A 57671-nucleotide genomic window follows, 5' to 3' on the forward strand; every position below is an offset into this window, starting at 1 on the left:
GCCTATGTCAATCAAAAATCGGATGGCTACCGGGACCACACCGCCATGGACAGGGAAGTGCTCCAATTGTCAGGTCATTTCAAGCCCTCTGACAAGCAGAGGCTCACCACACAATTGCTGTATGCAGACCTTTATTACGAATTGCCAGGTGCGCTGAACGCTGCCCAATTGGAGGAAAATCCCCGTCAGGCCAGACCCGGATCGGCCGCCCAGAATGCATCCATCGACCAACAGTCCATGTATGGAATTGTGTCCCACGACTATCAATTCAATCCTGATTTCAGCAACAAAACTTCCCTGTATATCAATACAGTGGATTTTGAAAACCCTTTCAACCTGGATTACAAAAAAGAGACCCAGTTCAGCTATGGTGGCAGGACCAGTTTTACCTATGATGGAAACTGGGGATCCATTCCGGTAAGGCTGATTGGTGGAGGAGAATACCAGTTTTCCAAAACTGCAGCCCAGAATTTTGGCAATCGGGGAGGACAGGCAGATACGGTCCGTTTTAGTGATGAATTGCTGACAACAACCGCATTTCTTTTTCAGCAGTTGGAAGCGGAATTATCAAGCATGTTTTTGATGACCATTGGACTGAGTGAGAATTTTTCCAGCTTTGATATAGCCAGAAATATTGATGCCATCAACAGGATGCCTTCCACAGCCAGGCGAACATTTGACCCGGTGATCATTCCCAGAATTGCTTTATCGGCAAAATTAAACCCAACAGCTGCGCTGCACGCCAGCATCAGTTCCGGATTTTCTCCGCCTACCATAGATGAGGTCAGGACCAATGAAGGAACGATTAACCTGAATCTGGAAGCGGAAAAAGGAATCAATTATGAAGTCGGCTACCGGTCCAGCTTCAATCAGGGTAGGGTTAATGTGGACGCTTCTTTATTTTATTTCAACCTGGATGAAACAATCACCACTTTTACCAATGAGCAAGGCGTGGTGTTGTTTCGCAATGCCGGCGCTACCGATCAGAAAGGAGTAGAGGTATTGGTAGATTATGCGTTGATCCGGAACCAGCTTTCCTTTGTACAAGAATTGAAACTCACCCATACTTTTGCCGGGCATTATTTTACTTTTGCAGACTTCGTTCAGGGAGAAAACGACTACTCCGGAAATGACCTGACAGGAGTGGCTCCCCATACGGTAGTCAATCAGTTGGATATTCGGACCAGACCTGGTTTTTACCTCAATTTCACCCATCAATTTGTGGATGATATCCCCCTGAATGATGCCAACACGGTTTATCAGGAGGCCTATCACCTGATGAATGCCAGGACCGGATGGAGGGGCAGTGCAAGCACCAAATTAGATTTGGAAGTTTTTGCAGGCGTGGAAAACCTGTTGAATGCCAGTTATAGCCTGGGCAATGACCTGAATCCTTTTGGTGGCAGGTATTTTCAGCCTGCGGCGACAAGAAACTTTTATGGAGGAATAAAGGTTGGTTTAAAGTATTAGCATTTAGAATGATTATGAATAACAGACCCATATTTAATATAGAAGAAGTCAATAAAATCATCAGGAACAGGAGGTCACAGTTTGTGGCCCAGTTTAAGGAAAATGATCCTGTTGATGACCACATCATTTTGGAAATGTTGGAAAATGCCAATTGGGCCCCTACCCATAAATTGACCGAACCCTGGCGGTTTGTGGTTTTTTCCGGTGATGGCTTGCAGAAACTTGCTGAATTTCAAGCGAATCTGTACAGGGAAAGAAGTGAGAAATCTGGAAAATTCATAGAAGCAACCTATAATAAGTTCAGAGAAAACCCACTGAAAGCTTCCCATATCATTGCTATAGGCATGAAAAAGGACTTGCGGGCCAACCTTCCGGAAATGGAAGAAGTGGCAGCGGTAGCCATGGCGGTACAGAACATGTACCTGACTGCCAGTGCCCATGGATTGGCGGCTTATTGGGGTACCGGCGGACCAACTTTTTGGCCTGAAGCCAAATCCTTTTTTGGTTTGGAGGAAGAAGACATGTTGATGGGCTTCTTTTATGTGGCCAAGCCTGCTTCCGACCGCTGGCCTGAAGGAAGACGTAATCCGATTTCTGAAAAAGTAACCTGGGTAAAGGAAAAATGAGCATTTGGAAAAGAAATGCGCCCAATCCGGCAAGTTGTTTTTGCTGGGTAATCTTGGCCGGCATGCTGCTGACTGCCTGTGGAGAAGATTTTATCCCCAAACCCAAAGGATACAACAGGATCGATTTACCAGATAGGGAATTTGAGTCATTGGATATGGATCTGCCTTATTCCTTTGAGCATTCCAGGCACCTGCAAATCGAGCCGGACTCTTTCAACATGGCAGAAAAAAACTGGATTAACCTGCACTATACTTCTCTGGATGCCCGGATTCACCTTACTTATAAGACCATCGAAGGGAAAAGGGAAAATCTCAAGGCCTATCTGGATGATGCCCTAAACCTCACTTTCAAGCATCAGGTGAAGGCTTATGGCATAGATGAAGGTCTGGTAAAGACCCCTGCAGGCTATACGGGTTTGGTGGCGGAACTGAGTGGTGAAGTGCCTACGCAATTTCAGTTTTTTGTGACCGACTCTACCCAGCACTTTTTGCGGGGAGCTTTGTATTTCAGGACAGCCGTAAAAAATGATTCCCTGGCTCCTATCATCGAATACATCAAAAAAGATATGATGCATTTGATCAATACTGTTGAATTTGATTGATAATGCCAGTTTAAATGTCTACCTTACAACGGAATGTGGCTAAATACCTGTTGATGGTTTCCCTCCTTCACCCAGCCCCACCTCAATACTTTCCATACACTTACAATTACCCGATTACAATTTAAATAACGATATATGGCAACGCCAAAATTTTCCAAGTCTACCATTTCCTTTCATCAGGACCTGAAGAAAAGGGTGGCAGATTATTTTACAGAAAAAAACCTACCCCGATCTGGTAACGGACCGCTTTATTTTAAAGCGGGGCTCATGGTTTTGTCTTTTATTCTACTATATGTTCACCTGGTTTTCTTTACTCCTCATTGGGCTATTGCCTTGGTGGAATGTTTGGTCTTGGGAGCCCTGACGGCTTTTATTGGGTTCAACGTCATGCATGACGGGGCCCATGGTAGCTTCAGTGACAAGCCCTGGATCAATAAGTTGGCTGGGATGTCCATCAATTTTCTCGGGGCAAATGTGTTCATGTGGAAAACCAAACACAATGTAGTACACCATTCTTATACCAATGTGGACGGGGTAGATGACGACCTGAATGCCAGGCCATTTTTAAGGCTTTCCCCAAGTCAGAAAAAATTCAGGATTCACCGTTTTCAGCATTATTATTTCATGCTCACCTACTCCTTGCTGTACCTGTATTGGGTATTTTTTACGGACTATAAAAAATATGTGACCAAAAAAGTAGGCATGGTCCCGATTCAGAAAATGAAATTATCCGACCATATCAGCTTCTGGGGTTTTAAGGCAATCCATTTGGTGTTGTTTGTAGGTATTCCGGTTTACATGATGGGATGGAGTCAGTGGTTGGTGGGATTCCTGGTGTACAGTCTGTTTGCCGGGCTTTTACTGACCATGGTTTTTCAATTGGCACATAGTCTGGAAGAAACGGCCTTTCCTGTACCTTCCCCGGTTACCAATAGCCTGGAGGACGAATGGATGATTCACCAAATCCGTACCACAGCCAATTTTGCCACGGGATACAAGTTGCTGACCTGGTTTTTAGGGGGCTTGAATTATCAGGTAGAACACCATCTTTTTCCAAAAATTTCACACATCCATTATCCGGCAATTAGCAAGATCATCAAACAAGCCTGTAAGGATTATAACATCACCTATCTGGAACACGAAAAACTTCGCCTGGCCTTTTTGTCCCATTTCCGACACTTGCGGGTTCTTGGTACAGCCTAAATTTCTGGCAGGCTTGCCAAATCCATTAATACCACTTACATTTGTCACAAGATCATTAGGGGTGCCCCAATATAACGGGCTGAGATCATACCCATATTACCTGATCCGGGTAGTGCCGGCGAAGGGAAATGAGAAATAGCTAATCGTACGTAATGCTATTGGGTAAACAATTAACGAAGGAATACCCCTTTATTCCTTTCATGTTTAACCGAAGTAAAAGAAATATTATGATTCGCATGTATGTGGCAGCAATTTTTTTGTTGCTAAGTCAATGGGCCCTCGCCCAAAACCGCATAGAGGGGGAGATAAAGGATGCCGACAATGGCATGTCACTACCTGGCGCCAATGTCTTTATAGAAGAAGTGGAAAAAGGGACGGTCTCTGACCGGGAAGGTAAGTTTATTCTGGACGGCCTGGATCGGGATAATTTTACGCTAAGGATCACTTTTGTGGGTTACCAAACCCTCAGGCTTACGGTCCCTGCTCCTACCAATGAACCACTCATCGTCCAGTTAGAACCTGCTACGCTGAGCACGGAGGAGTTTATCGTGACTGGTACAAGGGCATCAGCGACTACCCCAACTACCTTCCAACTGATTGACAAAACAGCACTAGCTAAGGACAACCTCGGTCAGGATTTACCAATGTTGCTCAATTATACTCCATCTATGGTTACGCACTCAGATGCCGGCGCAGGGGTAGGCTATACAGGTCTCCGTATCCGTGGTACCGACCAGACCCGGATCAATGTGACGGTAAATGGTATTCCCTTAAATGATGCCGAGTCCCATGGAGTGTTCTGGGTCAATATGCCTGATTTTGCCTCTTCTGTAGAAAACATACAGATTCAAAGAGGCGTCGGCACCTCTACCAATGGGGCGGCCACTTTTGGTGCCAGCCTCAATATCCAAACCGATAATAAAAGAGAAGAAGCTTATGCAGAAACGGACCATTCCTTTGGTTCTTTTAATACCAGGAAGCATACCGTCAAGGCCGGTTCTGGTCTGATCAATGACAAATGGGCAGTGGATGCCAGGCTTTCCAGAATTTCTTCCGATGGATACATCGACAGGGCATTCTCTGATTTGAAGTCTTATTTTGTCTCCGGAGGCTATTTTGGGGAGGATCATGTATTTAAGGTCAATGTTTTCTCCGGATCCGAACAAACCTATCAGGCCTGGAATGGGGTACCCGAAAACCTGCTGGAAAGCAACCGTACCTACAATGGGTATACCTATGAAAATGAAACCGATAATTACCAGCAGGACCATTACCAGTTTATTTATGCTGGAAATTGGGGGAGCCATTTAAAAGCCAACTTTGCCCTGCATTACACCCAGGGTCAAGGCTATTACGAGCAGTTCAGACCAGATGATAACCTGCCGGACAATTATGGAATTGCTCCCATTTCCATTGGCAATGAACTGATCAATAGCACGGATATCATTCGCAGGAGATGGCTGGACAATGACTTTTACGGAGCCGTTTTTTCCCTGCAGTACGTCTCCGATGATGGAAAGCTGGATGCCATTCTGGGTGGAGGAGCCAATAGGTACGACGGTGACCATTTTGGAGAAATCATCTGGATGGGAATAGCCGGTGATACCGATATCAGGGACAGGTATTATGACAATGTAGCCATAAAAGATGACCGAAACCTGTATCTGAAAGCCACCTATGAAGTACGGGATAGGTTGTATTTGTTTGGAGACCTTCAATGGAGAAATATCCACTACCGCTTTGATGGTATCAATAATGATCTCAGGGATATTTCCGGAAGTCAGGATTATGGCTTCTTTAATCCAAAACTGGGCCTGTCTTATGAAACCGGAGCGGGCAAAACCCTTTATGCTTCCTATGCTGTCGCTAACCGAGAACCTGTACGCAGGGATTTTACTGATTCACCCCTTACTGAAATTCCCAGACCGGAAAAATTGAATAACCTGGAGGCAGGACTTAGGGTAAACCGCTCCGCTTATCAGTACAGTGCCAACCTTTATTATATGGGTTACCAGGACCAACTGGTACTTACAGGACAATTGAATGATGTGGGAGCCTATATCCGCGAAAATGTGGGCAGCAGCTACAGGGTTGGAATAGAGCTGGATGCTGCAGTGAAGCTGGCGCCACGCTGGACACTTGGAGGAAATATTGCCCTCAGTAGAAACAAGATCGATTCCTTTACGGAATACAATGATGTGTACGATGAAAATTGGGGATTTGCCGGTCAGGAGAGCACGACCTTTTCGGATACCGATATCGCTTTCTCCCCTGGCCTGGTGGGTAGTGCCATTTTGGATTTTCGCCCGCTTAAAAATATGGAAATCAGTTTGCTGAATAAATATGTGGGTCGCCAATACCTGGACAATACCCAAAAGGAAGACAGAAGCCTTGACCCATTCTGGACCACTGACCTCAGGATGTCCTACGTTTGGTCCCCGGGATGGGTAAAGGAACTGGCCTTCTCGCTAAAGGTAAACAATGTCTTTAATGAGTTGTATGAGCCCAATGGCTATACTTTCAGCTATTTTGTGCCGGCTGAAAGTAACAATGGAAGAGAATTGGTTACGGAAAATTTTTATTACCCGATGGCAGGCACCAACGTTATGGGAGGTGTTTCCATAAGATTTTGATTCCAATACATCAGCACTACCGGAAACCCCAAAAAGTAAAACCTATTTTTTGGGGTTTCTTTTTACCGTATCGGATCACCATGGGTTTGGCGGATAAGCTTTCTGGATAGGAATGAGGAATTTTTAAGCAGGTTAACTGCCAGAGAGGATACCATAGGGGCTCCGAAAAGCTTTTGTACATTTCGACCCAAACGGAGTCGGGTCTGGAAAAAAGCTTTCCATTCTTTTTGGTAGGCCTTTTGGATGTCACCCAGTTTATTGTGTTTCAGGAAAGAATCAGCAGCCAATTTGCCCGTGTGTATGGCTATGGCCATGCCATTGCCACAAAGAGGAGTAATCATGCCGGCTGCATCTCCCAGCATCAAGATGTTGTCCTCCACAGGAGTCTTGGTGGCAAAGCTGATTTCATTGATCACCTCTGGCCTGTCCCATAGAAAATGCGCTTTTTCGAATATTTCCCGGATCAGGGGATTGGCAAACAAATATTTTTCTTCCATGGCACCAATACTTCCCGCATCCCGGAGCTGCTCTCTGCTTCCCAGGTAGCACAGGTTAAAATGTCCGTTTTCGATTTTATTGATTCCCAAATAACCGCCGCTGTAATTGTGAAGGGAGACTACATGATCTTCCTGACCATCAATTTCGATATGGTATTTGACACCTACGTAGGGACTTCTTTGTTGGGCAAAATTTCTGTTGAGTTTTTTATCAATTTTCGATCTTTTCCCATAGGCACCTAGGACATAGGAGGCTGGAAGTAGGGTTCCATCACTGGTTTCCACCCTAAAATGCTGGTTTTCGGGCAAAAATTGGACATTCGTGACCTGGGTTTTTTGGAGAAATTTCACACCTTCATCCAGACATTTTTGATAAAAATGATGGTCGAGCACAAACCGGCTGATACCAAAACCCCCAAGTTCCAGGGGAAAATCTGCTGCCTCACCGTTTACAGCACTTAGCCGGAAATGATTGATGGAAGCCGGAAAATGTTCGAAGGGAAACAATCCCTCTTTGATCAAAAAATCTTTCACCTCATTGGAAACATACTCTCCGCATACCCGGTGGAAAGGATAAGCCTTCTTTTCAATTACCAGTACACTTTTCCCTTGCTTTGCCAAAAGATAAGCCGCAGTAAGGCCGGATAACCCTCCCCCAATGATGATTATTTCATTTTCAAACATGTTATTATGTTTAACCTTTCTCTAGCAGAATGGTTTATGGTAATGGGTTTTATTTAAATGGACTATTTCTGGTAAAGACTTAGTAGCAGTTTCAATTTAAAACTTTATTTTCGGCATTCAATTAAATTTATTTATAATGAAGATGCATATTCGGAAACACAGGCTTGTATTTTTTGTATTGTTTTTCACAGGGTTTGTCCTAAACCTGATTTTGGCCAATCAGGCCCAGGCGCAAAGGAGTATAAAGAGAAACAAAAACAAGGAAGTTGAAAAGGAAGTTAAAGCTCCCAAGGCCAAGGATGGATTAAAGCCATACAGTGAGGTGATCACAGATAAGGCAATTTCCAAAACGGGCCTGTTTACGGTACACAATGTAGAAGGGAAGTATTATTATGAGATACCGGAGGATATGCTGGGCCGGGAAATGCTGATGGTCACCACCATTGCCAAAACTGCCTCAGGTATCGGCTACGGAGGAGAAAGAACCAATACACAAATGCTGCGCTGGGATAAGAACGATAAAAACATCTTACTAAAGGTGGTGTCCTATTCCAATACTGCGGCTGATTCGTTGCCGATTTACAATGCCGTAAGGAATTCCAATCTGGAACCTATACTTTATCGTTTTGATGTGGTAGCAAAAGGTAAGGATGACAAGGGCTGGTTGATTGAAGTCACGGATCTTTTTTCCAAAGATGTTCAGGCACTGGGCCTACAAAAGAGTCGACGCACTCAATATAAAGTATCCCGCCTGGATACGGACCGGACCTATGTGGAGCGAATCAGCCCCTATCCCACCAATATAGAGGCGAGATATGTACTGACTTATGCTGCTTCAGAGCCACCTTCCAACGCCAGTACGGGTTTGATTACGGTAGAAATGAACAGCAGCATGGTGTTATTACCCGAGGAACCCATGAAGCAACGCCTGGCAGATCGAAGGGTAGGCTGGTTCAATACCCGGGTGACGGATTATGGATTGGATGCCCAGAAAGCCAGTAAAAGAACTTACCTGGACCGCTGGCGGCTAGAGGTGAAGGAGGAAGACATGGAGAAATTTAAGGCTGGTGAGCTGGTTGAACCCAAGAAACAGATTGTTTATTACATTGATCCCGCTACTCCCAGCAAGTGGGTGCCCTATTTAAAGGCAGGAGTGGAGGATTGGAATGTGGCTTTTGAAGAAGCGGGATTTAAAAATGCCATTACAGCCAAAGATGCCCCTAGCCCTGAGGAAGATCCGGATTGGCACCCTGAGGATGCCAGGTATTCTGTGATTCGTTATTTTGCTTCCGACATTCAAAATGCCTACGGACCACATGTTTCGGATCCCAGGTCCGGAGAAATCATTGAATCGGACATAGGCTGGTACCATAATGTGATGAACCTGCTACGCAATTGGTTTTTTGTACAGACGGCAGCCATCAACCCGGAAGCCAGGGGAACAGCGTTTAAGGATGAAGTTATGGGCCGCTTGATTCGCTTTGTATCGGCTCACGAGGTGGGACATACTTTGGGGCTGCCCCATAATTTTGCCTCTTCCTTTGCTTATCCGGTGGATTCCCTGCGTTCAGCAACGTTTACGCAGGAATATGGTACGGCTCCCTCAATCATGGATTATGCCAGGTTCAACTACATTGCCCAACCTGAGGACCAGGGCGTACACCTTTATCCGGAAGTAGGGCCTTATGATAAATTTGCCGTGGGATGGGGTTACAGACCCATACCGGAGGCAGGTACTCCGGAAGAGGAGCAGGCCATTCTGGACCAGTGGATATTGGAAAAACAGGGAGACCCGGTTTATCGGTACGGTCGGCAAGGCAACCCCTACGACCCCAGTACCCAGAGCGAAGACCTGGGAAATAATGCCATGAAGGCCTCGGATTATGGGATCAAAAACCTGAAAAGGATACTGCCAAACTTGATCGAGTGGACTGCTGAAGAAGATAAACCCTTTAAGGATTACAGTGATTTGGAAGAATTGTATGGTCAGGTTTTGGGCCAATACAACCGGTACATGGGTCATGTGAAGACCAATGTGGGAGGAGTCTACGAAATTTACAAAGCCACTGCACAGGACGAGGCGGTCTATACCCATGTAGACAAAGCTACGCAAAAAGAGGCCCTTGCATTTTTGAACAACGAATTGTTTGCCAGTCAGGATTGGCTGACCGATCATGCCATAACAAGCAGGATTCAGGATTTTGGTGTGCTGGACCGCATCAGAAAGTTACAGGTAAACACCCTCAATGCGCTACTGGAATGGGGAAGATTGGGCCGGGTAATAGAGAATGAGGCCATCAACGGAGCGGAAGCCTATGCCTTACTGGAGTTAATGGATGACCTTAGAAAGGGGATTTGGTCGGAATTGCCTGCCGGAGAGGCCATTGATGTAAACCGCAGGAGTTTGCAACGGGCGCATATTGAGCGATTGGAGGAATTGCTTACCAAAGATGCCACCGGGAGATCGGCAGCGTCCTTGAACGCTTCCCAGTCAGATATCCGTCCGGCTGCAAGGGAAAGCCTCACAACCTTGCAGGGCCAGATTGAACAGGCAATACCCAGAACGGCCAATAGGATGAGCAAAATCCACCTGGAAGACAGCCTGGAAAGGATCAAAAACATTTTAGACCAAGACTGAAAATTCTTGTTGAATTAACTTGAACCTGCAACCCTGGCTTGTTTTACAGGCCGGGGTTGTTTTTTTTGACCGTTGAACAGGTTTTTAGCCCAAATATGGTATACAAGGGGCAAAAGCTTACCAGACTGGTGAGCAGAAAAATAGCTGCAACGGCGATTAAAACGATGCCCAGACTGGCAGAAACTGCACCAGTATAGTAGAGGTAAACGGCCACCAGGGCAATGATGGTTCTGACAATCCGATCGGTAGTACCCATGTTCTTTTTCATGATGATGTTTTTAAGTGAATCAAACGAGAAACCAGGCTATTGATTATGGAATGACAAATGAGGCAAACCAAAGCCAACCTGAACAATTTTTTTACTGGTTCAATCTAGTCATTTCTCTCCAGGCAAGAGGTGACAAGTGTCACATTTTAAAAGATGGTCCAATTATTTTTATAAGGGCTGATCCTTGAATTTGGTTTCGATGATAATGTCTTCCTCCAAAGTCCGGTGAACCGGGCATTTGTTGGCAATCTCCAGCAGTTTTGCCCGCTTTTCCTCATTCAAAGCTCCTGAGATTTTCAAATACCGGGTGAACCGGCTGATTTTAGCGTCTTTTTTTTCAAAAGCCTCCCCATCCTTTCTATGTACCTTGTCATGGTCCAGATAAACCACAATTTCCTCTAAATCCCATTTCTTTCTCTGGGCATACATTTGCAGGGTCATCGCAGTACAAGAGCCCAATGCAGCCATCAATAAATCATAAGGAGTAGGACCCAGGTTATCCCCTCCTACTTCTTTCGGTTCATCTGCCAACAGGTGATGAAAGGGGGTTTTCACTTCGGAGGTATACCCCTTTCCGGCCAGCCGAACCTTTACTTCATGGCCTTTGGTGTCATTCGGCGGGCTCCTTGAAGGAATGTATTTTTTGGCCCAGGTACTGATTATTTCCCCTGCATACTGACTGTCTTTGGACTCGGATAAGAGATGGTCTGCTCCATCCAGGGAAACGAAGCTTTTGGGGTGGAAAGCTTTTTCATAGAGTTTGGCAGCATGGCTGATGGCTACGATGTTGTCCTGCGGAGAATGCAGGATAAGGATGGGTTTTCTTAATTTTGAGAGGAATGAGCCGAGGTCTTTTTCCTGTAGGTCCTGAAGGAAAGAATGATTGATTCCAAAGTCTCTTCCTCCAATATTTACCCTGGCGTTGCCTTTATCTTTGATGGTATCCAGGTGCTCTTCAAACAAGTGAGAAATATGCAGTAGATCAGAAGGGCTACCTATGGTCGCCAAGGCCTTGATGCCCGGCAACGATTGGGCGGCATAGATGGAAGCGGCTCCTCCAAAGGAGTGCCCGATCAATAAAGAGGGTGCCTCGTATTCCTCAGCTAAGAAATTGGCTGCGTCTACCAGGTCAGAGATGTTGGAGGACAAGTCCGTGTTTTCAAATTCCCCATCACTGTTTCCCAATCCGGTAAAATCAAAACTCATCACTGCCACGCCCATTTGAGAAAGGGTGTTGCAGATGTTCTGGACGGCTTTCAGGTTTTTGCTGCAAGTGAAGCAATGGCCAAAAAGCGCGTAAAACCTGGGAGGCTGATCCAGTGGATGATAGATAAAAGCAGCCAGGTTCAGGTCTTTTCTGTTTTTAAATAATACTTTTTCAGTTTTCATAGTAGGTAATATCAGGTAGATGTGTGGGTGGCAGGGAAGCTGTGAGAAGCTCTTCCAAAAGCCTAAGGCCACAATATTTCACAATTCAGCAAGCCATAAAAATGGGTTTCAATGAGGAATTAGTCATGTTTTCAAGACTTCTTTCCCCTGAACTCACCTTATAGGGATGGCAATATGTAGAAAATACGGGAAACCGGGAAAAGTATCCCAGTTTCCCGAATCCTTCGGATGATCGCAACTTTTACCTTATCCCGTTTGAAAGGCTTTATTATCTTCGCTGCCAAAAAGCACAGGAATATCCCACCACTCGCCAGACATCAGCAGGCCGAAGACATCAAATAATACAGTACCGACTATTCCTGCAATGATGGCGTTTTTCCAATTGATTGATTGCATAACGAATAAACTTTTAGATTCAGGAATTAGATTTAATTCAATGGAGCTGCTTCCGGAAAATCTATGGGTACCTTTGTCACATTATGTAACATGTTGGTGATGGCTTTTTCGCCTACCGCTACAATGGTATCTACCAGATTTTCTTTATCATATCCGGCTTCAAAGAAATTTTCCAGAATCTTGTCATCAATTTTCCCCGCATTTTCCATGACCGATTTGGCCAATTTTGCCAGGGCATCAAATTTTGGGTTGAAAGCTGCTTTTCCTTTGCGGATTTCAAGGACTTCTTCGTCAGAAAAACCGTTCATTTTACCGATGGCGGTGTGGGCCGCCAGGCAATAGGAACAACCATTGATTTGGCTGACTACCAGATTGACCACTTCTTTTTCTTTGTTGTTCAGGCTGGTCTTGCCATTGGCAAAGGCGGTATACCTGGCCAAGGCATTTTTTGAATAGGCGTAGGTAGCATAGATATTGGGAATAAAACCCACACCACTTTCGATTTTCTCCAGGATTTCCCTGTTTTCACTGCTTACTGTTGCTTTGCCTGGTACTTCAAATTTTGTGTTGCTCATAACTTCTTTGTGTTTCTAATTTAATGATGTTACAAAGGTGCTATGAATGGCAGGCTTGGGAAATGGCAATACAACCCTATTACTTGTCAATTTTTCCCGAAGGAAGGAAATTGGCAGAAAAAATAAGGATTCACATCAAAAAGTTACTGCATTCCGGATGTTTCCAGCCTGGAAACGAAGCGGACGATTTCATCCACCATGGATTCACGTTCTTTAAAAGGAATCAGGTGTCATTTATTTTCAAAGGTTTTTATTTCCAGCCATTTTTCTGGGATTTTCTTTCCTGAGTATCTCCATTGGTATTTATTGAAAAGTTCAGTTTATTGCAAGTCTACAAATAGAACGTTATATGGGTATTCGATGCACGATACTACTACTGCTTATGGCTGGGACAAACGTAATGGCACAGGAATATTTTGAAAAACAGTATGCCGGAGTCTGGCAACGAAATTTGAACTATTCGAAAGCCGTGGCCGAAGCCATGCCGGAAGTGAACTACGATTTCAGACCAACGGATGAAGCCATGTCTTTTCAGGAGCAATGGCTTCATGTTGTTGATAATATAAGTATGCTGACCGCACGCATTACAGGCGATCGTAAAAACTTTTACCGCAAAGAGGATGCGACCGGCTTTAGTAAAGCAGATGTCCTGGATGTCCTCGATCGGGCCAATGCCTATGTGCTGGATTTGATCCGAAATGCCTCCGAATCTCAGCTAAATGAGGAGATTGAATTCGGGGGCGTTTCCATGACCAAGGAAAACATTTTTTACCTGCTTCGCGATCACCAGGCCCATCACCGGGCACAATGCCTGGTATACCTTCGAATGAAGGGAGTATCGGCTCCCGGCTATGTCGGCTGGTAGATATCCTGCTAAAAAAATGTCAATAGGATAATATTTGCTGTTTTTGGGAAATTATTGCCTGGAAACGAGTGTTATTGATCCATGAATGTATCCTTTCCACGATTAATTTGTTTCATTGCCCTGACTTTTTTTGCCGTTCCGGCAATTGCTCAAAGCCTGCCGTTTAAAACCTTGCTAAAAACTACCTATGACAAGGATTTTCCCCTGGTCTATCCCGAGCAGAAAGACTTGCTGGAGGAAGCGGTGATTTTGGATACCCGTGAACGGGAGGAATATTCCGTTAGCCACCTTGAGTCAGCCCAATGGGTAGGGTACGAAACATTTTCCATGGAGTCGGTGTCCGAAATTTCAAAGGACGAGACCATTGTGGTTTATTGCTCCATTGGAGCCCGAAGTCAGGAAATTGGCAAAAAACTAAAGGCGGCCGGGTACCAACATGTATACAATTTGTATGGAGGGATCTTTCACTGGGTCAACGAGGAGAATCCGGTTGTGACCCCCAATTCTGATCGAACGGATCGGGTACATACCTACAATAAAATGTGGGGCGTGTGGTTAAATAAAGGGGAAAAGGTATACTGATCATCCCTCTGTTTGTCGATTGCATCATGCTCTATTTCATGAAATTAGGGTAGTTTTTTTTTGGAAACTTTATTCCAAATGAACTGTTTGTTAAGTGCATAATTAGTTAATTTAAAGCATGCAGCAAGGGTTTCCTGTAGGATAGCAGACAGTTACCCTAAATTTCCCTAATTGTGAATCCGAATCAAATAAAATCAGTTCTATTCACTAATTTTAATTTCTGAAATGAAAATTAACTGGATCATGCTGGTCTTTATCAGCTTTTTGAGCTGTTTTTATAAACTGGAGGAGAATGACATTATAAGTTATAGTAGAAACAGAATTTTAGTGAAAGATATTGAAAGGCTGTAGCGAGCTATAGAACCTCAACAAAACATAGAAACTTCCATGAAAATCCTTATTCTATTTGCACTTTTCTTGTTTAACGTATCTTGTGGGGATTCGCCATTGGGTGGGGTAGATACCGAGTCGCCCGCACATGACATTTTTGATTCCTTGCTCTCGATTCATGTAGACGAGGAGGGCTTAGTGGATTACAAGGGTTTTATCGCCGATAAAGAGGCGTTCGAAGATTACCTGCAGTTGCTTAGTCAAAATCCGCCCGATAGAGATAGCTGGTCCAAAGAAGAGCAACTGGCCTATTGGATCAATGCCTACAACGCCTTTACCATTAAGTTGATCATTGATCACTACCCGGTAGAGAGCATAAAGGATATAGGTCCTTCCTTAAAAATCCCTTTGGTAAACACCGTCTGGCACCTGGAGTTTTTTGAGATTGGCGGTAAGCCGGCCAGTCTGGATGAAATCGAACACCAGATTCTTCGAAAAGAGTTCGACGAGGCCCGCATTCACTTTGCCATTAATTGTGCTTCGGTTTCCTGTCCGAAACTATTGAATCGAGCTTTTACCGCAGGCAAGCTCGAAACCCAATTGGAGAAGGTTACCAGGGGATTTATCAATGATCCCAGCCAGAATGACCTGGAAAGGAATGAAATATCCAGTATATTTTCCTGGTTTAAGGAGGATTTTACCAGAAAAGGCAGCTTGATAGCATTTATCAACCGCTACGCAGATAGCCCCCTGGACCCCAATACCAAAATCCGCTTTAAGGACTATGACTGGAGTTTGAATGAATAGATTCCCCGACCTTTGGGGTTTTCCCAACCCCGAAGGTCTTTTCCCAGGTCTTAACTGAATCGGAGACGAAAAAAACCATCGAGGTATCAAAGACCTCAAAGGTTGAGGGATTAAAAGGAATATTGGGCATATTTTTCCCTAAACTCACGAGGAGGGATTTTCATGTGGGTTTTGAAGAAACGATTGAATAAAGATGGATCCTCAAAGCCCAATTCCCATCCGATCTCCTTTGATGATCGGTCAGTATAAAGAAGCAGTCTTTTGGCCTCTAGAATGAGCCTGTCATGGATGATCTCCAGAGGGCGTTTGTCTCCCTGCTGGGCAAATATATTGGTAATGGTTTTGGGAGACCGGTTCATCAATGCTGCATAATCGGCCACCTGCCGATGGGTTTTGAAGTTTTCTTCTACCATCACATTGAATTGGCGGGCCAGTTCCAGCTCTTTTTCGGGAAGTTTTTTGTTGAACAATTGTTTCCTGGCCAACCTGGTAATCCGAATAATAAACCTTTTCAACAGTAGCCGGAGCATTTCTTCCTGATTTTGGTCCCTGGTATCAAACTCTTCCTGAAGCACGCTAATCAAGGTTCTGAGCCGAAGGATTTCCGCTTCATCTAGCTGAATGATGGGGTTATAATTGGAACCAAAAAATAGCAAACCGCTGCAGGAAACCTCAGAATCGTAGGTGTGAATGCAATAAAAGCCTCGGTTGAAGGCCAGGAAGAGAATTTCAGGCTGGTTGTGTTCTTCCAGAACCGTTATTTTTTGAAGATAGGTACAACTCAGTAACTGATTGGGCTGCAGCAGGATCTGTTGTCCATCAATAGCTAATTTTAAAGAAACTGCCCCAAAATTCCAAAAGAACTTGAGGTGGTTCTCTGTATCTTTAAGTGTTTTTTCAAATTCATTTCCATCTGCCAGATGAAAACTTCCTTCCAGGGACTCCAGGTTAAAGTATTTATGCATATATCATGTGTCTATAATTTGTTTTTAATAGGCCACACCTTATCCCGCACCGAAGGTTGGGATAGCCTGTCCCGATACTAAATCCGGAGAATCTTGCATGTAGTATAGCCATCCCAGTGTGTGACGGGTACGTCATGCTCGATTTCAGCTATTAAAAGGCCCATTCTACATTTAGGCCGAGCCTTAAATCTTTTTTGTAGTCCTGATTCAGCTCGTGTTCTGCTCCGACTGGTGAAGTGGTATCATGGGACCATAGGGCCCATCCATATCCGATAAATGCCGACAATGCCCACCTTCTGAAATTATACCTGTACCCGGTAGCCAAGCCGGCGTAGAGGGCCTGGTATTGGTGGTTAATGGGAGAACCTGTAATGGTGTTTTCCTCTCCCCAACCATATTTGGAATACAATTCGCCAAAAAAACCACTGCCGGGAGTTTCTCCCGGTAAAAAATAATTTCTGTAGGCGAAAGCAATAGAACTGGCTGATTGGTCCTCAGCTTCAGACCACTGGTTTACCCGATGCGCTATTCCCAACCAGAAACCGCTCTTTTGGTAACTGTATTCATAGGAAAATACCAGGTTGTCTGCAGCTAATCCCAAAATATTTGTTCCAATGCGGTGATGGTATTCCTTGTTTTCCTGGCCATACGCATGGTATTGATTTAGCACGCACATAGCCGTCAATAAGATGTAGTATTTGAGATTTTTTAACATGTCATAGGGATTTGTTTTCTCAGCTGTCATTGGCCATGCGAAATTTGATGGTAGATGGGGCCACCCCAAAATCAGGACATATAAGCTCAGGCAATCCCTGTTCTAAAAGACCGATTTTTATCAGGGCCTGGTGGTGTATGCTATGTTCCAGACAGTAGGCCAATTCTCTCTGAAAAGAAGACGGGATGCTACAAATTTCCGATTCACCTACTGTATAATTTGCCAGCAGTGCCGTATTTCCCAGGATTTTTTGGGATTCCAGGTAGTCAATGATCCGGTCAATGGCCTTAATGGCCTGCAGCGGGTTTCTCTCCAAAAGTGTATCTCTTTTTCGAGCATCGTAATTTACCGGAGTATTTTCTATACAGGCATTGGTAAGACAGGTATAAAACTCAATGATATGTCGGATATGCTGCCCAATGGTAGCTCCTGACAAATAAGTGGAGGGGTATTGATATTGGTCCTCATTTAAGCTTTTCAGTAAGGCAGAAATACTTTTGAGATTTTCCTGACATTCAACTTGCATGGATTTAGGGGTTAAAGGTTTCTTTTACATGGGTATTGGCTAATTCATGGTAGCCCATTACAGCTACCTCTGTAATATTTGGTTTCCAGAAGGTTCCACCTTCCATTTTCAAATAAATATGTCTGATTTTCATTTTTTTGCCATTTATTTTTCCAAAAACGCCATAATTTCCCGACCCATCTTTTATTAGTGTAAATACTTTTTTGTCAGAGGAAACAAATTTGAAATCGACCCTTTCTTCATTTTGATGGATAATGTCGATACCATATCCAAACTTTTTTTTAATCCAGTTTACAGGTACCAGTTCCCCGGAATTTTCATTATCCAGCCATTTTAGGCTGATCGGTTCATCTTTTCTTGGAAGATCGTTTTCATCCAGTTGTAAAAAATAAACAATCTGATCCTCATTCAGACTGCGCTCTATGGTAAAGAGTACCTGCTGTCCCATGGATGTAAATCCAGGAATTAGCAAAAAAGCAAACATGACTGCCATTCGTATCAACATGATCTTTTTTTCCTTTTCGCCCAATTAGTCGGGGAGGCCATACTTTCCTGACAAATTCGATGACATTTTTTTTATTACTGTATCAACTAAAGTTATTTATATAGTTGATATTCAGGTATGTAAAGAAATAAAAAGAATTCTCATAAGAAATTCTAATTAGAATTTACTTTGAATCTATTGACAAGCATAAAGTAGGCATGGGTTTTTTATCTTTAAACCTTCGATTGGGACAGGTGCAAGGTGATTTTAGTTTCGTTTCCATTCTCTGAAATTTTTTAAAGCCGTTTTGAAGGTTGCTACAGAAAAACCCTCCTGCCGGTTTTTTTCACTAATCTGGAAAATAATTTTCCAATGCTTGAACAATGTTTTGACCGCATCCAGGTATCTTCCGTTTGGGTCATAAATATGAGCTGGTTCGGCATTTACTCCGTTAACCTCCAGTATTTTGATGCCGTTTCCTTTCAGGAAATCAGTCAGGGAGGGTGCTTTAAGGTCAAAACGCCCGTAATGGAAATGCGGCAAATGGTAACTCAAGGCATCAAAGAAATACAGTAATTCCTGATTAGCCAATTGGTTGCCGTTGGAAAATTCGGTACCTCTGTTGTGGTTGCCTATGGGTTCCAGCAATTTTACCTTCCCTTCCGGCAATATTTCCTGAGGATCGATATCTTCTCTTTGCAACAGGTTTTTGGCGACAAGCCGGGCCCTGGGGATGCGCTGCACCAATTCTTCCAGGTTGGATTTACCATCACCTGTAACTGACAGAAAGGTTTTCAATACGATGGAGGGTATTTCTCCCGAAAGTTTATCAGGATACCGATAGTAAAAAAGACCTGCCTCAAAAGGACTTGAAATGTATTCCTGTAGCAAAAAATCAGACTTGCATTCCTGCAGGTATTTTTCTAGTTGAGGTGTATTTTTCAACAAGGCGACCCCCTTTCCCCGCTCTCCCCTGTCCGGTTTTGCAATGATGGGATAGTCCAGTTCCAGGGCCAGTAATTTGGCTTTTATCAAAGCTAAAGCGGATCCGGCTTTTACATATAAGGTCAAAGGTTTTAGCTCCTGGGGAAGGTTTTGGAGTTGTTTGTATTTGCTGCAATTATAAAGCCCTCCCATTTCCATTTCAGGATTGGCTGTGGTAAAGAAAAATAGGCTTTTGGCTTTTAAGGATAGCCAAAGGTAATAGAAAGATAATGGAAAATAAACGATCCAGGTAGGCCAATATTCCCAGTGGGTAAGTTTGGTGATAAAATTTTTTTGACCTGGTTGAAGCATGATAGGAATTTAAAAAGATTCTGCAAAATAAATGTAAAAGCCGCTGGAATCCGGTGTAATGCTATAATCAAAGCGAACATTGGTCCGGTCGTTTTTGCTCACCCGGATCCGGATTCCTGCCCCCGTAGCCAGGTGAATGCGTTCGAACAATTCGGTTCGTATATCCGGATAGACCCTACCCATCGATCCAAAGACTACAAATCCGAACCTGCCTTTGACATGCTGACGAAATTCCGATTGCAATATCATCAGGTGCTTATCCCTAAAGCGGCCCTGGTAATATCCCCTATGGAGAAAGGGTCCACCAAGGGTAGGAAAGGCCCGGTAGGGAACCGTACCCATAGAAAATTGGGCGACAAACTGATTCGCCCAGGTAGACTTTTCTCCTATTTTCCAGTAATCCCGGATATCAAGGGAGGCAAGCCCAAAATAGATGGGATTTTCATCGGCTTTCCCCATACCAAACACGGGTGTAAATTCTAAGAAACCTCCATCGGATGGTGAAAGGATGTGATCTCTTTTGTCCCACATAAATGAAGGGCCCAGACTCAGGTAGGAATAGCCCTTTTCCCCATTTTCGGGAGCAATGTCATTAAAAATGACTTCGTTTTCAGGAAATTCCGGTGTGAGCCACTGTCCCTGCAGGGAGATACCCATATAGGTATCATTTTCCAGTTTACTGTAGCTTTTGCTGCTTAGCGTAAAGGCGGAAAACTCATAGAGTGCCCGATTGGCTTCCTGGGTGTAATTCCCTATTCCATAATAGTATTCCGGAAATTTTCGATAGTCGAGGCTGCCGTTTAGAAAATACCGGTCATCAGCAGTATATATTTGCCAGGGTATGGTCAATAGATACTGCCGGTTTTGTGTGTAGGTAGCAAAGAGCCGTATATTGGATTTCCTCCGGCTGCCTTCCGAATAGTAGCTGTAAAAGGCAAAAGCTTCAAATGCAATGCGTGTTTCCGGGGTGTAATAAGCCAGGGGCAGGGCCTTGAAAATGGTGCTGTCGTTTTCGTCTTCCTGGGCCAGGGTCCACTTAGTGCTCAGCATCAACAGTAAAACCGTGATGATAAAGGAAAGATGTTTCGGTATGTTTACTGCTGGGTGCAAGTCGGTGGTCAAATTTTCTTTTAGTTATACCTGATCAGTGCGCTTTCCAGGGATACGCCCGGACCGAAGGCAGCGGCATAAATTGTTTTCTTGTTTACATTGATATAGTCCGGATCCTTTAGTATCCGATCTAAAACAAATAATATGGTGACCGAAGACATATTCCATTTAATTAGGTCAGTTTTCAACATATAAATCCAAATATACGTCGTCAGACATGACCCAACTGCTGCCACCAACCCCAAAATTCCGTCGATCCAACTGTCCCGATATGGTAAAAGCAGTTTTACCTCCGGATTCCGAAATGTCTACTTCCAAATCAATGGGTAGCGTTTTCCCTTTGATGGTTAAATCACCTTTCACTTTTAGTTGTTTACTGCCCGAAGCACTTACATTTGTAGATTTAAAGGTGATGGTCGGATATTTTTCAAGGTGGAAGTATTCTTCCTGTTTCAGGTGATTATCGCGTTTATTGATACCGGTGTTGATGGAACTAACGGCTATTTCTGCAGAAAAGCGACTGTTTGATGGCTGACCTTTATCATAATCAACTTGCGTGGTAAAGGATTCGAACAGGCCTTCTACATTTAGTCCCAGATTCCTTATGTTAAATTTGATATACGATTCTTCCTGAGTTCCTTCCCATGTTGCATGGGTGTCTCCGGGTTGAGAACTGAAGGTCCAAAACCAAAGTGCTACTAAGAATGATATTTTCATGGTAATTAGGTTTAAATGGCGTTAGTAATTAGTTAAAGGGGTTGTAGGAGACTGCAAGAAAAACAAGTACAGGCTTGTACCTGAATCGATTGTTGGCGTAGGTAAGTTCCTGGTTGCTGGTGTATTCGGAAAAGGTCATGTCCATACCTCCTCTTAGCCAGGTTTTTTCAGACAGGGCATAGGCGATGTAAAATTCCGATTTGATCTGACCAAGGTCGTTGTCTCCGCCTAGCAATAAGTTAAATGAAGAAGGACTGGACTCGAGCGTTTGGGGATACTGCCCCGTGTTTTCGGAAGAGATAAACCTGGAGTTATCAGTACTTCCAAATCCTACTCCAATCACGTCAATATTAAAACCAAGCTTGAATTTGGAACTGAACTGGTACTGTAAGTTTATCAGTGCGCTTAGGCCCATGGAATGAGGACTATTTACCAGCAGGGTGTCAATGGTGGCATCATCCCCTGTAAGGTCGGCAGGAGCTGTGATGTAGTTCAGCTCGCTTCCGGTAAAGCCAGAGAAACGGATACCGTATCCCAGGCGAAATTTATTGGAAGAGAACAAACCATAGCTGGTATTCCAGGAAAGTGCATAGGAGAAACTGCTGTTTTCGCCCATGCCCAAGGCCAGGTCAATGTTGGATTCTTTTTTTGGCAGGGCCATATCTTGGGCCTGCACACAGGTGACTGCTAGAAAAAACGCAGTGAGGAACAGATAGAATTTCATTAAATTTTTCATAGCTTATTTATCAAAGTTTTTTTGTTGGTTTTCTTTAAAAAAGATAAATGCAATGGCTAAAAAGCCAATTCCGGTTAACGCAGGTGGAATCATAAAATTTCCTATGCCCATTACTATCAGTACGATAGCGAGAAGGACTAATACAATGGCGACTAGTTTTTTCATGGTTTTGATTTTTTGGTTTTATCTGTATTCAGGGTTGGGGTGGTCTTTACTTTTTCGATCATCCCAGGCGGTTCGTTGATTTCCGTATGCAGGGATGCCATTTGTTTTTAATAGCTGCGCCTGGTGCATCAGGTTCCAGGTCATAAAGGTGGTATTGCGGTTGGTAAAGTCGTTTTCAGGTCCGCCGGATCCCTTATCCAGGTAAGAGGGCCCGGGCCCGGCCTCGCCGATCCATCCGGCATCTGCTTGTGGAGGAATGGAATAACCCAGGTGTTGCAGGGCATATAAGACACTCATGGCGCAATGCTTCACGCCGTCCTCGTTACCGGTCACCAGGCAGCCTCCAACTTTCCCGTAATAGGCATATTGGCCCTCTTTGTTCAATTCCCCGGAAAACCCATATAGGCGTTCGATTGCTAAAGAGGCCACGGAGGATTTTTCTCCCAGCCAAATGGGCGTTCCCAATACCAGGATATCGGCTTCCATGATTTTTTTCTGAATGGGAGGCCAATCATCCACCTCCCAGCCCTTGGTGGTCATGTCGGGATAGACCCCAAAAGCAATCCGGTGATCCACCGGCCGGATTATTTCTGTCCGAATCCCATTGGCTTCCATGATGGCCTGACTCATTCGAATCAAGCCTTCGGTATGGGATTGCTCCGGAGATTTTTTTAAGGTGCAGTTGAGAAAAATGGCACTTAACCCCGAAAAATCATAGGGGCTGTCCTGATTAAGTTGTTGTTGAAAGGTATTCAGTTTCATGTTTGATTGATTCAAGGCATCATCCTGAAACTGAGAAAAAATTTAAAAGGGTGACCGTCAAAAAGGCAACGGTCTGTTCACTAAATTTCCATCAGCCAGGATAATCGTTCGTTATCTTATTTGCTGATAGAGTAGTCGGAAAGGGAGGGATTTCCTGACAAAAAAATTAATCTTCTTTTATTTTTTCAATAATCCGTTCTTTCGTTTTAGGAGGCAGTAGGTCTCCGGTAGCTCCTTCCGTGTTGATCCATTTGGAAAGGGCCTTTTCAATGGTTTTGCTTTGTTGCTGGTACAGGTTGCAGACCACACACATTTTTACATGCACGTAGAGCCTGCACTTTTCTTTAAAGGTAAGCGGAAAGACCGCTTTTTTCTCAATAAGACAAGTCGCTTCTTTACAGGAAAGAAGCATGATGTTCATGATTTTTTCTAAATTCATACCAGATGGGTCAATTAGCGCCAAACCAATTTATTTCCAGGCATTTCTTCAGCAGAAGTTTGGCCCTGTGTAACACCTGCCAATAATTAGTCTTGCTGATCTCCAGTTCCTGACAAATTTCAAGCGTCTCTTTATCAAAAATATATTTGGATATGACCGCCAGGCGCCACCTTGGGGGGAGGTCCTCTATGCAGACGTTCATCACATCGTTAAAGGCAGGGTCATCCAATAAGTGCGTATCGTTCGACCAGGCCTCTTCCAGCCCATTGGCTTTCCAGTTTCCATTGGCATTAAAAAGTGTTTCGGTAAATTGAAATGCCTGATCATCCAAATGCACGGTTTTTTTGGCAGACTTCCGGTAGTGGTCGATGATTTTATTGTTTAAAATCTTCAGCAGCCAGGTTTTCGGACTGCTCTTTTCTTTAAATCCTTCAAAGTTTTTAACAGCGGCCAAAAAAACTTCCTGAACCAGGTCTTCCGCCACCTCACGGTTGCCTGTTTTATGATAGGCCCAACTGAATAGATAGTCACCATGGGAGTTAACCCATTCACTGACTACCACGTGTTTGGATGTTTGTTGGGACTTTTTTTCCATAAATGAGGGACGCGTATCGGTATTCGCTATCAATTACCCAAGTAAATATAAAAACTCCCTCTAATCAACTTTTTTTACCTTTTAATTCTTTTATCAACCGCATAAAATAGACTTATGCAAAAGCCATCTCCGTAGTAAATTCGGTATTTCGGAACAGGACATTGAGGTAATCGATTTAAAAGTAAAACTGATTTAAAAAAGCTGGTTTATCTGAGGGTTTCACAGTATTTTCTTATTTTAGAAAAACAAACCTAATAACGAATTTGATGGATACCAAAAAAAGATATACCGATCAGGTGGCTGTGATCACCGGCGCAGCCGATGGAATAGGTAAGACAATTGCAGCGCGCATGGCAGAAGAAGGAGCCAGCCTTGCGCTATGGGACATTAAGGAATCCCGGTTGAAAGCCCTGGAAAGCGAATGGCGGGCAAAAGGGATTCCGGTAAAAGCCACCACAGTAGACATTACCGAAGAAGCTTCGGTAGAAAACGCCTTTAAAGAAACAGTAGAACACTTTGGTCGCCTGGATATTTTGGTCAATTCCGCAGGTATTGTTGGTCCTACCCAGACCAAAATAACCGATTATCCTACAGCAGCTTTTGATGAAATCTATCGTGTCAATCTGAAGGGGTCATTTTTAACCAGCAAGTATGCCCTGACCTGGATGGAAAAAAGTGGTAAAGGCCGGATATTATTGATTGCATCCATTGCCGGAAAAGAAGGAAATCCGAATATGGTCGGATATTCGGCTACCAAGGCAGGCGTGATTGGTCTGGTTAAGGCCTTGGGGAAGGAGTATGCTACGACGGGCATCACGGTGAATGGTTTGGCACCAGCAGTGATCAGGACCCCCATGAATGCCGACACTGCTCCGGAGCAATTGGAATATATGGCCTCCAAAATCCCCATGCACCGCCTGGGTACGGTGGAAGAAGCTGCCGCCATTGCTTGCTGGATATGTTCGGATGAAGCAAGTTTCACCACAGGTTTCATCTTTGACTTATCCGGGGGAAGAGCTACCTATTGACAGCAAGGGACCGCATGAATTTATTGATTATGCTTTGGGATTCGGCCTGCTTTTCAAACATGCCCATATGCCCGCAATCCGGCAACTGGTGAAAGGCTGTAACTACCTGCTGGTGTTTCAGGCTGGCTTCCAGCGGTACGGCAGGGTCCTGCTCACCACAGATCATCAGTTTAGGTTCCTTGAAATCCTTTAGGGTATTCATATGGTCCCCCCGGTTTTTCATGGCCATGGTATAGCCGATCAGGCTTTCCTTGCTGTTTTGGCTACCCCGGCGGATCAACTCGTTAATCTCTGCCTGACAGGATTCTCGGTTTTTCGCTGCAAACAAGGGGGCCACAAAGGATTGGATAAAGGTGGGTGCTCCGTGTTTTGCGATGAATTCAGCGGTCTTGTCTCTGTTTACTCTTTTTTCCGGACTATCTGCAAAGGCTGTAGAATGGAACAAACCAAGGGCTCTTGGTTTTGCAGCTGTATTTGCTGCCATCTCCAGGGCTATATAGCCGCCCAGCGAATGACCGATCAGGCAGGCATTTTCTATCTTATGTATGCGAAGCCAATCTGCCAAAACAAGTGCCACATCTTGTAGCGTAAATCCCTGTTTGAGGGCCGGACTTTCTCCAAAACCAGGTAAATCGGGACACCAGATTTCACAGTCATGGCTAAGTTCAGGAGCAAATTCCTGCCACACTTCCTTGGTTTCACCAAAACCCGGCAACAAAACCAGCGGCTTTCCTTTACCTGTTTTCCAAAACGCTATATCAGGCATATTTCATCAGTAGGTTCAATAATTTACGGTCCAGTTTTTCACCGTACCAGTCTTCGTATTCCACATCCTCCCTGCCGGAGTTCAATATGCCAAAAGTACCCGAAAACTCCCAGAGACCAAATCCTATACCATGGGCATGCTGAATATCCAGGATGTCTTCAAACCAGGACAAAAATACATGGTGTGGCGTTTTGTTATAGCAGCCCAATTCGCCACAATGTACGCCTACACCTTGCTCCAATAAAGAGATCCAGGGGGCGTAATGTTTTTCCAAATCCTCCCGACTGTAGTATTTTTCGTTGTGCATGCCGGGCCAAACAGGATCTTTCAGGCTATCCGGATCCTTGAATACCCAGGAGGCCTTGTGATGGGAAATGTGCATGGGAAAATATCCGCGGCAACTCTGGTGCAGGTCAAGGTCCGCCAATTCGGGCACCGCCATTCCCCCACCCCCATTTCCGTCGGCAATGACGAGTCGTCTTTTTTTGACGGATTTGATGGTATCCAGGGCTGCCTGAGCCACTTTCCGGTATTCTTCTACGGGAACCGGCCCTCCCGGAGAGTGTTGGTCGTTTGGATTTTCCCGCTTAAAGGGCTCATTGACCAGATCGAAACTCAATTTTTTGGAGGAAATATTTTTATACCTCCTGGACCACATTTCCCAGTGTGCGCAAAAGGCATCTAATGCTTGCTGATCTTCCCAGAGGTTGTAGGGCTCCTGAAAGCCGGCATTGATGCAGAATCCGGGTGCGCGGTGTAGGTTCAGGCTGACGTGTAACTTCTGCTCGTGGCACTTGTCGATCAGCGTATCAATTTCTTCCAGCCTGCTTTCGTCAAATTGCATCACCTCTTCGGGAGTGATGGGCTTGCTGCGGTCAAAATCCAGGTAACTGGGGTAGGATATGGGAATTCGAACAAAGTCAAAACCCCAATCTGCCATCCATTTGAAATACTCGTCTTTACTTTTGCGTCCTTTATCCGGATCAGGGTTAAAAAAATCCAGCAAATTAAAGCCCCGCCAGCGCGGCAATTGGTTTTTGGCTGCTGCAAAGCTGCTTTGCTGAAGGGAGAGTCCTATCCCTGCGGTGAGGAGCGTGGACTTTTTGAGAAAATCTCTTCTGGAATTGGATGGGAGCGTCATGGGCTTAACAGGTTATTTGGTTTGTGTTCGGCATTGAATTACCAGGAGCCAAAATAAAAAATAAATGCCAAAAAACCAGTTATCCGTTTTAGTAACCTGAGTTCAATTCTAGATAGGGTTTATAGAAATGTAAACCAAGAAAGAAAGTAAAAAACCCAGACTGCACAAAATCCCACCGCCGCGGCGGTGGGATTTTGTTTTTTGTAGAAACAACAGGTACGTTCCTGGTTTTGAATTTATCCGCTCCGCGGAATTTGCAATTCCGTGGTTCAGATAAAGGGGATTTGCAATCCCCAAAACTGTCTCTGGGAGTTTGCAACTACATCCCAGGTATCCGATGAGTTACACTATCGAGGCATTTGTAATGCCGGAAGCCATAGATCAATCGTATATAAAATCCCTCTTTAAAAAGCATACGAGAAGCCATTACAAATGGCTTTTTGCCAGTTCTTATCTGTTCATAACACCGAAAATAGCTCGGTGAAGTGGCATACTTCACCCAGTAGCAACTCATTTATCTGTGCTAATCTGGGTAATCTGTGGTGCACCTTTTTTTGCAGGTATATGCTTTAGTTGTCTGCCTGAACAAACATCAAAACCTGTAGTTTAAAAATATCCCTGTATAAGGCTGAAAGCGCAGGCCGTTTAGTTTTAGGGTATGGCCTTCGGAGGACTGAATTTGATTTTGACTCCCTTCTTCGTTAGGCCTTATGGCCATGTCTTCGGTATATTGTTGCTCTCCCATATACCCTGAAAGGCGAAATTCTGTACTTAGCAGCAAGCGCGAAGTTAGCCTAAAACGAAGGCCTGCCAAGGGGGAAAGGGAAAACCTGATTTCCCGGTCGTACTTGTTCGTATTTTCGAGATAATTGGTTTCAGGGTCCAGGTCCGGCTGCTCAAAAAAGGATCTGCTGTGCTCCCTGCTCCCTTCCAGCTCCAGGCCATAATATCCCTCCCATCTCCTTCCGAGGGGTTTGATCCATTCATAGCCCAGGGCCAGGCCTATAGTTGACCAACCGTCTATATTGGTAAAGTCCCCCTCTATTTTTTTATACCTGTTCAACATTCCGAAGACCCGCAAACGGATCCTGTTTTGTTCATGAATCTTTTTTCTTAGCATCAATTCTATAGGGGTCCGATGGTGCTGATCCATCAACTGGTCGAAGGCAAAATAGGTATTGACGCCAAGATCGTACCGACTGGTGGAGTCTAATAAACTCCATGTTGAAGGTTCGTTTTGGGCCGACGCTGTAGCAAGGCTCATTATGAAAAATAGCCCTGAAAATATCCGCTGATACATGTATCTTCTTTGGTTAGATTAGTGAAAATAATGACGGGATTGTTCTAAAAATGTGATTTTTGTTCATTGTTTTAAAATTTAAGATTAATAAAAATTCCGGAATAGGGTTGAAAATCAAAAACCCAGGTCTTTGCATCATGTCCGCCAATGGAATGAGATTCTGATCCATCGGGATTAGCAGAGGATTTAATAAAAGTATCCGATCTGGACTTGGTATTCAAATAATTTAATTCCACCCGCATTTCATAGGACAGAATCAAGTAGGGTAAGGGGGAATAGAAAAAGCCAACAAAAGGAAGCAACCCTAGGGATTGTATAGTAGTAAAATCATATCTCCTTACTTCACTCAATCCATAAGTTGTAGAACCCCACATATAATTTCTTGACGTATTGTGGATATCCCAACCCTTCTCCAGATCTGCCCCAAAATAATAACCGAGTTTTTTGTTTATGGGATGGTGCCACTCATGTCCCAGGGCGATGGCAAAGCGGGATTGCTGGATCTTCCGGTTTTCTTCTCCTTCTATCTTATTCGTATTCTCCACCCAGCCCCTGGCCCTTAGCCTGAGGCTACGGTCACCCGGCAGTCCCCTGCGCAGCAAAAACTCAATGGGCGTGAACGTCTCCGGATCCAATAATCCATCCATGGCAAACTGGCTGTTGATACCCAGGCTGTAGTCTTTTGCGGGAAGAAAAGCCTGGGCTGCCTCCCCTTTTTCGTTCTCTTGTGCTAAAGCTGTTCGAAAAAATCCTGTCAGCAATAGGCTTGTTATTAAAAGTTTAATCATGCTTTTTTTCCGAAATGTAGGTGTCGGAAATGGGATTTCCTACAAGTTTAAGAAAATAATTATTAGTGTTTTTTATTGTAGTATAATAATAATATCTTTTTAGTTTTTTCCCGATTTTAATGCTGAAAACAGGAATGTTAAAACTCAAAAACAGCTATAAAATACCGAAAAAAATATTCCTTTTGGCCTGAATAATTCCGGGAGTTTTCGAGGCATTTTCAAGCTTTACTAATTGATTCTCTCTCCGGGTGAAACTACATCCCAGGTGTCTGAATGGGTACGCAAACGAGGCATTTGTAATTCCGGAAAACAAAGAACAAGCCTAAAAAAATCGGTTTTTAAAATGCACAGGATTAGCCATTACAAATGACTTTTAGACGCGTCCAATCTGTTCACAAATCGGAAATAGCAGGGTGATTGGCATACTTCACCCTGTACTGTGCGATCATATGTTTCAACTTCGCCTTATGGCGTGAGCAGCGTCGGGCTTCGGCAAGCTCAGCCCAAAAGGCATTCCTTGATTCATTGGTTCGGTTGCTTTGATCCGATTGATTTTGAGAGAAATCTCATTATATTTATTTAAAAAAAAGCATGAGCATAGCGGAATTAAAATTAAGGCTACATCAGACCATTGATTCCATCAATGACCGAGCTAAACTTGAGGTCCTGTATGCATTATTAAAGGACACGGAGTCTCCGCATTCTCCGATGGATTTAAAAGAGTATGTAAATTCCATTGACGAAGCCATCCTTCAAGTGAAGGCAGGAAAGTTCTCCACAGTAGATGACTTGGAGAACGAATCCAAGCGTTGGTAAAAATACAGCAAGATAAACCCGTTATATGGTCTGATAAAGCCAAAATGGCTTTAAAGGATCATTATGATTGGATAAAATTAGACTCCAAAAGTGCTGCCGAAAGCGTAAGAAGAGAAATCATACAATCAACTAAATGCTTTTTCATGATTATTGGGGTTAAAAGGATTGGTTAGACAATTAAAACTACCACTTATTGGGGTTGGAAAAGCATGGATTTTTCGGAATCAAAGTAGAGTGTCAACCCTTTTGGTGATAGAGCGAACGAAAAAACATCGTTCAAGGAAGCTATATAATAGCCACCGTCAAATAGCTCATTAAGCTCGGTAGTATTGGTAAATGTTAGAATTTCCAAGAGACCATCACTGCCCAAAAGATACCGACCATAGGCCGAGTTAGTAGATATCCGTCCACTTATTTCACCATTGCCATTAAATTTTAGCAAATAGGTGCTTTCCCCATCAGGTTCTGGTAGTTTTAAATGCTCGGAAAATCCCCCTTTGGAAGCGGGAATTGTGTACGTTCGAATAGTTGGTAATCAAGAGTTTGCAATTTTGGTGGATTGGCCAAAATCTTTTTATCTTTAGAAACAGTTATTGATTAGTATAGCAAAATATGGAAAAGCCCCAAGATAAAGTTAAAGAACCGTTTTCCGCCTATGGACGCTATTCCTATGCGGATTACCTTTCCTGGCAGCTGGAGGAGATGGTGGAGTTGATCCGGGGAAAGGTATTCCGGCAGGCGGCAGCTCCCCGTAGAATCCACGAGGAGCTTACGGTAGCTTTGGTTACGAGAATTCACGGATTTTTAAAAGGAGGAAGCTGTAAGGTGTATACCGCCCCCTTTGATGTGCGCCTTCCGGTTTCTTCCAGAAAGCATACAGACATCGATACCGTGGTGCAACCGGACCTGTGTGTGGTATGCGATCCGGATAAGCTGGATGATTTAGGCTGCCTGGGTGCTCCGGACCTGATTGTGGAGATTCTCTCTCCGGGAAATAACAAGAAAGAGTTGCAACTGAAATATGAGGTGTACGAAGCCTCGGGTGTAAAGGAATATTGGGTCATTCATCCCGACGAACGCACCTTGCTGATCTATACCCTGGAAGCGGGAAAATACCGACCCTCCCGGTTATTTACGCTGGGAGACAAAGTAAAGTCTCAGGTTCTTTCAGGTTTTGTACTGGATCTGGATGAAGTGTTTGGGGAGTTGTAAGCTTAGGCTTTCAGCGATGCGTCTTTGATTTTTAATAGCCTGAGTTCAACTATAAAACTTTACGAATTATAGAGCCAATCCTTTCATAAAAATGGTATTTATATGATGAAGCAAACCTTATTATCATGACTTATCCTGGAATTGGACTTTCGTAAAAAAATCCCCCTTCCCCCTTATTAAGGGGGAATTAGTGCAGTCTGGCTTTTTTATTTTCATTTTTGATTTACTGTACCATAAACCTTATCTAGAATCGAACTCAGGTTAATAGCCTTGAAAAAATTAATCACTTCCATGATATTATCATTACAGCCTAGGGAACAGACTTAGGGTATACAATTAATAGCTTCTTTTCAGTATAATTTCCGGTTTCCTGGAAAAATCATCGGCGTATTAATACTTCAAATTTTCCGAAACGGTCGTCCCGAGCATTTCTTTTACAGTGGCCACAATTCCATCCGGATCAAATCCACATTCACGATGTAATTCAATTTGCTCTCCGTGCTCAATGACATCATCAGGTATTCCCAATCTTTTTACTTTGGCCTGGTAATCATGGTCCACCATCCATTCCAGAACGGCACTGCCAAATCCCCCCATCAGACAGCCGTCTTCGATGGTAATCACCTTGTCGAATTTACTGAAAACCTCATGAAGCAAGGCCTCATCCAATGGCTTTACAAATCGCATGTCGTAATGCGCCATGTCGATGCCTTTGGCCTGAAGTTTTGCTGCCGCCTCAACGGCGTAATTGCCTACGTGGCCAATGCTCAATAGGGCAATGTCTTTACCTTCTTTCACGATGCGTCCCTGACCAGTAGGTATTTTTTGAAGGGGTTGCTTCCAGTCAGGCATCACGCCCTGGCCCCTTGGATACCGGATGGAATAGGGGCCGTTGTGCTCGGAGGCTGAAAACATGAGGTTTCGGAGCTCCTCTTCGTTCATGGGAGCACTCACCACCAGATTGGGCAAACACCTGAAAAAAGCCAAATCGTAGGCACCATGGTGGGTGGGGCCATCGGCTCCGGCAAAACCGGCCCGGTCCAGGCAAAAGACCACCGGCAAATTCTGAAGGCAAACGTCGTGGATCACCTGATCGTAAGCCCGTTGCATGAAGGTACTGTATATATTACAAAAAGGCGTAAGCCCCTGGGTTGCCAAGCCGGCTGAAAAGGTTACGGCATGCTGTTCGGCGATGCCTACGTCAAAAGACCTTTCCGGAAAGGCCTTCATCATGATATTCATGGAAGAGCCAGAAGGCATGGCTGGGGTAACACCCACTATCTTATCGTCTTTTTCTGCCAGTTCCACCAAGGTATGTCCAAAAACATCCTGATACTTTGGCGCTTGGGGGGAGGTGGGTATTTTCTTTGAAATTTCCCCGGTAATTTTATCAAATTTTCCAGGGGCATGCCATTTGGTCTGGTCTTTTTCTGCCGGAGCAAATCCTTTACCTTTCACGGTGATGCAATGCAGGATTTTCGGACCTGGAATATCTTTCAGGTCATTGAGGATTTCTACCAGGTGATTGACATCGTGTCCATCTACCGGACCAAAATAGCGTAAGTTAAGTGATTCAAAAAGATTGCTTTGTTTGAGCAGGGCGGATTTGATGGCCCCTTCTACTTTGGAGACCACATCCTGAGCACTAAAACCGAATTTACTGATCTTACCCAGCAGGTTCCATACCTCATCTTTTACCTTATTGTAGGTATGGGAGGTGGTAATGTCAGTAAGGTAATCCTTCAGCGCACCGACGTTGGGATCGATCGACATGCAATTGTCATTGAGGATTATCAACAGGTTGGAATCTGAAACCCCGGCATGATTCATGGCTTCGAAAGCCATACCACCGGTCATGGCACCATCACCGATTACAGCCACATGCTGTCTATGGCCTTCTCCCTTGTACCTGGAAGCCATTGCCATCCCCAAAGCAGCAGAAATAGAGGTACTTGAATGTCCCACACCGAAAGCATCATAAGGGCTTTCTTTTCTCTTGGGGAAACCTGACAAGCCTTTGTATATACGGTTGGTATGGAATTGTTCCCTGCGACCGGTAAGGATTTTATGACCATAAGCCTGATGGCCAACATCCCAGACAAGCTGATCATCAGGAGTGTTGAGAACATAGTGCAATGCGACTGTTAATTCCACCACGCCCAGGCCGGCGCCAAAATGACCTCCATATATAGACACATGGTCAATGATAAATTGCCTCAATTCGTCACAGATTTGAACCAATTGGTCTTTACGGAAGTTTTTTAGGTCGTCCGGATATTGGATTTCCCTGAGTAATTTTCCAGGTTCTATTTGCATATGCAGCGTATCTTTATAAAAATTAACAACCCCAGTGCCTGTATAATGTTTAATAATACCAATAATTATTCAAGACGCCATGGTTTTGGGGAAATTATTCGGATGCCTATTGATTTAAAAAGATAAGTAATATCTTTGATCGCAACAGGAAATGCAAAAATAACAAAAAATAATCGTATCCAGTGAGTTTTGAAATCAAATTACCTTTATTCGAAGGACCATTTGACCTGATGCTTTTCTTTATCGAAAGGGATGAGCTGGATATTTATGATATTCCCATATCCAAGATCACCCGGGATTTTCTGGATTATATCCATCATCTGGAAAAGATGGAAATTGAAATAGCAAGTGAATTTATCTTGTTTGCTGCCACCTTGATGAAGATCAAATCAAAAATGCTTTTGCCCAGACCGGAATTGAATGAGGAGGGGGAGGAAATTGATCCACGCGAGGAACTGATCAGGCATTTGTTGGAATATAAAAAGTACAAGTCGGTGATCGCAGAACTTTCTGAAATGGAGAAAGACAGGATGGCGAAATTTTCCAGGGGTAATGTTTTGGATGAATTGAAGCAGATTTCAAAGGTCGACAATGTGGATGCAGAATTACAGGACCTAAATTTGTATCGTCTGTTAAAAGTGTACCAGAAAGTCATGACCAAATATGCCCATAGAAGCGATGATACCAAACATACAGTGATCCAATACCCTTACACGATCGACCAGCAAAAATCCATGATTCTGGACAGACTCGATGAAAAACCGAGAATTCCCTTTTCGGACTTTATTGTCTATAATCCGGATAAGATTTTTGTCATTTATACCTTTCTAGCCATTTTGGAATTGCTTCAGCTTGCCCTGGTGACCATAAAGATAGGCGAAGGTTTCAATAATTTTTGGGTTGAAAGACTAGCATCCATACCAGTAGAAAACACATGAAAATAGACAATAGGGAAATTTTTAAAACCTTGAATCCCAATAAGGTTTGGGTTCCTGTATTGATCGGGATTGCGATTGTGCTTGTCATGTTTTATATGGACCCTACCATCAATGCCCAGACTCTAAGAGGGGTTTTTGATGCCTCCGCCTGGTCCATAATGCTGGCGGTGGTTTTTATATTTATGAGGGATGCAGGTTATGTGTTCAGGATCAGGGAGCTGACAGACCGTCACCTGACCTGGGGAAGAGCCATTTTTGTTATTGTACTTTGGGAGTTTGCCTCTGCCGTTACGCCATCCATTGTGGGGGGGACAGCAGTGGCGGTATTTATTTTAAATAAAGAAGGAATACCACTGGGCAAGGCCCTGGCTGTAACCATGCTGACGGCCATTTTGGATAACTTGTTTTTTGTGCTTGGGGCGCCGATTATCTTGTTTTTTGCTCAGGGATATATATTTCCTGACAGCAGGGTGTTGGAAATGCGCTTGGGTAACAGTCTCGAATACCTTTTTTGGGTAAGTTATTCCCTGTATACCTTGTATTCTCTGCTAATGGCACTGGCCTTGTTTTTCAGACCCAGGGTGTTCAAGTGGTTGTTATTAAAGCTTTTTTCTATCAAATGGTTGAAAAAATGGAAATACCAGGCCAATATATACGGGGATCAGATCATTCAGGCCAGTAAAGAGTTCAGGGGGAAAAAGCTGAAATTCTGGATTATAGTTGTATTTACTACCATTTTCATCTGGTCCTCAAGGTACTTTATGCTGAATGCCCTTATCTCGGCATATGCCAGTATTAGCTTATTCGAACATGTGGTTATTTTTGCCCGTCAGATCATCATGTGGATTGTGATGATGATCAGTCCTACACCAGGAAGCAGCGGAACGGCGGAATTTTTCTTTGCCCAGTTTTTTAATGAATTTCTCACCGGATATACCTTTGTTACCAGCATACTCTGGAGAATGTTTTCCTATTATCCTTACTTGCTATTGGGTGCTATTTTCCTGCCCCGTTGGATCAGGCAGGTGTTTTTCAAGAAAAAAGACAAGCCTGCCGACTAATGGTTTTCCTGAACTTACATGGCATCCAGAATCAAAACCCAATCATGACCTTTTTCTCCTGAACTGGGCGGTACAAAGGTGTGATTAGGTGCCCTGCTTATAAACCCGGCCGAAGTCTGGTTTCCCGTTCTGGGATCATACCAGGTGACCTTCAGCATTTTTGATGAAAGGGTGCTGCTGTCTACAGAACTGCTTTTGCCGGTAGGGAAGTAAATCATGGCGTAGGTGCCCTCACTGTCTCTGGTAGCTATCACAAAATCTACATTGTCTTCCTGCTTAGTGGGGATCATTTCCTGTGCCGGGATCCGAGTCAGAAAAGGCCTGCTGAGCATGAGGTTTTTGAGGTGTTTCATTTGATTGGCCATGGGCAGGTCCAGTGCTACTTTCCAGGGCCTCAAAGGTCCGTTGATCCCTTCCCTTTCTGTGGTGTACATTTGCCATACCGCATGGCAGCCGTAGCTCTGTCCAAAAGCACCCGCAAAAACATTCCAATACATGATTCTTCGGATATCATCGGGCAAACTGTACCCTAATTCTTTGGCATTGAAGCAATTGGGATGATCTTCGTACAGCGGCTCTCCATCCAGGGTAGGTTTGGTAGGCTGTAAGTTATAATCATGACTTATTTTTTTGTAGGTAGGTTGATTGGCACAGTGGCCGGTTTGGTGCATGTTGAAATCCAACCAGTCGTCGGTATGAAACCAGTTGCTGGATCCTCCGGGTCCTGCCGGCTGAGGATGGAAGGTCATCAATGCCTGGTCCTGCCCTCCCGCTCCTTCGGTAATTCCCGAGGCCAGTGCCCTCCAAATGGCTTCGTCTTTGGTGCCTGCCCTTGGGTTTCGATCGCCTCCTATGACCCAAATGATGTTGGATTGGTCTTTGTAGCGTTCGCCTATCCATTTGCCAAAAGATTTGGCATTTTCTTCCGTAAAAACTTCCGGCCCCTTTCCCCAGGAATTGGTAAAAACCTTATCTCCCCAGGTAGGAAGCAGGGCAATGTAGATGCCTTCGGCAGCTGCCATTTCTACCAGCTCATCTACATGCGTAAAATAAGCCGGGTTGGGTTGGTTGGGGTCAAGGTCCAGCAACGGTTTTTCACCATAGGGATTTGGGGTCTGGAGTCCATCAATCTCAGCCAGGGCCACCGCTTGTACCACGTTAAAGCCTTGTTCGGCCCTTTTCTTCAGGTAATAAGCCGCTTCCTCCCGGTCACACCGGTGGAAGAGTTCCCAGGCGGTATCAGCCATCCAAAAGAATGGTTCTCCATCTGCAGTCACCAGAAATCGTTGATTTTCAGCAACCTGTAGGCGGGGCAGGCTTTCCTGGCCTAAAGTAAAACATAAGGGGAAGACTGACAATAACAGCAATAACAGTAGCTTTGGGTTCATGCTCAAGGGGAATAGGTAGGCATGCAATGTATGAAAAATCAAAAATAGAGCGAAAAAAGCAGTCTGTACTTTTGGGGAAATGTTAAAAATTCATAAAAATTTCCTCCACTTCATCATTGCATCAGAAGTGGAGGAAATGGCAATTAACCTACCTGATCGAAGGCACTAAAAAAGAAATTGCCTTCAATGGAGGCATTTTCATCCGAGTCGGATCCATGCACGGCATTGGCTTCTATGGAAGTGGCATACAGTTTTCTAATGGTGCCTTCTGCTGCATTCTCAGGGTTAGTTGCCCCTATTAGTTCTCTGAAATCAGCCACTGCATTATCTTTTTCCAGAATGGCAGCGATGATAGGGCCTGAGGACATATATTGACATAAATCGGAGTAAAAAGGTCTTTCCTGGTGAACTTTGTAAAATTCTCCGGCAAGTTCCTTACTCAGTCGGGTGGCTCTCAGGGCTATAATTTTGAAACCGGCCTCTTCGATCATTTTCAGTATTGCACCTGCGTTTCCTGCACCGAAAGCGTCAGGTTTGATCATGGTAAATGTTCTATTGGTAGCCATAAATTGATATGAATGTTTGTTGAGTCTGCAAAATTAACCCTTTTCAACGAAAGGCCGAAAGTTATCGGGCATTTATGAATAATCAGCGAGTAGCTCAAAAAATGGCATTGGGAATTTCAGAAAATTATACAGAACTTTGTCGTCCGTGTTTTTTAAATACGGTATTCAAAAATTACTCATGCAGAAATTAGATCTATTTAAAGAACAGATTTCATCAGCTTCATCCAAAAAGATCATCATCACCACCCATCATAAACCTGACGCAGATGCCCTTGGGTCTTCTCTGGCTCTGGCGGCTTATCTGAAAAAGAAAAATCACCAGGTAACTGTGGTCACCCCATCAGATTATCCCTCTTTTTTACATTGGATGGAGGGCAACGATGAAGTGGTGAATTTTGAAGATCCGGAAAAGCAAAAGGAAGCCAGGAAATTGATCGCTCAGGCAGACATGATCTTTTGTCTGGATTTCTCCAACCTTGGAAGATTGCAGGGTATGGAGGAGGTGGTGAGCGAATCCAAGGCCTTCAAGGTCAATATTGATCACCATCAGGATCCGGATGAATTTGCTGATTTCAGCTTTTGCAGTACAAAGGCAGCGGCTACCTGTGAATTGCTCTATGATTTGATGGTAAAAGTAGGTGACCGGGAATTGATAGACAAGGATATTGCAGAGTGCCTGTATTCCGGTATCATGACAGATACCGGTGGATTCAGGCATCCCAACACCACCAAAAATGTGCATCTGGTGACGGCTGAACTGATAGCTCTGGGGGCTGACAATTCCAAGATTGCCCGCTTGATTTACGATACCTACTCGGTCAACAGACTGAAATTTTTGGGTTTTGCGTTGACCAGGAGGCTCACCATTTTACCGGAACTCAATACCGCCTACTTTGGTATCAGCAAAAAAGACCTGCGAAAATACCATTCACAAACCGGGGATACGGAAGGGCTGGTCAATTATGCCCTTTCCCTGGACGGAATAAAGATTGCTGCCCTGTTTACAGAGCGGAAGGATGGTGTGAAAATATCTTTTCGCTCTTCAGAAGAAGTGGCCGTCAATAAATTTGCCGCCTCTTTTTTTGAGGGGGGCGGACATAAAAATGCCTCGGGTGGAATTTCCCAACTTCCTTTGGAAGAGACCATTCAGCGATTTGAAAAATTAGTAAAAGAAAACAAACATATTCTATTTAATCAATTAGCGTTAGTCGATGAAAAAAATCAATAACTTAGTTTTAGGAGTCATTTTAATTGGCTCCGGTGTGCTGTATTCCTGTAATAAGACACAGACGACATCTGATGGCATTGAATACAAATACATCAACCAGGGGGACAAGGAAACCCAGGATGGAGAATTTGTCATGTATCATTTTACGGCAAAGACAGGCAGTGATTCCCTGTTTATTTCCAGTTATGATCAGCCGGTACCTCCCTATCTCCAACATTTGGATTCTGCGGAAGCCAAGACAGGGATAGATGAAATATTTCTTAACCTGAACAGTGGAGACAGTATTGTGATTAACTCTACCGCCGAGAAAATATTTACTCCTGAAGGAGTCCCTCCTTTTTTGGAAAATGATGAGGCGGTGACCATTAGTATAGGGGTTATCAATGTGCTGGAAGAAGAAGTATTTGAAGATTATTTCAATGATCTGGTAGCAGAGCAACAAAAAAAGCAAACCGAGCAAGCTGGTGTTCAGCTGGATGAAGATGTTCAAACCATAGAATCTTACATTCAGGAAAATAATCTGGATGCAAGCAAGACAGCATCGGGGCTTTATTACGTCATAGAGGAAGAAGGGTCAGGCGTTCAGGTAGAGCAGGGAGACAAAATATCTGTCAATTACACCGGATATGTACTGGATGGTACGGTGTTCGATACCAGTATAGAAAGCAAAGCCAAAGAAGCCAACACCTATGACGAGAACAGGCCTTATGAGCCTTTTACCTTCGATGTAGGACAGGGTATGGTGATTCCAGGCTGGGATGAAGGTCTTCAATTGTTGAAAGAAGGGGCAAAGGCCAAGTTTTTGATTCCTTCTCCTTTGGCTTATGGACCTAGTCAGCGGGGTGCCGTTATTGTACCTAACTCTATATTGATTTTTGATGTAGAAGTTACTGATGTAGAAAAGCAATGACCTGAATCATTGGGAGATTGAGAAATATTTAAAAGTGTAACTACCATGAAAAAAAGCACCTTGATCTGGGGCATGCTGCCCGCAGTTGTATTGATGGCTTCCTGTATTTCCGATGAAGAAAATATAGATGTAGTTTTCGAGCAGGATTTGCAAAAAATCGAAGAATATATTCAGACTGTAGACACGGAGTACATGAGGAGGGAGACGGTAGGTGAGACCGGTATCGTACTTTTATTTACAGAGGAGGTGGAAGAGGGAGAATTACCTGAGGCGAGGGATACCCTGTCAGTGGATTATACCGGCAGACTGCTGGATGGCACCGTATTTGACACCTCACTGGAGCAGGTGGCACAGGATAACGATGTATTCAATCCCGATCGCTCTTATGAGCCATATGATATCATATTGGGCGTGTCCAATGTGATCAATGGCTGGCACTGGTCGCTTTCACGCATGAAGGAGGGTGAAAAGGCCATTGCCTTGATCCCTTCTTCCTATGCTTATGGAACGCAGGCCAATGGTCCTATTCCTGCCAATTCAGTACTGGTGTTTGAACTGGACCTGGTCCAGGTAAGAGCTCACCAACCCTAAACCAACAACAATGAAATTTCACCATAACATTTATATTTTTTTTCTGGCCTTATTGGGTTTTTCCTGCGACAATCAGATGGGAGGTTTTGGTGGCCCTGTATATGACAGAGAGGGCAACCTGGCCATTGATCGTGAGATCATTGCAGAATACCTGGAAACAGCCCCTTTTGATAGCTTGTACCGCATTCATGATCCTTCCGGAGTAGTAATCATTGTGGAGGAAGAGGGGGAAGGCTCCCGACCCGCTTCAGGAAATGTGGTATACACCAACTACACCGGATATCTCCTGGATGGTGCCGTATTTGATTCCAACCTGGAAGATGTTGCCCGGGAAAATAATATCTATGATGAAGAAAGAAATTATGATATATTTTCTTTCTTCCTTGATTTGCCTGCTTCTCAAGGTGGGGCGATAGAAGGGTTTAGTTTGGGTTTTAAGCGCCTGAGAAGCGGTGCCAGGGCTACCATTATCATTCCTTCTCCCTATGGCTATCAGGACAATGAGAATGTGGCGAGGGTGCCTGCCAATTCAGTTTTGGTATTTGATGTAGAGTTTTTGGGAATGGATTAATGCGTTGGTCTTTCCTGAACGTATCATAAGAAAACCCCGGTATCTTTTACTACCGGGGTTTTTTAATGGCTGACTTAAAGGAGCCTTCTTATTTATCCGGGCTTTTATTAATTTTTTACACTATAGTTTGGTGCTTCCCGGGTGATGCTGATGTCATGTGGGTGAGATTCCCTGACCCCTGCAGCGGTAACTTTTACAAATTTCCCATTTTCTTTTAAATCCTCAATGGTGGCGGTGCCGCAGTAGCCCATTCCAGCCTGAAGTCCTCCGATCAATTGGTACAATACTTCAGATACCAGGCCTTTAAAAGCTACCCGGCCCACAATACCTTCGGGAACCAGTTTTTTAATATTGTCTTCTGCATCCTGAAAATAGCGATCTTTGGAACCTGATTCCATGGCCTCAAGGGATCCCATACCCCTATAGGATTTAAACTTTCGGCCTTCAAAAATAATGATTTCCCCAGGGGCTTCTTCCGTACCGGCCAGAATGGATCCGATCATTACAGAGCTCGCACCTGCTGCCAGGGCTTTGACAATATCCCCGGAATAGCGGATTCCACCGTCGGCAATTACCGGGATTCCCCTGTCTTTCAGTACCCTGGCAGTCTCCATTACCGCAGATAGCTGTGGCATGCCCACACCGGCAATCACGCGGGTGGTACAGATACTGCCTGGGCCTACACCCACCTTAACCGCATCTGCACCGGCATCAGCAAGGGCTGTTGCTGCCTCCGCAGTGGCAATGTTGCCTACGATCAATTCCAAATCAGGAAAAGCTGCTTTTATCTTTTTACAGGCATCGATGACACCCTTGGAATGCCCATGTGCCGTATCAATGGAAATCACATCCACACCTGCCACTTTCAGGGCTTCCACCCTTTCTACAATATCTGAAGTTACTCCGACGGCGGCTCCTACCCTAAGTCTTCCAAACTCATCCTTACAGGCGTGGGGTTTGTCTTTTCTCTTTAGGATATCTTTATAGGTAATGAGGCCGGTCAACTTGTACTCCTCATCAACGATGGGCAATTTTTCTATTTTGTATTCCTGCAGGATCTCTTCCGCCTGCTCCAGACTGATGCCGGCTTTTGCCGTAAAAAGGTGGTCCTTTGTCATGATCTCCCTTACCGGGCGTTCCATGTCCTTGATAAATCTCAAGTCCCGGTTGGTGATGATGCCTTTTAAGTAACGTTCTTCATCCACAACAGGAATGCCGCCAATATTGAATTCTCTCATGATGGCCTCTGCATCTTTTACCTTGGCATTGATATCCAGGGTGATGGGGTCCAAAATCATCCCGCTCTGAGACCTTTTTACCTTGCGGACCTGGGCAGCCTGCTTTTCAATGGACATGTTTTTATGAATAAAACCCAGTCCACCTTCCAAGGCAATGGAAATGGCCAACTCGGCCTCTGTAACCGTATCCATGGCAGAAGAAACCAAAGGGATCTGCAGGCGAATTTTCCTGGTAAGTTGAGTGGCCGTGCTGGTGTTTCGGGGAAGTACCTCAGAATAACCGGGTACCAGAAGCACGTCATCATAGGTGAGTGCTTCGAAGAGGAATTTATTTGTATCTGGATTCATGGCAAATGGTTAGTAACCCTATTTGCCCGTCAAAGATACGATGTTTTTAATATGCAAATCAATGATTTAACAAAAAAAGTTACAGCGCTCTGACTAATTTCTTTTGATCAATGGAATTTTCTTTGGAAGACCAGGCCGGTATCATTCTCCTAAAATCTTACCCGCAATCAGTCTGGAAATGGATTGCATGCCCTGATCGTTGGGGTGACGGCCCACGCTTTCATTGGAATATTCTTCCAGTGCCATAAAACTGTCCTGCGCACCCAACTGAGAAAGCTGCACCACCTGCCAGTTCATCTCAGCGGCTGCATGCAACAACTGATCATTGACCGCTGTATTGGGCCAAAAGGTAGTTGTCAGCAGCACCCTGGTCTGGCCGCTGCTCAGGAAAGCGGCAAATTCCCTGAGGCTCTGAGAAAAATTCCAGCCTTCAAGGTTTTCCAATGGTACATTTTCTCCCAGCCGGATTACCAGCAAATCCGCCTGAAAGTCCTTTAGATGTTCGTACATGGCAAAATCCAGTGAGGAAAATTTCCTCTCAAAGGGGTACACATTTTCTCGCATCATTTCCAGTTCAGGCAGGTGATACCGCAGGCTGTCCTCTAGCAAGGAAAAGTAATCTTTGTCCGGTGCACTGGCCGCCATACCCCAATCAGCATTCCAGCCTATCGCTGCATCAGGAGGATGATAGGTGATGCTGTTTCCGATGACGAGAATTTTTTGGATGGGTTCGGACCCTTGCTCATCGGACTTGCAGCTTAAGAAACAGAAGAATAGCCCGATCCATGCAATTACTTTCATGTGTCTATAATTTGTTCTTTAATGGTCACATAGCCTGTCCCGATCCTTAATCGGGAGAATCTCGCATGTCTGATAGTCATTCCAGTGTGTGACGGCTACGTCATGCTCGATTTCATGTGTTTATAATTGTCTTTTAGCGGTCACATAGCCTGTCCCGATCCTTAATCGTGTCGATTTCATATTTTTTTTATCATTTTGGCGATATAAAATCCATCAAAGCCACTTTCATGGGACAGTACCTGTGTTTCCTCCAGCAGGTCGAAAGATTGTCCCGCAGGACTACTGAGAAAGGCCGCCACTTGCCTGTTGTTTTCTGATGGAAGAATGCTGCAGGTGGCATAAACCAAAATGCCTCCGGGTTTAAGCATGGAAGGATATTGTGTCAGGATATCCTGTTGTATGCCCTGTACCTTAGCGATGGATTCCGGACTTAATTTCCATTTGGTATCGGGATTTCTTTTAAGTACGCCCAATCCCGAACAGGGCACATCCAATAACAGGCGATCGGCACTTTCATGCAGCCGCTTGATGGTTTTACTGCCTTCTATGGGCTTGGTTTCAATGATGGATATACCGGCTCTCCTGGCCCTTAATTTGGTGTTTTTCAGCTTCCAGGCTTCCAGGTCCATGGATAGAACCCTCCCTTTATTTTCCATTAAAGCAGCCAAATGCAGGGATTTTCCACCGGCACCTGCACAGGCATCAATGACCCGCATGCCAGGCTGGACATCCAGGGCTGCGGCCACCATTTGGGATGAGGCATCCTGCACCTCAAAAAGACCCTGTTTAAACAAAGGGGTTCGAAACACATTTTTTCTCCTTTGCAAAACCAATGCATCGGGGTATCCCTTCACCACATGTGTGGCAATATCCAGCTCCTCCAGCTGTACTTTAAGTTTTGATTTGCTGGTTTTTAGGGTATTGACCCGAAGCACTACTTCAGCCTCCTTATTCAGACTTTCCAGCTCCAGTTCCCATTGGTCTCCCAATTGCTCTGCCCCCATTTCATCCAGCCAATCTGGAATGGACTGCAACAAGGATCGTTGACTGATTTTTTCCCTTTTCTTACTTATTTTCTGGCTGTCTATTCCTTTAAATTCCTTCCAATCAGGAAGTGTTCTGCCTTGTAATGTCCAGAAAGTTCCAAACCATTGGTAGTAATCCTGTCCAGGGCTCAGGTGCTGGATAAGCCGCTTCCAGCGGACAATTTCATAAACGCTTTCAGCTATAAAGGCCCGGTCCCTGGCGCCCCATTTGGGGTTGGACTTCAACACCCGCTCAATGACTTTATCGGCATATTGGTTGTTGTCAAAAATGTCCTCCAGGGCTTTGACTACCCCATTCACCGTATTCGGGAAAAGCTTCATAAGATTTTTTTGTTGGAAAATACAAATATAGGTAAATATACATGCGGGAAGCAGGAGCCGATCACTGCAGGGGAAGTAAAGGACAGAAAATTGGCAGGATTTTGGTACTTTTACAGCCATGGGAGAAAAAAAATGTCCCCATTGCGGGAAATGGTCCGATTGGAACCAGAATTTAACAGATACTTGCCAACATTGTGGTAAACCCCTGGGGGGAAAAGACCTGGAATTTCAGGAAAAAAGGGCAGCTCAGGAAAAGGCCCGTGAGGAGCAATGGATTTTCTACATCAAGGAAACAGACAGTGATTTTGTTAAAGGGATGAAAAAGACTGGAAATTTCTTTTATACCATTTACATTTCCATCATTACCTTTATTGCCTGGCTGATAGCTGCTTTACCTGGCTAATGCATGTCTTCAAAAACCCCTATTTTCTTTTTCCAGTCCTGCTTTTCTGGGTAAATCAGTATCTCGAACGCATCCGGGAAGTGTTTATCCCATTTATTCACAGTTATTTCGATGATCTTTTGGCCATGCCGGTAGTATTGGGGATTACCCTTCAGGTGTACCGATGGATCCATCCATTAAAAAATAGTTTTGTATTTACCCCTACCCAGATAATGGTAGGCTTGATTTACTTCAGTTTTTTGTTTGAGGGTTTGTTGCCCATGTGGTCTTCCACCTATACCAGGGATTTTTGGGATGTGGTTTGTTACCTGATCGGGGCAGTATATTTCTGTTTTTTAATCAACAAAAAGTATACTGATTAATTTTGCTTTTATATGGGATTAAAATTGAGAGATATTTATACACGGTACACTGCCTCACTTTCTTCCATTTATCCGGCAGAGGAAGCAAAGAGTTTGGTTTTTTGGCTTTTTGAAGTTTTCCTGGATTGTAAAAGAAAGGATATACTGATGGATAGAGAATTGTCCGATATCCCCCGGGAAATGGAGGCAGCACTGGAAAAGTTAACAACTGGCATGCCCATACAATATGTGCTGGGAAATGCGCCTTTCTATGGAAGGAGTTTCCAGGTGAGCCCGGCTGTATTGGTGCCCAGGAATGAGACAGAGGAGCTGGTACACCTTATCCTGGCCAACCACTCCGGAAAGCTGAAAATAGTGGATTTGGGAACAGGATCGGGGTGCATTGCCATCTCCCTGAAGCTGGAATGGCCGGAGGCACAATTGTTGGCTTTGGATATCAGTGCTGATGCACTGGTCCTGGCCAGGCAAAATGCCGCAGCAATGGGTGCATCCCTTGGGTTTATCCAGGCGGACATGTTGGAGGATGATTTACCATTGGAAAAGGTGGATATCATGGTTAGTAATCCGCCTTATGTGCTTGAAAAGGAAAAAAAGTTTATGCATCAGAATGTACTGGCGCATGAACCCCATTTAGCACTTTTTGTTCCTGACCATGATCCACTCAGGTTTTACCGGGCCATTGTCCGGCATGCCGGGAGATATTTAAATCCCGGGGGATACTTGTATGTTGAAATCAATGAAGCGTATGGGGCGGCGGTATCGGAGCTGATGTCGGGAAATGGCATGGAAGCTGTTAAAGTATACCGGGACCTGCAAGATAAGGAAAGGGTGGTTTGGGGAAGAATACCAAAAATTTCAAAGCCTGGTTCCCATCCAAAATAAACCATCGCTTTCAAACCAATGCATTCCCTTCGGGACTTCAAAAGAAGCTGCTGGTGTAAGGTTTATTAATTCGGTTTTCTTTGCTGTTTTATGGGTGACCATTTGGCCTTCTTTGCCCTTCAACTGGATAGTTGTCTTTGGCAGCCATTTTTGAAAAATCCCTTTTCTGGCAGGGGAGTATCGAAAGCCTTCACACACAAATACAATATCCATGAGGTCCAGATAGGGCTCCAGTTTTTTTGAAGCAGTGGGGTCAAAGGCCAGTATATTTACTGCATGGTGGGTAGATTGATTCAGGTATGCTATGCTTGCATCCAGGTAGTCATTGTCCACTGCCGGAACAAATTTTACCGGAAATTGTGCCTCAGAAAGCCCTTCGTTATCCTGGTGAAAATCGGGATGGCCTACAATTACATCGACTTTTATTCCCAAAGAGAGTACCTGGAAGACCGTTTCCTGGGTTACCAAAACTGTAGGAACCCATTCGAGTAGGGAATTTAATGTGGGTAAATCCCATCCTTCTGTGGTCAATATCAAAAGAGCCGGTTCCTGCTGTTCTTTTACAAAATGATGGGAAGACATGTTTCTTTAAAAAAGGGATTGTAGGGATAAATGATTCCACCTTGCTAATGGCAATTTAGGACTATTATTGATTTTACCCGCAAACTTGACGGTTCGATTTTAAAATAGGGACCATGTTTTCGTACTCCAAAGATAATTTGATGATGGAGTTGCCGGCAGCCCTTTCTTTGCCTGCTTTTTAAGCGCTGTTTTGTACCAGCAGTTTTCGGGTTATTTATGTGAAAATTCAGGATAATAGGATATTTTTTATAATTTTGAATGCAGAAATTTCGCTGTTTACCCAAAGGTAAGAATGCCAGATTTGCTTAATCCTTCATTTAAAAAATGTCAAATATGCCCATTTCCCAACCGATAAATTTCACCAAATGGATTGAAGATAACCGACACCTGCTGAAGCCTCCGGTAGGAAACAAGCAGATGTACCTCAAAAATGATGACTTTATCGTCATGGTGGTTGGGGGACCCAATGCCAGAAAGGATTATCACTACAATGAGGGGGAGGAGTTTTTTTATCAGGTAGAAGGTGACATTACCCTGAAAGTGGTGGATGAGGGAGAAATGAAAGACATCGCCATCAAAGAGGGAGAGGTGTTTTTATTGCCTGCCGGAATCCCTCATAGTCCCAGGAGGCCTGCCAATACCGTGGGACTGGTCATAGAGAGGTACCGCAAACCTGGGGAGAAGGATGGTTTTTTGTGGTTTTGTGAAAACTGTGGCCATAAGTTATATGAAGCCTACGAGCCTATCACAGATATTGTCAATCAGCTGCCTCCTATCATGGACCGGTTTTGGAACAATCCGGAACATACCACCTGCGATAAATGTGGCACTGTCATGTCCAAATAGACATGGCATTGATGAAGCATTTTTCCTTCCTGAGTAGCTAATTCTTTTCCCATGATTTATGAATCTTTCCCGTTTTGCTTTTAGCCTGGAGTTTGCCAAAGAAATGGATAATAAGGATCCATTGAGGGATTTTCGGGACAAATTCTATATTCCTGAAAAAAATGGCCACCCGGTTCTTTACTTTTGTGGAAATTCCCTGGGTTTGCAACCCAAATCTGTGGCCGCAAGCATCAACAGGGATTTGAAGAAATGGGCAGAGAAGGGAGTGGAAGGGCATTTTGAAGGAGCAAAGCCCTGGGTGGATGCCCGTAAGCCTTCCAAGCCTATTCTGGCCAAATTGCTTGGAGCTTTGCCGGAAGAGGTGGTAGCCATGAATAGCCTGAGCGTCAACCTTCACCTTTTATTGGTTTCCTTTTACCGGCCTGAGAAAAGAAAATTTAAGATACTTACAGAGGCCGGAGCCTTCCCGTCAGATCAATATATTCTGGCTTCTCAGGTGAAGTACCATGGGTATAACCCTGAGGAGGCCATTATAGAAATGAGTCCGCAACCAGGAGAGCACTTGCTCCGCACCAATGACATACTCGAAAAAATCAGGGAGCATCAGGATGAACTCGCCCTGGTGATGATGTCAGGCGTACAATATTATACCGGGCAGTTTTTTGATTTAAAGGCGATCAGCAGGGAAGCTTCCCTCCATGGAATAAAGGTAGGCTTTGATCTGGCCCATGCCATTGGCAATGTGCCCCTGGCACTTCACGATTGGGGAGCAGATTTTGCCACCTGGTGTAGCTACAAATACCTGAATTCAGGTCCCGGAAATGTATCAGGAATTTTTGTCCATCAAAAGCATGCCAATGAGAAGGACATCCCCCGGTTTGCCGGCTGGTGGGGGCATGATGAGGGAAGGCGATTTCTGATGGAAAAGGGATTTGATCCCATGCCCGGGGCGGATGGCTGGCTGCTGAGTAATGACCCTGTTTTGGGCCTGGCAGCACACCAGGCTTCGCTGGAAATTTTTGAAGCAGCGGGCATGGAAAAAATAAGGGCCAAGTCTGAACTATTGACCGGCTATCTGGAGTTTGTAATTCGTGAAACAATTGGTGGTCCCGGAGAGTTTGAATTGATAAGTCCTTCAAAACCAAGTGAGAGAGGCTGCCAATTGTCTTTGTTTCTCCATAAGGGGGGCAAGGCAATATTTGATTTATGGACAGAACAAGGGCTGGTGGCGGATTGGAGAAATCCAAATGTAATCAGACTCGCCCCAACGCCTTTGTACAATAGTTTTCAGGATGTGTATGCCTTTGGCAAAATGGTACAAACATCACTTGACTCCCAGCCATAAATCAGAACACCTAAAACCTATTGAATCAATGAAGAAAGAAAAAATAAATTTACTGGGGGCAGGATTGATCGGTTCCCTGCTGGCCATCTACCTGAGGAAAAGGGGATTGGATGTGGCCATTTACGAGAAAAGAGAAGATTGGCGCAACCTGGATACTTCAGGAGAAGGTCGCTCCATCAACATGGCCTTGAGCTACCGGGGCTGGAAGGCATTGGAAAAAGCCGGGATCAAGGACAAGGTAATTCCCTTTACGCAACCCATGTATGGAAGAAGGATTCATGATGAACATGGAGATACTTTTTTCCAGCCATATGGAAAAGAAAACCAGGCCATTTATTCCATCAGCAGAAATGCATTTAATAAAATACTCCTGGATGAAGCAGAGGAGCAAGGAGCATCCATTCATTTTCAGCATAAGGTAGAACAGGTCAATGTGGCCAAAAGGCAGGTTTCCTTTAGCCTGGCGGATGGGGCATCCAAATCGATTCAAGCTGAAGTTCTGATCGGATCAGATGGTGCCTACTCAGCGCTCAGGAATGCTTTTCAAAGTCAGCTGCGATTTAATTTTAACCAACAGTACATTTCCCATGGTTATAAGGAGCTGAGCATTCCCCCCACTCCGGAAGGGGGTTTTGCCATGGATCCGAATGCCTTGCACATCTGGCCCAGGGGCAAATTCATGCTGATTGCGCTGCCCAATCTGGACAAATCCTTTACATGTACCCTCTTTCTGCCCTTTGAAGGCTATAAGGTCAGTTTTGCCAATATCCATGATGATCAAGATGTGGAGCAGGTTTTTAAAACCCATTTTAATGACGCATACAATTTAATGCCCACTTTGCTGAAGGACTTCAAGCGTAATCCCACGGCTGCTTTGATCAACACGGAATGTTATCCCTGGACAGAAAATAATACCTTGTTGATAGGAGACGCAGCACATGCCATGGTGCCCTTTTACGGACAGGGCATGAATTGCGGTTTTGAAGATTGCTCAATACTGGATGGGCTGGTAGGCAAATACGGTACATCTTCCTGGGATCTGGTTTTTGAAAAATTCCAAAAAGGCAGGAAACCGGATACAGACGCCATCTGCCAGCTGGCCATGGATAACTTCGTGGAAATGAGCGATAATGTGGCAGATCCCAAATTCCTGATCCGAAAGAAAATAGAAGCGAGGCTACATGAACTTTTCCCGGAGGAATGGGTCCCCTTGTACAGTATGGTGACTTTCTCAGATATGAAATATGCTGAAGCCTATGCGATAGGAAAATTGCAGGAAAAAGTCATGGACAGGGTGATGAGTGATCCGTTGATTACCCAAAACTGGGACAGGTTGGATTATGAAGACATCCTGCATCAGGTAGTCGTGTCCGGAGCGGTTTGATTCACAAGTCCGTATGGAAGCGCTGATTGAATCCACGCAGGCCCTGAAGACCTCCGGTGTGGATGGCCAGTATTCGGGTTCCCCTGGGAAAGGTATCCTGCCTGATCAGATCCAGGAGGCCAAATAGCATCTTTCCGGTATACAGGGGTTCTAGGGGGATGCCGGACGCTTTCTTTATCTCTTTTATGAATTGGATCAACTCAGGATTGAATTTGGCATAGCCACCAAAATGGTACGCCGTATGGATCTGCCAGGAACAAGAAGGGCTTATCTGATGTGCTTCCAAAAGGCTGCTGATTTCCTGATGGATGAATGAACCCTTTAAAGCCGAAAAACTCAGCACCTGCTGATTTGAGGAAGCACTTGCCAGCAAACCGGCAAAGGTTCCGCCGGTACCGACAGGAACCGTCACGATGTCCATTTCTTTATCATCAGGCTCCAGGATTTCCCTGCTGCCTTTGATGGCAAGGGCATTGGTCCCTCCTTCCGGAATGATGTAAACATCCCCGAACTTTAATTTGAGCTTTTCCAGTACTTCCGGATCGTTTTTCTCTCGGTAGCTGATTCTGGACATGGGATAAAGTTCCATACCCTGTGTTTTGGCATCGGCCAGCGTAGGGTTGAGTGGTTTGGGGATTTCTCCCCGGATCATGCCGATGGAGTTCAGGCCATTGTGCGCGGCAGAAAGGGCGGTAGCATGGATGTGATTAGAATATGCACCCCCAAAAGTCAGGAGGCAGGAATGGCCGCTTTCTTTTGCGGCCTGAATGTTGTAGAGAAGTTTATAGTACTTGTTGCCCTGCACCACCGGGTGCAACAGGTCCAGTCTTTTGACAAGGACCTGAACTTTCTTTTCATCAAGTAAGGGGAGTTGAAGGTCCTGGTAAACGGGCAAAGATTCCTTTTTCAAAATAAATAATATCAGGATTTAAAGATAAAATACCGATTGTTTTTGATCAAATCCTAATTTTGTACCATGACTGAATCCATAGACGAGGAATTACCTGAAGAGGAATCCTATTTTGAACGCATCGAATTGCAGGTTGACCCCGGGCAGCGTCCCTTGCGCGTAGACAAGTTTATCACCGATAAAGTAGCCAATGCCTCCCGGAATAAAGTGCAGCAGCGCATCACCGATGGAGAAGTAAAGGTGAATGGCCTTACCGTTAAGGCGAATTATAAAACCAAGGCGGGGGATGTCATCAGCTTTGTCATGGAAAGGAGCAGAAAGGATCCGGATGTGATCCCTGAACCTATTCCGCTGGATATCCGGTATGAAGATGATCACCTGCTGGTGGTCAACAAGCCCTCCGGTATGGTCGTGCATCCCGCTCATGGCAACTGGACCGGCACCCTGGTAAATGGATTGGCCTATTATTTCAAAAGCCTTCCTGAATTGCCTGGAAATTCCGGCCGTCCCGGGCTGGTACACCGCATTGATAAAGATACCTCAGGTCTTTTGGTTATCGCCAAATCCGAGAAAACGATGACGCACCTGGCCAAACAATTCTTTGATCACAGTATCCGGCGCAGCTATGTGGCATTGGTTTGGGGAGAGACGAAAGAGGATGAAGGCACGATTGATGTGCCTATTGGACGTGGTCTGAAAGACAGAAAGGTCATGCAGGCTTTTCCCGACGGTACCGCAGGAAAATCAGCCATTACCCATTGGAAATTGATAGAGAGACTGAGGTATGTCAGCCTCATACAGTGCACCTTGGAAACTGGAAGGACACATCAGATCAGGGTACACATGAAATACCTGGGACATCCGTTGTTTAATGACGCGGTATATGGAGGGGATAAAATCAGAAAGGGAACGCAGTTTTCCAAGTATAAATCTTTTGTCCACAATTGTTTTGAACTTTTGCCCCGACAGGCATTGCATGCCAAATCTTTGGGATTTATCCATCCTGCTACCGGCAAGGAGATGTTTTTTGATAGCGAAATTCCTGCAGATATGGCTACTGTCATTGGAAAATGGAAAAGTTACGTGCATTACGAAAAATAACCCGTTATTAAATTGTTAATCGACATATTGAAAACGAGTTGCTTTTTGTCAAATTCGAATTAATACAGCTTTAAAATTTCAAATTTTATAAAAAAACATAATTTTTTATAAAAAAATTTCTTCAAATAAATGGATTCATTACATTTGACGAATCAATATTTTATTTGGTTCTGATTTTTGAGAAAATGTCTGAGTCGGATCAAATATAAATTGTTTCCTTGTAGGATGTTGAAATTGGCAGACAAGCCCTCCTGTCTCGGGGGTGGGGGATCCAGATTTATCTGGTGTACTGGATAAAGCACACATAGAGCTCAATGTGTTGCCTAACAGCTCCGTGGAGGTTCGAATCCTTCTCCTACAGCTTAATGGCAACAGCCGGAAATTATCTAAATGAATAATTTCCGGCTTTTTTTTGGATAAAACTGTAATTCATCTTTTCTTTTGTTCCGCATGATTGAATAATATCCACTTTATTTTGTATTCTTGAATTGACAAATGAGTGAAGATAATTTAAATACCAGGCAGCGAAGCAATAGAAGAAAGCGATGGCTGAAGATATTGGGAATAACTGTTTTCCTGCTGCTGAGTTTGCAGGTAGGACTTTATTTTGGCAGTGATTGGCTTTTCAGGGAATATATCAAGCAGCAGGTTGAAAAGGTTTCAGAAGGCAAATATGGAGTAGACTTTGACAAGGTCTACCTTTCGCTTTTTCAACTAGGGGTATTTGTGGAAGGATTTACCCTCTATCCTACTGATCCTGATATTTTTGACCGTGAAAAAATTCCCTATTATCAGATTTCCCTTGAGCAACTGGATATCCTGGGCATAGGTTACTCCAGAAGTGATGCCAGGTTAAATATAGGCGTGCTTCGCTTAAGTGCTCCGGTTGTACAAGCAAGACAGCAGTCCGAGTTGCTGGAAAATGAGGAGGCCAGTCCGCTTCAATTGTTGGAAGCTGAAATTCAAAAATCTCTCGGAACAAAGGTTCAGGAAATTTTTGTCAGCGATTTTTATGTAGACCGGGCGAACTTATTGATAGAAAATTTTATCAGCCAAAAATCCATTTCCGCTTCCAATACCAATTTATATGTAAAAAACATTCATTTAAGCCAGGATAAGACGGAATCCACTCCATTTGGAATTGAAGGTTTCCGATTGAATTTTGACGATTTTGAAATCGTTTTGGCAGATAGCATCCACCGGGTAGCAGCTGAAAAGGTGGAAGTTTCTTCCATCGAAAAGCGTATCCGGGCGGAAATGCTGCAGGTGGTGCCTGATCTGGAAAAAGCTGCGGATGTGTATTATGAAATATCCCTGGACCATTTGGAGCTGGAAGATGCAGATATCATGGAAATGTTCCAGACGGCTGAAGTAAAGGTGGGTAACCTGAATCTGGAGGCACCTGATTTTGTCCTTTTTACAGACAGGTCTACCCTGGAAAGTGAAAGGAGGACCACAGATTTATATGAACTGATCCGGGAGGTGCTGACCTCTATTTCGGTCCAAAACCTCACCATTAACCATGGACAGTTTCTTCAAAGAGGGGTGCAATCTCCCAACAAAAACAGGATTGAAGCGGAGGATATCCGTTTTTCGATGGAAGATGTGTACATAGGTCAGGATGAGGAACTGAAACAAAACAGTTTTTTTTATGCCGAAAATGCTACTTTGGAAATCAATAAAGCCAGAATAGCCCTGGCAGATGAAATCCATTGGATATCGGGTCAGGATATATTTCTGTCTTCATTTGAAGATCGCGTGTCCATCCATGAGGTAGAATTGAAACCCATGGCAGATGAGGACAGTCTTTCAGATATTTCCTTGTTTGAAATCAAAGTGCCTCAGCTGGAATTTGCCAACGCCAACCTCAGAAAAATTTACAATGAAAAAATCATTGATATCGGGGAGTTGATGATCAGGGCACCGGATGTGGTGATCAAAGATATTTTGGGTAATTCCTCCCCGGATAAAGGCGCAGTGTCCATGACCACCCTGCCCCAACTGACGCAAGGGTTTTTGAAAGCCATTTATATCCAAAAACTGGAAATGGTAGAAGGAAGCCTGGTGTTGGACAATCACCTCAGGGTCCGGCAGGATAGCCTTTCTTTTGGGAAGATTGATTTTGTGCTTGAAAATTTTCAATTGGATGAGCAAAACTTCACGGATTCTACTTCCAGAATATTTCTGGCCGATAACCTGCGGCTGGAAATCAATGATTATGCCTTAAAATTGTCCGATAACCTGCACTTGTTTGCTGCAGACAGAATCCTCATTGATACCAATGACGACCTGCTTTTAATCAATGGTTTCAAGCTCAAGCCTCATTCTCCCGAGGACGTGATGCCGGTGCTGGAAAGGTATGGTAAGACCACCGTACTGGACATAGAAATACCTGAATTTCTGGCTACCGGGGTGGATATCAATCAGGCCTATTTTGAAGAGCGGTTGTTTATCAACCACATCGATATTCCAAGTCCCATCATACGCTGGTCCAAATACATACCCAGTGTTGAGACCGGGCAAGCTCAATTGGAAAGGGGTGATATTCTAAATCTGATTTCGAATTATTTTAAGGAGGTAGGCATTGATTCACTAAGTATAGAGGAGGGAACCTTTGTTTACGAAAACTTTACCAATGAAACATTCAGGTCTTTTGCAGAGAATGACATTGCGGTAAAAATCAGAAATTTTTACCTGGATGAAAACATCGACCCTGCTGAAAACCGGACGCTTTTCGCAGAAGAAGTGGATGTGAACCTGAACAATTATTTATTCAATATCGCCAACGGCAAATACAGCATAGTGGCGGAGAGGATAGCTTTCAATTCTGCCAGAGAAGAAATCAATACCTTTAATGTCCGCTTGATGCCCAATAGTTACCTGGATTCCAAAGTAAGTATTGAAGCCCTGATTCCCGAGCTTAGCTTTAGTGGTGTGGACCTGGAGGCCTTCCTTTTTGACAATACCCTTGCCCTATCCTTGCTCAGGCTTTCCGATGCCGCCGTGAAGCTATCCATCAACCGTGATTTTGGAGATGAACCCGATGCAGAGGAAGGTACCAAAAGCCGTAACCTGCCCAAAACCATTGAGGTAATCAAGATTGACTCCATTCTTACGTCCAATGCCTCCTTTAATGTGGCCTATTATCAGGAAGGAAAGGATTTGGATTTGATTAAGACAGGTATAAATTTGGCCATCGCTGATTTTCTGCTAGACTCCGCCAGACTTTCTGAAGGGGATATTGCCAGTTTCTTTTCCAATATGAGCCTGGGAGTGGATGATTTTTCCCTGGCTTTAAGGGACAGTATCCATACGCTCAATTTCTCTAAAATAGAACTCGACTCCAGGGATGAAGAAATCCTGGTGGAAAACCTTAGCCTGATTCCCAAAGATTTTATTGGCATCAAGGGCATACCCATCGTTAAAGCCCTGGTGCCTAAGGTGGCAATCAGCACCCGCTCCCTGAAAAGTTTTCAAAAGTCCGGTCAGCTGGATGTTTCCCTGTTGGAACTTACCGATCCTGAGGTCAAACTTTACCTGGATGGTGAGGAGAACATGACCTTATTGAAGCCCGGAGAAGACAAGGAAGCGGTTGGCCAAAAGGTGCTGGAAAGCCTTTTGGTGAGAAATTTCCAACTTAGTGGGGGGAGCCTTTCATGGATGGACAAGTCCGATACCAGCAAAGTCACTACTTTAAGTAACCTCAGTTTGTTGTTAAATGACCTTAATTTTGATTTTACCCAAAATCAAAAAATCAATACGGAGTTTTTTTTCAACAAGGATTTTCAGTTTGAATTGACAGACTATGCCCTAGACCTGCCGGACAGCCTCAATCGACTGAGTATAGGTAAAGTAGTGATTTCAGAAAATAAGCTTGTCCTGGATGATGTTCGCTTTTTCCCAAAGGTCGGGCGTTACGCTTATGCCAGAATGGTTGGCGAACAGACAGATGTGGCGGAGGTGTACGTTCCCAGGCTGGTCATCGATGGTTTGGATGCAGGGAAATTTATCTCTGAAGAAAAATTGGTGGCCAGGTCCATGCGGCTCTATGATCCCTATGCGGAAGTCTTTCGCGACAAAAGGGTGCCAGAGGATACCACCGTGGTAAAACCCATGCCCCAGCAATTGATGGAGGCGGCGGGAATGGTGATTGACCTGGATACCCTCATGGTCTCAGGTGGGCGCCTACGGTACAGGGAGTTTCCCGAAAAAGGGATGGTGCCCGGAGAGATAAATTTTACGAAGATGAATGCCCAAATGTACCCCTTTCGGCTGGGTGCCTTCGGCGAAGAAAGAGACAAGGCTTTTATCAGGGGATCCTTTGAAATCAATCAGGCAGCGCAGCTGGATGTGGATGTCTCGATGACTTTTGACGAGCCCTATCCCTTACAAGTTAAAGCCAGTGTGAATTCCTTTGAGCTGCCGGTGATCAATTCCATCCTGGAATCCAATGCCTTTGTCACGGTGGAGAGGGGTATCATCAGGGAGGGCAATTGGCATTTTATCGCTGACCAAGACAAGGCCATAGGGGAAATGACCCTCAAATACAATGATTTAAAGGTCAGGTTGCTGGAAGAGCGTACCCTTAAGGATGGCAGAGGGCGCAAGGGGATACTGACTTTCGTCATCAATGCACTGGCCATGCGGAAAAACAATCCCCGACCGATATTTAACCGACTGGTGTCCTCTCCCATCTATATGGAGCGTATGACTCATAAATTTATTTTCAACTACATGTGGAAGGCTACCTTTTCAGGTTTGATGGGAAGTTCGGGATTGATGCAGCCCAAAATTCCCCGAAAAGAAGAAGAGGAAGCTCAATTTGAGATGGAAGAATAATTTTTACCTGATTTAAATGGTAGGTCGCCTCAATATTTTATTTTAGATTTGTGGTCTTATAAAGACCAGATTGCGCATGCAAAGCGAAAAAATAGATCAGATCAAAGCGGAAATTGCTGCAGCCAATGCCGGAAACCCGGACGAATTGGAAGCCTACCGAATGCGGTTTATCAGTAAAAAAAGCGTAGTGGGTGCGCTTTTTGCCGAAATGCGGCATATTCCCAATGAGCAGAAAAAAGCCTATGGTCAGCTGGTCAATGAGGTCAAGCAATTGGCAGAAGAAAAATTCCAGGCCCTGATCCAACAGGTGGATAGTGGGGGCCGAGAGAAGGAGTACCAGGGCGTTGACCTGACCCTGCCGCCTACCACCTGGCCGGTAGGAGGTATTCATCCCCTTACGGCTACCCGGCAGCGGATTGTTGAAATATTTGAAAGAATAGGCTTTAACCTTTCCGAGGGACCGGAAATTGAAGATGACTGGCACAATTTTACTGCCCTGAATTTTCCGGAAAATCATCCGGCAAGGGAAATGCAGGATACTTTCTTTATAGAGAAAAATCCCGACATT

General features: G+C 44.3%; 57 protein-coding genes and 1 riboswitch (2 of these 58 cut by a window edge). Of the genes, 27 read left to right on the plus strand and 30 right to left on the minus strand.

Annotated elements, in window-relative coordinates:
- From GL182_RS00240 to GL182_RS00260, 5 genes are all read left to right on the plus strand, one after another.
- Positions 1-1470, plus strand: partial view of a TonB-dependent receptor domain-containing protein gene (locus tag GL182_RS00240; RefSeq protein ID WP_163377567.1) — the 3' portion only. Its footprint begins 783 nt before the window's first position; the window shows 1470 of its 2253 coding nt (coding positions 784-2253); its start codon lies beyond the left edge, outside the window; it ends in the stop codon at positions 1468-1470.
- A gap of 14 nt (positions 1471-1484) precedes the next feature.
- Positions 1485-2096, plus strand: coding sequence for a nitroreductase (locus tag GL182_RS00245; protein ID WP_163378470.1), 612 nt, complete (start codon positions 1485-1487; stop codon positions 2094-2096).
- Positions 2093-2698, plus strand: a complete 606-nt coding sequence (gene gldD, locus GL182_RS00250) for a gliding motility lipoprotein GldD (RefSeq protein ID WP_205603556.1) — start codon at positions 2093-2095, stop codon at positions 2696-2698. The genes GL182_RS00245 and gldD overlap by 4 nt, the downstream gene beginning before the upstream one ends.
- 135 nt (positions 2699-2833) lie before the next feature.
- Positions 2834-3901 carry a fatty acid desaturase family protein gene (locus GL182_RS00255; RefSeq protein WP_163377568.1) on the plus strand — a complete coding sequence of 356 codons (1068 nt, stop codon included), beginning with the start codon at positions 2834-2836 and terminating at the stop codon, positions 3899-3901.
- A 47-nt stretch (positions 3902-3948) separates the two neighbouring features.
- A riboswitch (TPP riboswitch) is annotated at positions 3949-4045 on the plus strand.
- Between the two features lie 83 nt (positions 4046-4128).
- Positions 4129-6534, plus strand: coding sequence for a TonB-dependent receptor (locus GL182_RS00260; protein WP_163377569.1), 2406 nt, complete (start codon positions 4129-4131; stop codon positions 6532-6534).
- 62 nt (positions 6535-6596) lie between these two features.
- On the opposite strand, the gene GL182_RS00265 is transcribed toward GL182_RS00260, so the two are convergent.
- On the minus strand, positions 6597-7715 hold the full coding sequence (locus GL182_RS00265) for an NAD(P)/FAD-dependent oxidoreductase (protein ID WP_163377570.1): 1119 nt from the start codon (positions 7713-7715) through the stop codon (positions 6597-6599).
- 136 nt (positions 7716-7851) lie between these two features.
- Here GL182_RS00265 and GL182_RS00270 point away from each other — a divergent pair, with 136 nt between their 5' ends.
- Positions 7852-10353 (plus strand): zinc-dependent metalloprotease, encoded by a 2502-nt coding sequence (locus GL182_RS00270; RefSeq protein ID WP_163377571.1) that lies wholly within the window; start codon positions 7852-7854, stop codon positions 10351-10353.
- 43 nt (positions 10354-10396) lie between these two features.
- On the opposite strand, the gene GL182_RS00275 is transcribed toward GL182_RS00270, so the two are convergent.
- From GL182_RS00275 to GL182_RS00290, 4 genes are all read right to left on the minus strand, one after another.
- On the minus strand, positions 10397-10621 hold the full coding sequence (locus GL182_RS00275; RefSeq protein WP_163377572.1) for a DUF2892 domain-containing protein: 225 nt from the start codon (positions 10619-10621) through the stop codon (positions 10397-10399).
- A 168-nt stretch (positions 10622-10789) separates the two neighbouring features.
- Positions 10790-12010 carry a bifunctional alpha/beta hydrolase/OsmC family protein gene (locus tag GL182_RS00280; RefSeq protein WP_163377573.1) on the minus strand — a complete coding sequence of 407 codons (1221 nt, stop codon included), beginning with the start codon at positions 12008-12010 and terminating at the stop codon, positions 10790-10792.
- A 246-nt stretch (positions 12011-12256) separates the two neighbouring features.
- Entirely contained in the window at positions 12257-12406 is a 150-nt protein-coding gene (locus GL182_RS00285) for a hypothetical protein (protein WP_163377574.1), read from the minus strand.
- Positions 12407-12438: 32 nt separating this feature from the next.
- Entirely contained in the window at positions 12439-12981 is a 543-nt protein-coding gene (locus GL182_RS00290; RefSeq protein WP_163377575.1) for a carboxymuconolactone decarboxylase family protein, read from the minus strand.
- A gap of 382 nt (positions 12982-13363) precedes the next feature.
- On the opposite strand from GL182_RS00290, the gene GL182_RS00295 reads away from it, so the two are divergent.
- The 3 genes from GL182_RS00295 to GL182_RS00305 all read left to right on the plus strand — a co-directional run bounded on the left by GL182_RS00295 (position 13364) and on the right by GL182_RS00305 (position 15565).
- Positions 13364-13846 (plus strand): DinB family protein, encoded by a 483-nt coding sequence (locus GL182_RS00295; protein WP_163377576.1) that lies wholly within the window; start codon positions 13364-13366, stop codon positions 13844-13846.
- 81 nt (positions 13847-13927) lie between these two features.
- Entirely contained in the window at positions 13928-14428 is a 501-nt protein-coding gene (locus GL182_RS00300; RefSeq protein WP_163377577.1) for a rhodanese-like domain-containing protein, read from the plus strand.
- Between the two features lie 387 nt (positions 14429-14815).
- Positions 14816-15565, plus strand: coding sequence for a DUF547 domain-containing protein (locus tag GL182_RS00305; RefSeq protein WP_163377578.1), 750 nt, complete (start codon positions 14816-14818; stop codon positions 15563-15565).
- 110 nt (positions 15566-15675) lie between these two features.
- Here GL182_RS00305 and GL182_RS00310 read toward each other — a convergent pair whose 3' ends face one another.
- From GL182_RS00310 to GL182_RS00370, 13 genes are all read right to left on the minus strand, one after another.
- On the minus strand, positions 15676-16530 hold the full coding sequence (locus GL182_RS00310; RefSeq protein ID WP_163377579.1) for a helix-turn-helix domain-containing protein: 855 nt from the start codon (positions 16528-16530) through the stop codon (positions 15676-15678).
- 151 nt (positions 16531-16681) lie between these two features.
- Positions 16682-17245: a hypothetical protein gene (locus GL182_RS00315; RefSeq protein WP_163377580.1), complete on the minus strand. Its 564-nt coding sequence runs from the start codon at positions 17243-17245 to the stop codon at positions 16682-16684.
- A 19-nt stretch (positions 17246-17264) separates the two neighbouring features.
- Positions 17265-17771, minus strand: a complete 507-nt coding sequence (locus GL182_RS00320) for a DinB family protein (protein WP_163377581.1) — start codon at positions 17769-17771, stop codon at positions 17265-17267.
- Positions 17772-17775: 4 nt separating this feature from the next.
- Positions 17776-18276: a DUF4833 domain-containing protein gene (locus tag GL182_RS00325; protein WP_163377582.1), complete on the minus strand. Its 501-nt coding sequence runs from the start codon at positions 18274-18276 to the stop codon at positions 17776-17778.
- A gap of 246 nt (positions 18277-18522) precedes the next feature.
- Positions 18523-19551: a hypothetical protein gene (locus tag GL182_RS00330; RefSeq protein ID WP_163377583.1), complete on the minus strand. Its 1029-nt coding sequence runs from the start codon at positions 19549-19551 to the stop codon at positions 18523-18525.
- A gap of 9 nt (positions 19552-19560) precedes the next feature.
- The gene (locus tag GL182_RS00335; protein ID WP_163377584.1) at positions 19561-20661 is read right to left on the minus strand and encodes a BamA/TamA family outer membrane protein; all 1101 of its coding nucleotides are present in this window, start codon (positions 20659-20661) and stop codon (positions 19561-19563) included.
- A gap of 20 nt (positions 20662-20681) precedes the next feature.
- The gene (locus GL182_RS00340) at positions 20682-20822 is read right to left on the minus strand and encodes a hypothetical protein (protein ID WP_163377585.1); all 141 of its coding nucleotides are present in this window, start codon (positions 20820-20822) and stop codon (positions 20682-20684) included.
- A gap of 16 nt (positions 20823-20838) precedes the next feature.
- Positions 20839-21378: a YceI family protein gene (locus GL182_RS00345; protein WP_163377586.1), complete on the minus strand. Its 540-nt coding sequence runs from the start codon at positions 21376-21378 to the stop codon at positions 20839-20841.
- Between the two features lie 28 nt (positions 21379-21406).
- Complete coding sequence (locus GL182_RS00350) at positions 21407-22102, minus strand: hypothetical protein (RefSeq protein WP_163377587.1); 696 nt, start codon at positions 22100-22102, stop codon at positions 21407-21409.
- A gap of 15 nt (positions 22103-22117) precedes the next feature.
- The gene (locus GL182_RS00355) at positions 22118-22279 is read right to left on the minus strand and encodes a hypothetical protein (protein WP_163377588.1); all 162 of its coding nucleotides are present in this window, start codon (positions 22277-22279) and stop codon (positions 22118-22120) included.
- 18 nt (positions 22280-22297) lie between these two features.
- Positions 22298-23041, minus strand: a complete 744-nt coding sequence (locus tag GL182_RS00360; RefSeq protein WP_163377589.1) for a flavodoxin family protein — start codon at positions 23039-23041, stop codon at positions 22298-22300.
- Positions 23042-23207: 166 nt separating this feature from the next.
- The gene (locus GL182_RS00365; protein WP_163377590.1) at positions 23208-23480 is read right to left on the minus strand and encodes a hypothetical protein; all 273 of its coding nucleotides are present in this window, start codon (positions 23478-23480) and stop codon (positions 23208-23210) included.
- Positions 23481-23490: 10 nt separating this feature from the next.
- A complete protein-coding gene (locus tag GL182_RS00370) occupies positions 23491-24075 on the minus strand; it encodes a sigma-70 family RNA polymerase sigma factor (RefSeq protein ID WP_163377591.1) in 585 nt (194 codons plus the stop codon).
- A 266-nt stretch (positions 24076-24341) separates the two neighbouring features.
- Between GL182_RS00370 and GL182_RS00375 the strand changes: the two genes are divergently transcribed.
- Positions 24342-25103 (plus strand): SDR family NAD(P)-dependent oxidoreductase, encoded by a 762-nt coding sequence (locus GL182_RS00375; RefSeq protein ID WP_163377592.1) that lies wholly within the window; start codon positions 24342-24344, stop codon positions 25101-25103.
- Here the strand turns inward: GL182_RS00375 and GL182_RS00380 are convergent.
- From GL182_RS00380 to GL182_RS00395, 4 genes are all read right to left on the minus strand, one after another.
- Positions 25093-25869 (minus strand): alpha/beta fold hydrolase, encoded by a 777-nt coding sequence (locus GL182_RS00380; protein ID WP_163377593.1) that lies wholly within the window; start codon positions 25867-25869, stop codon positions 25093-25095. The two genes, GL182_RS00375 and GL182_RS00380, sit on opposite strands and share 11 nt — an antisense overlap.
- On the minus strand, positions 25862-27010 hold the full coding sequence (locus tag GL182_RS00385; protein WP_163377594.1) for a cellulase family glycosylhydrolase: 1149 nt from the start codon (positions 27008-27010) through the stop codon (positions 25862-25864). Before GL182_RS00385 ends, GL182_RS00380 begins: the two co-directional genes overlap by 8 nt.
- A 592-nt stretch (positions 27011-27602) precedes the next feature.
- Positions 27603-28310 (minus strand): hypothetical protein, encoded by a 708-nt coding sequence (locus GL182_RS00390; RefSeq protein ID WP_205603557.1) that lies wholly within the window; start codon positions 28308-28310, stop codon positions 27603-27605.
- 71 nt (positions 28311-28381) lie between these two features.
- Complete coding sequence (locus GL182_RS00395) at positions 28382-29098, minus strand: hypothetical protein (RefSeq protein WP_163377596.1); 717 nt, start codon at positions 29096-29098, stop codon at positions 28382-28384.
- 591 nt (positions 29099-29689) lie between these two features.
- Between GL182_RS00395 and GL182_RS00400 the strand changes: the two genes are divergently transcribed.
- A complete protein-coding gene (locus GL182_RS00400; RefSeq protein ID WP_163377597.1) occupies positions 29690-29914 on the plus strand; it encodes a hypothetical protein in 225 nt (74 codons plus the stop codon).
- A gap of 612 nt (positions 29915-30526) precedes the next feature.
- Complete coding sequence (locus GL182_RS00405) at positions 30527-31126, plus strand: Uma2 family endonuclease (protein ID WP_163377598.1); 600 nt, start codon at positions 30527-30529, stop codon at positions 31124-31126.
- 390 nt (positions 31127-31516) lie between these two features.
- Here the strand turns inward: GL182_RS00405 and dxs are convergent, their stop codons facing one another.
- Entirely contained in the window at positions 31517-33442 is a 1926-nt protein-coding gene (dxs, locus tag GL182_RS00410; protein ID WP_163377599.1) for a 1-deoxy-D-xylulose-5-phosphate synthase, read from the minus strand.
- A gap of 182 nt (positions 33443-33624) precedes the next feature.
- On the opposite strand from dxs, the gene GL182_RS00415 reads away from it, so the two are divergent.
- Together GL182_RS00415 and GL182_RS00420 are read left to right on the plus strand one after the other, a co-directional pair.
- Positions 33625-34380 (plus strand): segregation and condensation protein A, encoded by a 756-nt coding sequence (locus GL182_RS00415; protein WP_163377600.1) that lies wholly within the window; start codon positions 33625-33627, stop codon positions 34378-34380.
- The gene (locus tag GL182_RS00420) at positions 34377-35441 is read left to right on the plus strand and encodes a YbhN family protein (protein WP_163377601.1); all 1065 of its coding nucleotides are present in this window, start codon (positions 34377-34379) and stop codon (positions 35439-35441) included. Before GL182_RS00415 ends, GL182_RS00420 begins: the two co-directional genes overlap by 4 nt.
- A gap of 14 nt (positions 35442-35455) precedes the next feature.
- Here the strand turns inward: GL182_RS00420 and GL182_RS00425 are convergent, their stop codons facing one another.
- Positions 35456-36829, minus strand: coding sequence for a glycoside hydrolase family 140 protein (locus tag GL182_RS00425; RefSeq protein ID WP_163377602.1), 1374 nt, complete (start codon positions 36827-36829; stop codon positions 35456-35458).
- 143 nt (positions 36830-36972) lie between these two features.
- Positions 36973-37395, minus strand: coding sequence for a nucleoside-diphosphate kinase (locus GL182_RS00430; RefSeq protein WP_163377603.1), 423 nt, complete (start codon positions 37393-37395; stop codon positions 36973-36975).
- Positions 37396-37573: 178 nt separating this feature from the next.
- Between GL182_RS00430 and GL182_RS00435 the strand changes: the two genes are divergently transcribed.
- Genes GL182_RS00435 through GL182_RS00450 form a run of 4 tightly spaced genes read left to right on the plus strand, consistent with a single transcriptional unit; the run spans position 37574 to position 40695 of the window.
- Positions 37574-38623: a DHH family phosphoesterase gene (locus GL182_RS00435; RefSeq protein ID WP_163377604.1), complete on the plus strand. Its 1050-nt coding sequence runs from the start codon at positions 37574-37576 to the stop codon at positions 38621-38623.
- On the plus strand, positions 38607-39533 hold the full coding sequence (locus GL182_RS00440) for an FKBP-type peptidyl-prolyl cis-trans isomerase (protein WP_163377605.1): 927 nt from the start codon (positions 38607-38609) through the stop codon (positions 39531-39533). Before GL182_RS00435 ends, GL182_RS00440 begins: the two co-directional genes overlap by 17 nt.
- A gap of 45 nt (positions 39534-39578) precedes the next feature.
- Complete coding sequence (locus GL182_RS00445) at positions 39579-40124, plus strand: FKBP-type peptidyl-prolyl cis-trans isomerase (protein WP_163377606.1); 546 nt, start codon at positions 39579-39581, stop codon at positions 40122-40124.
- Between the two features lie 10 nt (positions 40125-40134).
- Positions 40135-40695 (plus strand): FKBP-type peptidyl-prolyl cis-trans isomerase, encoded by a 561-nt coding sequence (locus tag GL182_RS00450; protein WP_163377607.1) that lies wholly within the window; start codon positions 40135-40137, stop codon positions 40693-40695.
- Between the two features lie 107 nt (positions 40696-40802).
- Here GL182_RS00450 and guaB read toward each other — a convergent pair whose 3' ends face one another.
- From guaB to GL182_RS00465, 3 genes are all read right to left on the minus strand, one after another.
- Positions 40803-42281, minus strand: coding sequence for an IMP dehydrogenase (guaB, locus tag GL182_RS00455; RefSeq protein ID WP_163377608.1), 1479 nt, complete (start codon positions 42279-42281; stop codon positions 40803-40805).
- A gap of 141 nt (positions 42282-42422) precedes the next feature.
- Positions 42423-43082, minus strand: coding sequence for an SGNH/GDSL hydrolase family protein (locus tag GL182_RS00460; RefSeq protein WP_163377609.1), 660 nt, complete (start codon positions 43080-43082; stop codon positions 42423-42425).
- A gap of 176 nt (positions 43083-43258) precedes the next feature.
- On the minus strand, positions 43259-44449 hold the full coding sequence (locus GL182_RS00465; RefSeq protein WP_163377610.1) for an RsmB/NOP family class I SAM-dependent RNA methyltransferase: 1191 nt from the start codon (positions 44447-44449) through the stop codon (positions 43259-43261).
- Positions 44450-44567: 118 nt separating this feature from the next.
- On the opposite strand from GL182_RS00465, the gene GL182_RS00470 reads away from it, so the two are divergent.
- The 3 genes from GL182_RS00470 to prmC are packed head-to-tail and all read left to right on the plus strand — an operon-like array spanning position 44568 to position 46096.
- Positions 44568-44852 carry a hypothetical protein gene (locus GL182_RS00470; RefSeq protein WP_163377611.1) on the plus strand — a complete coding sequence of 95 codons (285 nt, stop codon included), beginning with the start codon at positions 44568-44570 and terminating at the stop codon, positions 44850-44852.
- Positions 44852-45214, plus strand: coding sequence for a magnesium citrate secondary transporter (locus GL182_RS00475; protein WP_163377612.1), 363 nt, complete (start codon positions 44852-44854; stop codon positions 45212-45214). The genes GL182_RS00470 and GL182_RS00475 overlap by 1 nt, the downstream gene beginning before the upstream one ends.
- 12 nt (positions 45215-45226) lie before the next feature.
- Positions 45227-46096, plus strand: a complete 870-nt coding sequence (gene prmC, locus GL182_RS00480; protein ID WP_163377613.1) for a peptide chain release factor N(5)-glutamine methyltransferase — start codon at positions 45227-45229, stop codon at positions 46094-46096.
- On the opposite strand, the gene GL182_RS00485 is transcribed toward prmC, so the two are convergent.
- Positions 46070-46678 (minus strand): thiamine pyrophosphokinase, encoded by a 609-nt coding sequence (locus GL182_RS00485; protein ID WP_163377614.1) that lies wholly within the window; start codon positions 46676-46678, stop codon positions 46070-46072. The genes prmC and GL182_RS00485 overlap by 27 nt on opposite strands.
- Before the next feature lie 333 nt (positions 46679-47011).
- On the opposite strand from GL182_RS00485, the gene GL182_RS00490 reads away from it, so the two are divergent.
- From GL182_RS00490 to GL182_RS00500, 3 genes are read left to right on the plus strand one after another with little or no spacing between them, the layout of a single operon-like run.
- The gene (locus tag GL182_RS00490; RefSeq protein ID WP_163377615.1) at positions 47012-47524 is read left to right on the plus strand and encodes a 3-hydroxyanthranilate 3,4-dioxygenase; all 513 of its coding nucleotides are present in this window, start codon (positions 47012-47014) and stop codon (positions 47522-47524) included.
- A gap of 58 nt (positions 47525-47582) precedes the next feature.
- Positions 47583-48869 (plus strand): kynureninase, encoded by a 1287-nt coding sequence (gene kynU / locus GL182_RS00495; RefSeq protein WP_163377616.1) that lies wholly within the window; start codon positions 47583-47585, stop codon positions 48867-48869.
- 28 nt (positions 48870-48897) lie between these two features.
- The gene (locus tag GL182_RS00500; protein ID WP_163377617.1) at positions 48898-50253 is read left to right on the plus strand and encodes an FAD-dependent oxidoreductase; all 1356 of its coding nucleotides are present in this window, start codon (positions 48898-48900) and stop codon (positions 50251-50253) included.
- Between the two features lies 1 nt (position 50254).
- Here the strand turns inward: GL182_RS00500 and GL182_RS00505 are convergent, their stop codons facing one another.
- Positions 50255-51163, minus strand: a complete 909-nt coding sequence (locus tag GL182_RS00505; RefSeq protein WP_317167765.1) for a 1-aminocyclopropane-1-carboxylate deaminase/D-cysteine desulfhydrase — start codon at positions 51161-51163, stop codon at positions 50255-50257.
- Between the two features lie 66 nt (positions 51164-51229).
- Here GL182_RS00505 and GL182_RS00510 point away from each other — a divergent pair, with 66 nt between their 5' ends.
- The 3 genes from GL182_RS00510 to pheS form a co-directional block, all read left to right on the plus strand.
- Positions 51230-52264 (plus strand): RluA family pseudouridine synthase, encoded by a 1035-nt coding sequence (locus GL182_RS00510; RefSeq protein WP_163377618.1) that lies wholly within the window; start codon positions 51230-51232, stop codon positions 52262-52264.
- Positions 52265-52759: 495 nt separating this feature from the next.
- Positions 52760-57103, plus strand: coding sequence for a hypothetical protein (locus GL182_RS00515; protein WP_163377619.1), 4344 nt, complete (start codon positions 52760-52762; stop codon positions 57101-57103).
- A gap of 76 nt (positions 57104-57179) precedes the next feature.
- On the plus strand, positions 57180-57671 hold the start of the coding sequence (gene pheS / locus GL182_RS00520) for a phenylalanine--tRNA ligase subunit alpha (RefSeq protein ID WP_163377620.1). It continues 537 nt past the right edge of the window; the window shows 492 of its 1029 coding nt (coding positions 1-492); it begins with the start codon at positions 57180-57182; its stop codon lies off the right edge, out of view.

Source organism: Cyclobacterium sp. SYSU L10401, from assembly GCF_010993705.1.
In the GTDB taxonomy this organism is placed as follows: Bacteria; Bacteroidota; Bacteroidia; order Cytophagales; family Cyclobacteriaceae; genus Cyclobacterium.

Bases quoted from the DNA above. Each gene is read 5' to 3' on its own strand.
- gldD (WP_205603556.1), top strand. From the start codon at position 2,093: ATGAGCATTTGGAAAAGAAATGCGCCCAATCCGGCAAGTTGTTTTTGC.
- GL182_RS00420 (WP_163377601.1), top strand. From the start codon at position 34,377: ATGAAAATAGACAATAGGGAAATTTTTAAAACCTTGAATCCCAATAAG.
- GL182_RS00365 (WP_163377590.1), bottom strand. From the start codon at position 23,480: ATGAATTTAGAAAAAATCATGAACATCATGCTTCTTTCCTGTAAAGAA.
- GL182_RS00245 (WP_163378470.1), top strand. From the start codon at position 1,485: ATGAATAACAGACCCATATTTAATATAGAAGAAGTCAATAAAATCATC.
- GL182_RS00430 (WP_163377603.1), bottom strand. From the start codon at position 37,395: ATGGCTACCAATAGAACATTTACCATGATCAAACCTGACGCTTTCGGT.
- GL182_RS00290 (WP_163377575.1), bottom strand. From the start codon at position 12,981: ATGAGCAACACAAAATTTGAAGTACCAGGCAAAGCAACAGTAAGCAGT.
- GL182_RS00515 (WP_163377619.1), top strand. From the start codon at position 52,760: ATGAGTGAAGATAATTTAAATACCAGGCAGCGAAGCAATAGAAGAAAG.
- kynU (WP_163377616.1), top strand. From the start codon at position 47,583: ATGAATCTTTCCCGTTTTGCTTTTAGCCTGGAGTTTGCCAAAGAAATG.
- GL182_RS00310 (WP_163377579.1), bottom strand. From the start codon at position 16,530: ATGCATAAATACTTTAACCTGGAGTCCCTGGAAGGAAGTTTTCATCTG.
- GL182_RS00360 (WP_163377589.1), bottom strand. From the start codon at position 23,041: ATGAAACTGAATACCTTTCAACAACAACTTAATCAGGACAGCCCCTAT.
- GL182_RS00465 (WP_163377610.1), bottom strand. From the start codon at position 44,449: ATGAAGCTTTTCCCGAATACGGTGAATGGGGTAGTCAAAGCCCTGGAG.
- GL182_RS00390 (WP_205603557.1), bottom strand. From the start codon at position 28,310: ATGTATCAGCGGATATTTTCAGGGCTATTTTTCATAATGAGCCTTGCT.
- GL182_RS00500 (WP_163377617.1), top strand. From the start codon at position 48,898: ATGAAGAAAGAAAAAATAAATTTACTGGGGGCAGGATTGATCGGTTCC.
- GL182_RS00475 (WP_163377612.1), top strand. From the start codon at position 44,852: ATGCATGTCTTCAAAAACCCCTATTTTCTTTTTCCAGTCCTGCTTTTC.
- GL182_RS00440 (WP_163377605.1), top strand. From the start codon at position 38,607: ATGAAAAAAATCAATAACTTAGTTTTAGGAGTCATTTTAATTGGCTCC.
- GL182_RS00320 (WP_163377581.1), bottom strand. From the start codon at position 17,771: ATGCAAGTTGAATGTCAGGAAAATCTCAAAAGTATTTCTGCCTTACTG.
- GL182_RS00400 (WP_163377597.1), top strand. From the start codon at position 29,690: ATGAGCATAGCGGAATTAAAATTAAGGCTACATCAGACCATTGATTCC.
- GL182_RS00355 (WP_163377588.1), bottom strand. From the start codon at position 22,279: ATGAAAAAACTAGTCGCCATTGTATTAGTCCTTCTCGCTATCGTACTG.
- GL182_RS00300 (WP_163377577.1), top strand. From the start codon at position 13,928: ATGAATGTATCCTTTCCACGATTAATTTGTTTCATTGCCCTGACTTTT.
- guaB (WP_163377608.1), bottom strand. From the start codon at position 42,281: ATGAATCCAGATACAAATAAATTCCTCTTCGAAGCACTCACCTATGAT.
- GL182_RS00425 (WP_163377602.1), bottom strand. From the start codon at position 36,829: ATGAACCCAAAGCTACTGTTATTGCTGTTATTGTCAGTCTTCCCCTTA.
- GL182_RS00295 (WP_163377576.1), top strand. From the start codon at position 13,364: ATGGCTGGGACAAACGTAATGGCACAGGAATATTTTGAAAAACAGTAT.
- GL182_RS00510 (WP_163377618.1), top strand. From the start codon at position 51,230: ATGACTGAATCCATAGACGAGGAATTACCTGAAGAGGAATCCTATTTT.
- GL182_RS00460 (WP_163377609.1), bottom strand. From the start codon at position 43,082: ATGAAAGTAATTGCATGGATCGGGCTATTCTTCTGTTTCTTAAGCTGC.
- GL182_RS00450 (WP_163377607.1), top strand. From the start codon at position 40,135: ATGAAATTTCACCATAACATTTATATTTTTTTTCTGGCCTTATTGGGT.
- GL182_RS00370 (WP_163377591.1), bottom strand. From the start codon at position 24,075: ATGGAAAAAAAGTCCCAACAAACATCCAAACACGTGGTAGTCAGTGAA.
- GL182_RS00305 (WP_163377578.1), top strand. From the start codon at position 14,816: ATGAAAATCCTTATTCTATTTGCACTTTTCTTGTTTAACGTATCTTGT.
- GL182_RS00315 (WP_163377580.1), bottom strand. From the start codon at position 17,245: ATGTTAAAAAATCTCAAATACTACATCTTATTGACGGCTATGTGCGTG.
- GL182_RS00330 (WP_163377583.1), bottom strand. From the start codon at position 19,551: ATGCTTCAACCAGGTCAAAAAAATTTTATCACCAAACTTACCCACTGG.
- GL182_RS00395 (WP_163377596.1), bottom strand. From the start codon at position 29,098: ATGATTAAACTTTTAATAACAAGCCTATTGCTGACAGGATTTTTTCGA.
- prmC (WP_163377613.1), top strand. From the start codon at position 45,227: ATGGGATTAAAATTGAGAGATATTTATACACGGTACACTGCCTCACTT.
- GL182_RS00265 (WP_163377570.1), bottom strand. From the start codon at position 7,715: ATGTTTGAAAATGAAATAATCATCATTGGGGGAGGGTTATCCGGCCTT.
- GL182_RS00260 (WP_163377569.1), top strand. From the start codon at position 4,129: ATGATTCGCATGTATGTGGCAGCAATTTTTTTGTTGCTAAGTCAATGG.
- GL182_RS00340 (WP_163377585.1), bottom strand. From the start codon at position 20,822: ATGTCTTCGGTCACCATATTATTTGTTTTAGATCGGATACTAAAGGAT.
- GL182_RS00275 (WP_163377572.1), bottom strand. From the start codon at position 10,621: ATGAAAAAGAACATGGGTACTACCGATCGGATTGTCAGAACCATCATT.
- GL182_RS00485 (WP_163377614.1), bottom strand. From the start codon at position 46,678: ATGTCTTCCCATCATTTTGTAAAAGAACAGCAGGAACCGGCTCTTTTG.
- GL182_RS00470 (WP_163377611.1), top strand. From the start codon at position 44,568: ATGGGAGAAAAAAAATGTCCCCATTGCGGGAAATGGTCCGATTGGAAC.
- GL182_RS00285 (WP_163377574.1), bottom strand. From the start codon at position 12,406: ATGCAATCAATCAATTGGAAAAACGCCATCATTGCAGGAATAGTCGGT.
- GL182_RS00435 (WP_163377604.1), top strand. From the start codon at position 37,574: ATGCAGAAATTAGATCTATTTAAAGAACAGATTTCATCAGCTTCATCC.
- GL182_RS00385 (WP_163377594.1), bottom strand. From the start codon at position 27,010: ATGACGCTCCCATCCAATTCCAGAAGAGATTTTCTCAAAAAGTCCACG.
- GL182_RS00270 (WP_163377571.1), top strand. From the start codon at position 7,852: ATGAAGATGCATATTCGGAAACACAGGCTTGTATTTTTTGTATTGTTT.
- GL182_RS00350 (WP_163377587.1), bottom strand. From the start codon at position 22,102: ATGAAATTCTATCTGTTCCTCACTGCGTTTTTTCTAGCAGTCACCTGT.
- dxs (WP_163377599.1), bottom strand. From the start codon at position 33,442: ATGCAAATAGAACCTGGAAAATTACTCAGGGAAATCCAATATCCGGAC.
- GL182_RS00255 (WP_163377568.1), top strand. From the start codon at position 2,834: ATGGCAACGCCAAAATTTTCCAAGTCTACCATTTCCTTTCATCAGGAC.
- GL182_RS00445 (WP_163377606.1), top strand. From the start codon at position 39,579: ATGAAAAAAAGCACCTTGATCTGGGGCATGCTGCCCGCAGTTGTATTG.
- GL182_RS00405 (WP_163377598.1), top strand. From the start codon at position 30,527: ATGGAAAAGCCCCAAGATAAAGTTAAAGAACCGTTTTCCGCCTATGGA.
- GL182_RS00375 (WP_163377592.1), top strand. From the start codon at position 24,342: ATGGATACCAAAAAAAGATATACCGATCAGGTGGCTGTGATCACCGGC.
- GL182_RS00490 (WP_163377615.1), top strand. From the start codon at position 47,012: ATGCCCATTTCCCAACCGATAAATTTCACCAAATGGATTGAAGATAAC.
- GL182_RS00380 (WP_163377593.1), bottom strand. From the start codon at position 25,869: ATGCCTGATATAGCGTTTTGGAAAACAGGTAAAGGAAAGCCGCTGGTT.
- GL182_RS00280 (WP_163377573.1), bottom strand. From the start codon at position 12,010: ATGAAAACTGAAAAAGTATTATTTAAAAACAGAAAAGACCTGAACCTG.
- GL182_RS00325 (WP_163377582.1), bottom strand. From the start codon at position 18,276: ATGTTGATACGAATGGCAGTCATGTTTGCTTTTTTGCTAATTCCTGGA.
- GL182_RS00345 (WP_163377586.1), bottom strand. From the start codon at position 21,378: ATGAAAATATCATTCTTAGTAGCACTTTGGTTTTGGACCTTCAGTTCT.